The sequence below is a fragment of the Pseudomonas putida genome (assembly GCF_028682475.1).
Classification (GTDB): domain Bacteria; phylum Pseudomonadota; class Gammaproteobacteria; order Pseudomonadales; family Pseudomonadaceae; genus Aquipseudomonas; species Aquipseudomonas putida_AG.
Genome location: NZ_JANHLE010000036.1, coordinates 1 through 51,044, shown reverse-complemented (window position 1 = coordinate 51,044; position 51,044 = coordinate 1). Strand labels below are relative to the sequence as shown.

49 protein-coding genes and 3 riboswitches are annotated in these 51,044 nt (G+C 62.0%); of the genes, 24 read left to right on the top strand and 25 right to left on the bottom strand.

Annotated elements, in window-relative coordinates:
- Positions 1-134 precede the first annotated feature (134 nt).
- The 8 genes from pnuC (at position 135) to NPS47_RS22690 (ending at position 7,010) form a co-directional block, all read left to right on the top strand.
- A complete protein-coding gene (pnuC, locus tag NPS47_RS22725; protein WP_274297001.1) occupies positions 135-701 on the top strand; it encodes a nicotinamide riboside transporter PnuC in 567 nt (188 codons plus the stop codon).
- Positions 698-1,249, top strand: coding sequence for an AAA family ATPase (locus NPS47_RS22720; RefSeq protein WP_274297000.1), 552 nt, complete (start codon positions 698-700; stop codon positions 1,247-1,249). The genes pnuC and NPS47_RS22720 overlap by 4 nt, the downstream gene beginning before the upstream one ends.
- Positions 1,250-1,543: 294 nt before the next feature.
- The gene (locus NPS47_RS22715) at positions 1,544-1,981 is read left to right on the top strand and encodes a hypothetical protein (RefSeq protein ID WP_274296999.1); all 438 of its coding nucleotides are present in this window, start codon (positions 1,544-1,546) and stop codon (positions 1,979-1,981) included.
- Between the two features lies 1 nt (position 1,982).
- Positions 1,983-2,555, top strand: a complete 573-nt coding sequence (locus NPS47_RS22710; RefSeq protein ID WP_274296998.1) for an adhesin — start codon at positions 1,983-1,985, stop codon at positions 2,553-2,555.
- A gap of 52 nt (positions 2,556-2,607) precedes the next feature.
- A complete protein-coding gene (locus NPS47_RS22705; RefSeq protein WP_274296997.1) occupies positions 2,608-4,146 on the top strand; it encodes a heme utilization protein in 1,539 nt (512 codons plus the stop codon).
- A 63-nt stretch (positions 4,147-4,209) separates the two neighbouring features.
- A complete protein-coding gene (locus NPS47_RS22700) occupies positions 4,210-4,890 on the top strand; it encodes a C39 family peptidase (RefSeq protein ID WP_274296996.1) in 681 nt (226 codons plus the stop codon).
- Between the two features lie 45 nt (positions 4,891-4,935).
- Positions 4,936-5,682, top strand: a complete 747-nt coding sequence (locus NPS47_RS22695; RefSeq protein WP_274296995.1) for a hypothetical protein — start codon at positions 4,936-4,938, stop codon at positions 5,680-5,682.
- A gap of 47 nt (positions 5,683-5,729) precedes the next feature.
- Positions 5,730-7,010: a transporter gene (locus NPS47_RS22690; protein ID WP_274296994.1), complete on the top strand. Its 1,281-nt coding sequence runs from the start codon at positions 5,730-5,732 to the stop codon at positions 7,008-7,010.
- 92 nt (positions 7,011-7,102) lie between these two features.
- On the opposite strand, the gene NPS47_RS22685 is transcribed toward NPS47_RS22690, so the two are convergent.
- Complete coding sequence (locus tag NPS47_RS22685; RefSeq protein ID WP_274296993.1) at positions 7,103-8,428, bottom strand: sigma-54 dependent transcriptional regulator; 1,326 nt, start codon at positions 8,426-8,428, stop codon at positions 7,103-7,105.
- A gap of 313 nt (positions 8,429-8,741) precedes the next feature.
- Here NPS47_RS22685 and NPS47_RS22680 point away from each other — a divergent pair, with 313 nt between their 5' ends.
- Positions 8,742-9,008, top strand: a complete 267-nt coding sequence (locus tag NPS47_RS22680; protein ID WP_274296992.1) for a hypothetical protein — start codon at positions 8,742-8,744, stop codon at positions 9,006-9,008.
- Positions 9,009-9,142: 134 nt separating this feature from the next.
- On the opposite strand, the gene NPS47_RS22675 is transcribed toward NPS47_RS22680, so the two are convergent.
- The 4 genes from NPS47_RS22675 to cobW form a co-directional block, all read right to left on the bottom strand.
- The gene (locus tag NPS47_RS22675) at positions 9,143-9,709 is read right to left on the bottom strand and encodes a vWA domain-containing protein (protein WP_337993424.1); all 567 of its coding nucleotides are present in this window, start codon (positions 9,707-9,709) and stop codon (positions 9,143-9,145) included.
- Between the two features lie 98 nt (positions 9,710-9,807).
- Entirely contained in the window at positions 9,808-10,812 is a 1,005-nt protein-coding gene (locus tag NPS47_RS22670) for an ATP-binding protein (protein ID WP_274296991.1), read from the bottom strand.
- A 1-nt stretch (position 10,813) separates the two neighbouring features.
- Positions 10,814-14,575 (bottom strand): cobaltochelatase subunit CobN, encoded by a 3,762-nt coding sequence (gene cobN / locus NPS47_RS22665; RefSeq protein ID WP_274296990.1) that lies wholly within the window; start codon positions 14,573-14,575, stop codon positions 10,814-10,816.
- Between the two features lie 3 nt (positions 14,576-14,578).
- Complete coding sequence (gene cobW / locus NPS47_RS22660) at positions 14,579-15,646, bottom strand: cobalamin biosynthesis protein CobW (protein ID WP_274296989.1); 1,068 nt, start codon at positions 15,644-15,646, stop codon at positions 14,579-14,581.
- A 95-nt stretch (positions 15,647-15,741) separates the two neighbouring features.
- Positions 15,742-15,953: riboswitch (cobalamin riboswitch) on the bottom strand.
- A gap of 342 nt (positions 15,954-16,295) precedes the next feature.
- Between cobW and NPS47_RS22655 the strand changes: the two genes are divergently transcribed.
- From NPS47_RS22655 to NPS47_RS22605, 11 genes are all read left to right on the top strand, one after another.
- Positions 16,296-17,048 carry a 2OG-Fe dioxygenase family protein gene (locus tag NPS47_RS22655; protein ID WP_274296988.1) on the top strand — a complete coding sequence of 251 codons (753 nt, stop codon included), beginning with the start codon at positions 16,296-16,298 and terminating at the stop codon, positions 17,046-17,048.
- Positions 17,048-18,328, top strand: coding sequence for an aminotransferase class I/II-fold pyridoxal phosphate-dependent enzyme (locus NPS47_RS22650; RefSeq protein ID WP_274296987.1), 1,281 nt, complete (start codon positions 17,048-17,050; stop codon positions 18,326-18,328). Before NPS47_RS22655 ends, NPS47_RS22650 begins: the two co-directional genes overlap by 1 nt.
- 197 nt (positions 18,329-18,525) lie before the next feature.
- On the top strand, positions 18,526-20,742 hold the full coding sequence (locus NPS47_RS22645; RefSeq protein WP_274296986.1) for an ATP-grasp domain-containing protein: 2,217 nt from the start codon (positions 18,526-18,528) through the stop codon (positions 20,740-20,742).
- On the top strand, positions 20,739-21,656 hold the full coding sequence (locus tag NPS47_RS22640; protein ID WP_274296985.1) for a sugar phosphate isomerase/epimerase family protein: 918 nt from the start codon (positions 20,739-20,741) through the stop codon (positions 21,654-21,656). Before NPS47_RS22645 ends, NPS47_RS22640 begins: the two co-directional genes overlap by 4 nt.
- Positions 21,646-22,344 (top strand): AzlC family ABC transporter permease, encoded by a 699-nt coding sequence (locus NPS47_RS22635; RefSeq protein WP_274296984.1) that lies wholly within the window; start codon positions 21,646-21,648, stop codon positions 22,342-22,344. The genes NPS47_RS22640 and NPS47_RS22635 overlap by 11 nt, the downstream gene beginning before the upstream one ends.
- Positions 22,331-22,657: a hypothetical protein gene (locus NPS47_RS22630; RefSeq protein ID WP_274296983.1), complete on the top strand. Its 327-nt coding sequence runs from the start codon at positions 22,331-22,333 to the stop codon at positions 22,655-22,657. Before NPS47_RS22635 ends, NPS47_RS22630 begins: the two co-directional genes overlap by 14 nt.
- Positions 22,658-22,691: 34 nt before the next feature.
- A riboswitch (cobalamin riboswitch) is annotated at positions 22,692-22,912 on the top strand.
- 122 nt (positions 22,913-23,034) lie between these two features.
- On the top strand, positions 23,035-23,220 hold the full coding sequence (locus tag NPS47_RS22625) for a CbtB domain-containing protein (protein WP_038611292.1): 186 nt from the start codon (positions 23,035-23,037) through the stop codon (positions 23,218-23,220).
- 10 nt (positions 23,221-23,230) lie between these two features.
- Entirely contained in the window at positions 23,231-23,923 is a 693-nt protein-coding gene (locus tag NPS47_RS22620) for a CbtA family protein (protein ID WP_274296982.1), read from the top strand.
- Positions 23,924-23,928: 5 nt separating this feature from the next.
- On the top strand, positions 23,929-24,330 hold the full coding sequence (locus tag NPS47_RS22615; protein ID WP_274296981.1) for a cobalamin biosynthesis protein: 402 nt from the start codon (positions 23,929-23,931) through the stop codon (positions 24,328-24,330).
- 27 nt (positions 24,331-24,357) lie between these two features.
- Complete coding sequence (gene cobM, locus NPS47_RS22610) at positions 24,358-25,104, top strand: precorrin-4 C(11)-methyltransferase (protein ID WP_274296980.1); 747 nt, start codon at positions 24,358-24,360, stop codon at positions 25,102-25,104.
- Between the two features lie 14 nt (positions 25,105-25,118).
- Positions 25,119-25,364, top strand: coding sequence for a DUF1272 domain-containing protein (locus NPS47_RS22605; RefSeq protein ID WP_274296979.1), 246 nt, complete (start codon positions 25,119-25,121; stop codon positions 25,362-25,364).
- A gap of 138 nt (positions 25,365-25,502) precedes the next feature.
- On the opposite strand, the gene NPS47_RS22600 is transcribed toward NPS47_RS22605, so the two are convergent.
- The 20 genes from NPS47_RS22600 to NPS47_RS22505 all read right to left on the bottom strand — a co-directional run bounded on the left by NPS47_RS22600 (position 25,503) and on the right by NPS47_RS22505 (position 47,426).
- On the bottom strand, positions 25,503-26,345 hold the full coding sequence (locus tag NPS47_RS22600) for a CsgG/HfaB family protein (RefSeq protein WP_274296978.1): 843 nt from the start codon (positions 26,343-26,345) through the stop codon (positions 25,503-25,505).
- 28 nt (positions 26,346-26,373) lie between these two features.
- Complete coding sequence (locus NPS47_RS22595; protein WP_274296977.1) at positions 26,374-26,793, bottom strand: curli assembly protein CsgF; 420 nt, start codon at positions 26,791-26,793, stop codon at positions 26,374-26,376.
- Positions 26,790-27,185 carry a curli production assembly/transport protein CsgE gene (csgE, locus tag NPS47_RS22590; RefSeq protein ID WP_274296976.1) on the bottom strand — a complete coding sequence of 132 codons (396 nt, stop codon included), beginning with the start codon at positions 27,183-27,185 and terminating at the stop codon, positions 26,790-26,792. Before csgE ends, NPS47_RS22595 begins: the two co-directional genes overlap by 4 nt.
- Complete coding sequence (locus NPS47_RS22585; protein ID WP_274296975.1) at positions 27,182-27,712, bottom strand: type II secretion system protein; 531 nt, start codon at positions 27,710-27,712, stop codon at positions 27,182-27,184. Before NPS47_RS22585 ends, csgE begins: the two co-directional genes overlap by 4 nt.
- Positions 27,687-28,061: a type II secretion system protein gene (locus NPS47_RS22580; RefSeq protein WP_274296974.1), complete on the bottom strand. Its 375-nt coding sequence runs from the start codon at positions 28,059-28,061 to the stop codon at positions 27,687-27,689. The genes NPS47_RS22585 and NPS47_RS22580 overlap by 26 nt, the downstream gene beginning before the upstream one ends.
- Positions 28,062-28,066: 5 nt before the next feature.
- On the bottom strand, positions 28,067-28,540 hold the full coding sequence (locus NPS47_RS22575; protein WP_274296973.1) for a type II secretion system protein: 474 nt from the start codon (positions 28,538-28,540) through the stop codon (positions 28,067-28,069).
- A gap of 3 nt (positions 28,541-28,543) precedes the next feature.
- Positions 28,544-30,367, bottom strand: a complete 1,824-nt coding sequence (locus NPS47_RS22570; protein WP_274296972.1) for a secretin N-terminal domain-containing protein — start codon at positions 30,365-30,367, stop codon at positions 28,544-28,546.
- Entirely contained in the window at positions 30,364-30,864 is a 501-nt protein-coding gene (locus NPS47_RS22565; RefSeq protein WP_274296971.1) for a hypothetical protein, read from the bottom strand. The genes NPS47_RS22570 and NPS47_RS22565 overlap by 4 nt, the downstream gene beginning before the upstream one ends.
- A complete protein-coding gene (pilO, locus tag NPS47_RS22560) occupies positions 30,864-31,412 on the bottom strand; it encodes a type 4a pilus biogenesis protein PilO (RefSeq protein WP_274296970.1) in 549 nt (182 codons plus the stop codon). Before pilO ends, NPS47_RS22565 begins: the two co-directional genes overlap by 1 nt.
- Positions 31,399-31,941, bottom strand: coding sequence for a PilN domain-containing protein (locus NPS47_RS22555; protein ID WP_274296969.1), 543 nt, complete (start codon positions 31,939-31,941; stop codon positions 31,399-31,401). Before NPS47_RS22555 ends, pilO begins: the two co-directional genes overlap by 14 nt.
- A 1-nt stretch (position 31,942) precedes the next feature.
- Positions 31,943-32,731 (bottom strand): hypothetical protein, encoded by a 789-nt coding sequence (locus NPS47_RS22550; protein WP_274296968.1) that lies wholly within the window; start codon positions 32,729-32,731, stop codon positions 31,943-31,945.
- A complete protein-coding gene (locus NPS47_RS22545; protein WP_274296967.1) occupies positions 32,712-34,415 on the bottom strand; it encodes a GspE/PulE family protein in 1,704 nt (567 codons plus the stop codon). Before NPS47_RS22545 ends, NPS47_RS22550 begins: the two co-directional genes overlap by 20 nt.
- A gap of 53 nt (positions 34,416-34,468) precedes the next feature.
- Positions 34,469-35,002 carry a response regulator gene (locus NPS47_RS22540; protein ID WP_274296966.1) on the bottom strand — a complete coding sequence of 178 codons (534 nt, stop codon included), beginning with the start codon at positions 35,000-35,002 and terminating at the stop codon, positions 34,469-34,471.
- Positions 35,003-35,231: 229 nt separating this feature from the next.
- Entirely contained in the window at positions 35,232-35,876 is a 645-nt protein-coding gene (locus tag NPS47_RS22535) for a SurA N-terminal domain-containing protein (RefSeq protein ID WP_274296965.1), read from the bottom strand.
- Positions 35,873-37,408 (bottom strand): ABC transporter substrate-binding protein, encoded by a 1,536-nt coding sequence (locus tag NPS47_RS22530; protein WP_274296964.1) that lies wholly within the window; start codon positions 37,406-37,408, stop codon positions 35,873-35,875. Before NPS47_RS22530 ends, NPS47_RS22535 begins: the two co-directional genes overlap by 4 nt.
- Positions 37,409-37,413: 5 nt before the next feature.
- Positions 37,414-38,070 (bottom strand): SCO family protein, encoded by a 657-nt coding sequence (locus NPS47_RS22525; RefSeq protein WP_274296963.1) that lies wholly within the window; start codon positions 38,068-38,070, stop codon positions 37,414-37,416.
- The gene (locus NPS47_RS22520) at positions 38,067-38,726 is read right to left on the bottom strand and encodes an SCO family protein (RefSeq protein ID WP_274297003.1); all 660 of its coding nucleotides are present in this window, start codon (positions 38,724-38,726) and stop codon (positions 38,067-38,069) included. The genes NPS47_RS22525 and NPS47_RS22520 overlap by 4 nt, the downstream gene beginning before the upstream one ends.
- 2 nt (positions 38,727-38,728) lie before the next feature.
- Entirely contained in the window at positions 38,729-40,717 is a 1,989-nt protein-coding gene (locus NPS47_RS22515; protein WP_274296962.1) for a cytochrome D1 domain-containing protein, read from the bottom strand.
- 18 nt (positions 40,718-40,735) lie between these two features.
- Complete coding sequence (gene mnxG, locus NPS47_RS22510) at positions 40,736-46,591, bottom strand: manganese-oxidizing multicopper oxidase MnxG (protein WP_274296961.1); 5,856 nt, start codon at positions 46,589-46,591, stop codon at positions 40,736-40,738.
- A 229-nt stretch (positions 46,592-46,820) separates the two neighbouring features.
- Complete coding sequence (locus NPS47_RS22505) at positions 46,821-47,426, bottom strand: lytic transglycosylase domain-containing protein (RefSeq protein WP_274296960.1); 606 nt, start codon at positions 47,424-47,426, stop codon at positions 46,821-46,823.
- Between the two features lie 177 nt (positions 47,427-47,603).
- On the opposite strand from NPS47_RS22505, the gene gspG reads away from it, so the two are divergent.
- The 4 genes from gspG to tenA all read left to right on the top strand — a co-directional run bounded on the left by gspG (position 47,604) and on the right by tenA (position 50,772).
- Complete coding sequence (gene gspG, locus NPS47_RS22500) at positions 47,604-48,026, top strand: type II secretion system major pseudopilin GspG (RefSeq protein ID WP_274296959.1); 423 nt, start codon at positions 47,604-47,606, stop codon at positions 48,024-48,026.
- A 15-nt stretch (positions 48,027-48,041) separates the two neighbouring features.
- Positions 48,042-49,229: a type II secretion system F family protein gene (locus tag NPS47_RS22495; RefSeq protein ID WP_274296958.1), complete on the top strand. Its 1,188-nt coding sequence runs from the start codon at positions 48,042-48,044 to the stop codon at positions 49,227-49,229.
- Between the two features lie 38 nt (positions 49,230-49,267).
- Positions 49,268-49,382, top strand: a riboswitch (TPP riboswitch).
- 79 nt (positions 49,383-49,461) lie between these two features.
- Positions 49,462-50,109 carry a TenA family protein gene (locus NPS47_RS22490; RefSeq protein WP_274297002.1) on the top strand — a complete coding sequence of 216 codons (648 nt, stop codon included), beginning with the start codon at positions 49,462-49,464 and terminating at the stop codon, positions 50,107-50,109.
- Positions 50,110-50,112: 3 nt separating this feature from the next.
- Positions 50,113-50,772: a thiaminase II gene (tenA, locus tag NPS47_RS22485; protein WP_274296957.1), complete on the top strand. Its 660-nt coding sequence runs from the start codon at positions 50,113-50,115 to the stop codon at positions 50,770-50,772.
- Positions 50,773-51,044 lie beyond the last annotated feature (272 nt).

The window sequence follows — 51,044 nt, the reverse complement described above, 5'->3', positions numbered from 1 at the left end:
GGTTTGAAATGTAAAGGATGTCCCCGGTTTGTACCCGGGGCAAGCCCGCTCCCACCGCTGAGCAAGGGGTGTGGTATCTGCCGTGCCACAAGGTACAATCCCCGCCCTCCTCCCGAACCTGCCAAGGAACGCCGATGTCCGGCCTCGAACTGTTCGCCGCCGTGCTCGGCGTTATCGCCGTGTGGCTCACGACCAAACAGAATCCCTGGTGCTGGCCCATCGGTCTGGTGATGGTGCTGCTCTACAGCTGGATCTTCTTTGAAGTGCGCCTGTACTCGGACATGCTTCTGCAACTGATCTATGCCGTGCTGCAGCTCTATGGCTGGTGGCAATGGACACGCCCGGACAGCCAGCGCGAAGCCCGTCAGGTCACCCACCTGGATTCCCAGGCCATTCTCTTCAGTCTCGGTCTGGGTTTGCTCGGCAGCCTGGCGCTGGGGGCGGCCATGGCCAGCTGGACCGACGCCGCGCAACCCTGGCTGGACGCAGCGCTGACCGCTTTCAGCCTGGTCGCGCAGCTGTGGATGGCACAAAAGCGCGTGCAGTGCTGGCCGCTCTGGATCGTGCTGGACGTGATCTTCGTTGGCCTGTTCCTGTACAAAGCGCTGTACCTGACCGCAGCGCTCTATGCCCTGTTCACCTTGATCGCCGTGCAGGGCTGGCGCGAGTGGCGCCGCGACCCGGCGTTGGCCAGCGCATGAAGGTCCTGGTTCTGAGTGGTCCCGAGTCCAGCGGCAAGAGCTGGTTGAGCCATGAAATCCAGGCCCACTTCGGTGGGGAACTGGTCAGTGAATATGTACGTCACTTTATCGACGAACATCGCCGCGATACCTGTTATGCCGATATTCCGGCAATCGCCCGCGGCCAGCTGGCCTGGGAAGACGCCGCCCGTGCCCGCCAGCCCGAGCTGCTGATTCTTGACACACACCTGTTGAGCAACCTGCTGTGGAGCCGGGTACTGTTCGGTGATTGCCCGGCCTGGATCGAACAGGCCCTGCTTGCGCGCCGCTATGACCTACACTTGCTGCTCGACCCCACGGGTGTCATCTGGGTCGGCGATGGTCAGCGCTGCCAACCGGCCCTGGAACAACGTCAGGCATTTTTTGCTGACAGCCTCGCTTGGCTGCAACGCAATCACCAGCCTGTACAGGTCATTGGCGGTGACTGGGCCCAGCGCAGTACGGCAGCCCTGAGTGCCGTGCAGCATTTACTCAATGGCAAATCCCCGGCGTGCGCCACCGAGTGTTAGCCCCCTGATACACCCCACTGGGTCAAATGCCCCGTATTTGCGCGACATTCCCCAAATTCGGTGGTGGTGTTAATCCCCTGATACAACCCTTGAAAAACCCTTGCGGCGCAGCCTGCGGCCTGCCAAGCGGCCGTAGGGTAAAAATGTGTCTCATGCTTGATACAACAAAATCCCGGCACGTACCGATAAAGCTCTCAACCTTTTGAATTCTCGGTAATAAGCAAAAGCGGCACACCTTCTGCTGTCCTACTCGCAACGCTGAACAGGCCAGCGACTCAAGAAGGAATTGCCGTCGTGGAGAAATTTGAAAAAGGCATTTATCGCTTCCTGCTGGTCGGATGCGTGTTGGGATCAAGTTTCAGCTTACCTGTCCAGGCCGAGAACGGAATCATCATCATTACCCGCGATGTGCAACCGCGGATGGCGACGCGCGCGCCGCTGGTTCCCGATCCCTCCCCGGTCACCGTCAATGCCAACCCGTCCGCGCACATCCTCAAACAAACCAACGAGCTGAGCGATGGTGACTTCGCCGGTATCAGCAGCGGCGCGGGCATTAGCTCACTGGTCACGCAACAGACCAACAACCTGGGCGGTCATATCAGCAACCAGACTCAATTGCCCAATCTCGCCGGTGGACGTTCCACAGGCGGCGGCAACGGCATCTCCAACATGGTCAATTCCAGTGTGCAGAAAGGCCTGGCTCCCTTGCAGATCCTGACCGGAGGCAAGTGAGATGAGGCACACGTTGCTGATTCTGGCCGCCATTTGCAGTGCACCGGCCTTCGCCCAGTCCCCTGTAGTCGATAACGCCACCATCGACAATTCCGGCAAGCAGTACCAGGGCAACCTCACCGTCAACCAGGCTGCTGGCGATCTACAGCAGCAGGCCAACGTGCGGGCCTTCGCCACGGGTCATAACGCCAGCGCGACCACCGAGGTTCGCCAACGCCTGCGTACCCAGGTCGACCCCGCCATCGATGCCCGGTCCAGCATCCAGGGCGATTCCTTCAGTAACGGCAGCGGCGCGCTGGGTGTCAACCAGAGCGCCGGCGCCAGCACCCAACAAGCCAACGCACTGCGTATCAGCCTCAGTACTCAGCCGCAAAGTATCGACGACAGCGTCCTCATGCAACAGAACGTGACGCTGCTCAACAGCTCCGATCCAACTGGCTCAGCACCCGGCCATCGCCAGGTCACTACCAGTGACCAGGCATTCACCGGTAGCCGCGGGGTGATTCAGTTGAATCAGAGCGCAGGGGTGGGAAACCGCATGGCCAACACCCTGAGCGTACGGGTCGTGGACTGACCCAAACAGGTAAGAACAACACTTAACCTAAAATAAAGTACGGAGAATCACCATGAAACCCTCGATGGCACTCAAGCCTCTGGTTTTCGCAATTGCTGCGGTCATGGCTGTTGCTGTACAAGCTGAAAACGGCGATCGGCGTGGTAATAGCCACCATCATGGCAACCACACCCCTCCTCCAAAAGCCTTCTATGTCGACGCCACTGCCAATGCGCACGACCGGCAAAGCAGCACCGGTAACAAAATCCGCAACGAAGGGACCATCAACGAAGCTGAAATGAGCGACTCCGCGTCAGGCACCAGCGGCAACGTCGGTGTCAACGTGGCGGCAGGCGCCGGCAACCAACAAGACAACGCGGCCGCCATCGCCAACGCTGGCTCCGATTCCAGCGCCATCGACAACAGCTTCGTGTTCGGCACATCCGAAGCCACTGCCCGAGTCACGCAATACAGCAACAACAACAAGGTCTACAACTTCAGCACCCAGAACTCTGCTGTGATGAGCGGATCGGGTAGCGAAGGTAGCGGCAACATGGGTATCAACATTGCTGGCGGCGACCTCAACCAGCAGAAAAACACCATGGCAATTGCCAACACCAATGCTCCGCTGGGTAACGCAACCGCCACCGCCTCTGCCAATCAAAGCGGCCCTGGCCTGGAAGTGGTAAATAGTGCCGACCGGACCTACACCATCGATACGTTGACCTTCACCACCACCAAAAGCGGATCGTTCTCCCGTGAAGGGACCTTTGACGCAAGCGTAGACAAGAGCTCTTCTTCGAGCTCGAGCGAAAGCGGCTCATGGAATGCTGATGCCAGCGGCTCCAATAGCTGGAGTGCCAGCGGTTCGAACAGCTCGTCGGCCAGCGGATCCAACAGCTCGTCGGCCAGCGGCTCCAACAGCTCGTCGTCCAGTGGTTCGCTCAGCGCAGCTGCCAGTGGCACCAACAGCTCGTCGGCCAGTGGCACCAACAGCCGCGATCACAGCTCTAGTTCGAACACTACGCTGGACGTATCGCTGGACGCTTCTGTAGAAGCCAATCGTTCCTCAACCCGCGACAACAACGGCAACGTAAACACCCGCAGCCAGAGTGCCGACGCTTCTCTCACCGCTTCGCTCAACGCATCGATCGACAAATCGCATGAATCCTCGTCGAACTCGTCGTACGACAGGACCCGCGATTCTTCGTTTGATCGCACCCTCGATGTCTCGTTCGACAAGTCTCACGAGTCGTCCTACGATAAAACTCGCGAGTCTTCCTACGACAAGTCGCGCGAATCGTCGTTCGACAAGGCGTTCGAGTCCTCGTTCGAAAAATCGGCCTCCGCCTCGTATGACAAAGCCAAGGAAGCTTCTTCCGAGTCTTCGGACAGCATTTCGAAGAGCTTCAGCGAAGCCAACTCGTTTGAGCTGAGCAACAGCATCTCGTTCCAAGTGCTGACCCCAACCGGCTGGGCTAACCCTGTGACCAACACTGCAACCCTGAGCGGTTCGGTGAACGGCGGCAGCGGCAACCTCGGCGTCAACGTGGCTGCCGGTGTCGGCAACCAACAAAGCAACTCGCTGGCCATCTCCAACCAATCGTTCTGATTGTTGTGGCCTGGAGGCCCCCTTCGGGGGGCCTTTTCTCAACCAACCGGAAGGCGTCCAACTATGCGCATCATCGCCTTGGCGTTTTTGCTTTGCCTGGCCAGCCAGAGTGAAGCGGCCCAGATGCCACTTGCCGTGTTACCGGGTGGTGCGGTGATATTCAAGCCGATCCAGAGTGTACGTGAGCGCAAGTTCGCCGACCTGGTGCAACAGAAAACCGACTTCAGTTGCGGCGCTGCGTCGCTGGCAACGATATTGCGTCAGGCCTACTGGCTGGACGTGAATGAAGAACAGATCATCGAAGGCATGCTGGCACACGCCGATCAGGACCTTGTACGGGTTCAGGGCTTCTCCATGCTCGACATGAAGCGTTACGTGGAAAGCCTGGGCATGCGTGCCCGCGGTTACCGGGTGGCCCCCGAGACCTTGCACAGTATCCGCATTCCGGTGGTGGTACTGATGGACGTGCGTGGCTACAAACATTTTGTAGTCTTGCAACGCGTCGATAAAGGCTGGGCTTACGTCGGTGATCCAGTGCTCGGTCATAAACGCTACAAAGTCGACGACTTTGTCAAAGGCTGGAACGGCATCATCTTCGCCGTTATCGGCAAGGGTTACGACAAAACCAATGCCTTGCTCGATCCCCCCATGCCGCTGACCGCCAAGAACCGCATCAACGGCTTCAGCCCAGTGCAAGACGCAGAGTTGATGGATTTCGGCTTCATCCAAAGCGACTTCTTCTAATGACTCTTCTAATGATAAAGGAGCACGAGGCTCCAGGAGCATCCAATGAAGACTCCAATCTGGCTAGTCGTGGTTTGTCTGGCCGCCAGCCTGCCGAGCCAGGCCCAGACTTTCAAACCCATCGAACTTAAGGATCAGGAACTGGCGAATCTGCGTGGCCGCTATGTCATGCCGGGGCGGATCATCAGTTTCGGCGTTGTCATGACCAGCACCTGGCAAAATGCCAATGGTGAAGTGATCGGGGCAACCTCCTCGATGCAGATTCAACAATCGACCATCAAGCCACAGTTCTATGTGTCGATGATCGACAAAAAAGGCAGCGGCACGGCGCGTTCGCAAACACCCGGCACCGGCACCGTCACCGGTGGCAGCGGTCTCAACAGCACCGAAGGCGTCACACAAGTGGTGCGGGCCGCTGGCGACAACAACACTGCCTACAATGCCGTGGATATAAACGTCACCAAGGCCAACCAGGCGCCGGCTGCACAACAGCGGGGCGAGGCACTGGCCGCAGGTTCGACGTTAGTTGGCGCCAATGGTGCAGGCTCCCTGAGCGTTTCCTCGACCGGTACTGGTGTACAACTGAACATCACCGCCAACAACAACCAGGGCAGCACCATGCAACGCCTGGCCCAGGGTGGCCTGATGCAGAACACCACGTTACTTGGCGGCGGCAACCAGGTCAGAAACCTCACCTCTCTCAATGTCGTGCTGCGTGACAACGTGCCGACAGCCGAGTCGCTGAACGGCAGCCTGGACCAGCTCAAAGGAATTCGCACTCTCGGATTCTGATCTACGCTCAGTCTCATCAAATGTAGTCAGAAGGGACGGCTAACCCCATGCACCGATCGTTAACGTTCAGAGCTATCGTCTGTTTGAGTAGCCTGACCCCGGCGACATTGCTCTACGCAGCACCGGACCCTCAGGTCGAAGCACTAAAACAAGAACTCATGGAGTTGAAACAGCGTTACGAAGCACAACAACAAGCGCTGATGGTACTTGAGCAGCGTGTACGCCAGGTCGAAGAAACACCCGCGACACCGGCTCCCAAACGCCTGACCAAATCCCCCGCCGAAACGGTCAGGGGTGGCCAGACGGTGGCCGCAGGCGCGCCAGGAACCACCGGCAGTTCCTACGGCCAATCGCTGAAAGAAGATTCGGAACCGGCGCAAAGCGTTTCCAACCTGTATGACGAAGCCAGCGGCTTCTTCGGTGGCGGCAAGTTCAGTGTCGAAACCGGGCTGACCTACACGCACTACGATACCCGTGCCTTGGTACTCAATGGTTTCCTGGCACTGGACTCGATTTTCCTCGGCAATATCAACCTCGACCGCATCAAGGCAGATAACTGGACACTGGACCTGACCGCCCGCTACAACCTGGACCAGCGCTGGCAGTTCGATATCAACGTCCCCGTGGTCTACCGTGAGTCCACCTACTCCTCTGGCGGTGCAGGGGGTGCCGGCCCGGTCACCTCCGACGCGACCGTCACCCGCGACCCGACCATCGGTGATATCAACGTCGGGGTTGCCTACAAATTCCTCGATGAATCGGAGAACCTGCCTGACGCGGTCGTCACCTTGCGGGTCAAGGCACCGACCGGTGATGACCCCTATGGCATCAAACTGGTCAATGACCCGAATAACGACAACCTGTCGGTACCTGAAGACCTGCCGACCGGCAATGGTGTCTGGGCGATCACACCGGGTATCTCGCTGGTCAAGACCTTTGACCCTGCCGTGCTCTTCGGCAGCCTGTCCTATACCTACAACATGGAAGATTCGTTCAGCGATATCAGCCCCACGATCAACAGCAAAGTGCCGGGTGACGTGAAACTCGGCAACTCCTGGCAGGTCGGTGCCGGTATTGCATTTGCCTTGAACGAGAAGATGAGCATGTCGTTTTCGTTCACCGACCAGTTTGCCAGCAAAAGCAAGATCAAGCCCGATGGTGGCGAATGGCAATCGATTACCAGCAGCGACTACAACTCGGCAAACTTCAACATCGGTATGACCCTTGCCGCCACCGACAACCTGACCATCGTCCCGAACCTGGCCATTGGCCTGACCGAAGACTCGCCAGACTTTTCCTTCAGCCTGAAGTTTCCCTACTACTTCTGATGCTGCTGTGGGAGCGGGCTTGCCCCGCGATAGCGGTATGCTTGCCACACCGCTATCGCGGGGCAAGCCCGCTCCCACAAGACAGTACAGGCTCAGCGAATCTGGTGCTTATGCAGCAACCGGTAGAAGGTAGGCCGGGAAATCCCGAGGACCTTGGCGGCAATGCTCAGGTTATCGCTGTGCCGATTGAGTACATCGCATAACGCCTGGTGCTCGGCCCGATGCTTGTAATCTTCGAGGGTACCCATGCTCGCGGTAAACGCATGCTGGCTGAGCAACCCCAGGTCCTGAGCCTCGATCTGCCGGCCTTCGGCCAGCACCAGGCCACGCCTGACCCGGTTGGCCAGTTCGCGTACATTGCCTGGCCAGTCGTGTTTGCCCATCGCCACCAGGGCGTCCTCGCTGAAACTGCGCGGCCGCCGTCCGGTTTCCAGGCTGTAGAAATGGGCAAAGTGGTTGGCCAGCATCGACAGGTCGCCATGCCGGTCACGCAATGGCGCAGTGACCACCTGCAGGACATTGAGCCGGTAATACAGGTCCTCACGAAAGCGCCCGCGGGCGATGGCGTTTTCCAGGTCAACGTGGGTTGCCGCCAGTACCCGCACATCGACGCCAATCGGCTGGCCACCACCGACCCGTTCGATGTGTTTTTCCTGAAGGAACCGCAACAGGTTGGCCTGCAACTCCAGAGGCAGATCACCAATCTCGTCGAGAAACAGCGTGCCGCCGTTGGCGGCCTCGATGCGGCCTATCTTGCGCTGGTGCGCCCCGGTAAACGCGCCCTTTTCATGGCCGAACAGTTCGGACTGTATCAGGTGCTCGGGAATGGCTCCGCAGTTGATCGGCACGAAGGGTTTGTCATGGCGCTGCGACTGGCGGTGCAGGGTTCGCGCCACCAGTTCTTTACCGGTGCCACTCTCGCCGCGAATCAGCACCGGCGACTCGGTGGGCGCCAGTTTGCTGAGCAATTTGCGCAACTCGCGAATCGGACGGCTGTCACCCAGCAATTCGTGCTCAAGTCCATCCGCTTGTGCATTGCCCTTGCCACGCAGGCGCGCCATGCCGAAGGCCCGGCCAATGGTGACCTGCACCCGCGAGACATCGAACGGCAAGGTATGGAAATCGAAGAACCATTCGCAGACAAAGTCACCGACATTCTGCATGCGCAGCTCTTCGGCGCTGAGCACCGCAATCCATTCGGTATTGCTGCGGCTGATGAGGTCTTTGACCGCATCCGGGCGCTGCAGGTGCGAGGCTTGCAGGCGCAGCAAGCCGACATCACAAGGATGTTCCAGGGCCGAAGACAAGGTACAACTGTGAACATCCCAGCCGACCTCGCGCAGGCCCGGCAACAAACGGTGACAATCATCGCAAGGATCGACGATCAGCAGGCGGCGGTTCGATGCAGGTTCAAGCATGACCTTTCCTTGGCGCCAATTGTTGGAATTTTATGTAGAAACAGCAAGTTGGCGGGCCCGTCTGTAACAGTAGCAACGATGCGTCAAACGCCCACTACCGTCTGTCCGCAAAGTGTCAATACTCTGGCTCGCCGGGGAATTTCCTTGAACTTTCAGCGTCTCACGCGGCACTTGCCAACGCGTTTTCTGCACGCAATCAAAAATAGTTGAAGATACTTGTGACTCCACCCTGTACTGCGTGCATCAGTACAAGTAACTCACCGCTGAGGCGGTTGTTTATTATCTTGTTTGGGCCCACAGAGAGACCGAACCCATGAACGCCCCGCTCCGTGTCAACGAAGCACTGCTGATTGCCGACCACGCCTTCGAACCCTTCCAGTGTGTTGCCTGGGATTCGCCTAACGGTACAGGTGAACTGAGCCTGGCAGTGATCGACCGGACCAGCACCCGCATTGGTGGCAAGCAGGTGCCGTGCAGCACCTACTCCGACCCCGACCAACTGGCCAGCCTGATTGAAGAGATGCGCGCGGAGCTGAAAAAACAAGGTTGCCAACTGCAACCCTGGTCAATGCCAAAGTAAGTATCAGCGCGACCTGCTTACTATCATGGCCGCGCATCTTCGTGATGCGCGGCAAGCAAGTTAGCTTTTGCAAAAGTTAGACTGCGGCATCAGGTCGCAGCGACACTTTCGTACAGTTTCTGTATGCGCCTTATTTATCCAATCACCTTGAAACTTTCAATCGACCGGTAGTCGGCCTGTAATTGCTGCGCCAATAAACGCGCGCGGCCCAGACGCACCGGCGAACGCTCGATATCCACTAACAGGCTCGGACACGGCATCGGTTGCAGCGGCTCCCAGGCGTTAAGCCGACCGTCGGTCAGCACCAGGCAACGCTGCTGCTCATGCGGATATTGACGCTGGCGTGCCTGCAGCCAGTGCCGCGCCTGCTCCAAAGCAGCCAGCAAGGGCGTACCGCCACCTGCACCGAGACTGTCGAGCCAAGGCTGCAAGGCAGCCGAGGCTTTAAGGCCATGGCGCTGCCAGCGCGGCGCATGGCCACTGGCGGTGAGCAGGGTCAGGCGCGCGCGTTGCCGGTAAGCCTGATCGAAAAAACCGGCCAGCAGGCCCTTGGCCTGGCTCAAGGCCTGATAACGCCGAGTCGAGGCCGAGGCATCGACAATCACCAACCACAATTCATGAGCGCTGGCCGTACGTTGCTGCCAGCACAGGTCTCGGCGCTGACGGGGACGGCCTTTGAGCAAGGTTGCCGGCCAGGCCACGGTTGCGCCTTGGGCGGCCTCGCGGACGCGCCCGCGCGGTCCTTGCTTGATCGCTCCTGGCCGGGGCCTGGCATCCGCCGTGCGCGGGCGACGGATGCTCAGGGCTTTTTTGCCCAGTTCGGCACCTCGCGGCGAGCACCGGTCGCTGTCGCTTGCGGCGGCATTTCGCCCCAGGCGCCCTGCCCTTGCTGGGTATTCGCGCCATGGCCGCCTTGAGGTTCCGGCGCCGGGCTGTGCACAGGCGGTTGTGGCACCTCGCGACGGCGGTGACGCAAGGCAAACTCGGCCACCGCCTCGATATCCTCTGCATCGATCTGCCCGGCACCGCGCCAGGCGGCATGCGCGCGGGCGGCGCGCAGCCACACCAGGTCGGCGCGCAAGCCATCGACCCCGGCAGCAAAGCAACGCTCGGTGATCTGCGCCAGGGCCTGGTCGTCCAGGGCAATCCGGGTCAACTGTTCACGGGCAGCCTGGCAACGGGCGCGCAATTGCGCTTGTGCCTCAGCCCACTGCAGGCAAAAAGCCTCAGGGTCGGCATCGAAGTCCAGCCGCCGACGGATAATCTGCCCACGGGCCTCGGGCGCCGGCTGGCCGTCGAGGGCGACGTTGAGCCCGAAGCGATCGAGCAGCTGCGGGCGCAGCTCGCCCTCTTCCGGGTTCATGGTGCCAATCAGCACGAACCGGGCACTGTGGCGGTGGGAAATGCCATCGCGCTCGACCCGGTTGGTACCGCTGGCAGCAACATCCAGCAGCACGTCAACCAGGTGATCGGCCAGCAGGTTGACCTCATCGACATACAGCACGCCGCCATCGGCCTTGGCCAGCACGCCTGGAGAAAACTGCGCCTTGCCCTGGGCCAGCGCGGCGTCCAGGTCAAGCGTGCCGATCAGGCGCTCTTCACTGGCGCCCAACGGCAGGGTCACGAACGGCCCCTCACCGAGCAGATCGGCCAGACCCCGGGCCAAGGTACTCTTGGCCATGCCGCGTGGGCCTTCGATCAACACGCCACCGATTTTCGGATCGATGGCGGTCAGGCACAAGGCGAGCTTCAACGCTTCGGCGCCGACCACGGCAGACAGCGGAAAATGTGCAGGTTCAGTCATCTCAAGTCTCTTCTTCACCGTCCAGCAGTTGCTCTTCGAGGGCCTCTCGGTAGTCCCCCGGTTGCTCCCACAGACCGCGCTGCTGGGCTTCGAGCAAACGCTCGGTGATGTCGCGCAGCGCCTGGGGGTTGTGCTGACGGATAAAGTCGCGGGTCGCCGCGTCAAGCACATAGGCCTCGGCCAGCGACTGGTAATGGTGATCGTCAATCAGGTGCGTGGTGGCATCGAAGGCGAACAGGTTGTCGATGGTGGCCGCCAGCTCAAAGGCACCTTTGTAGCCGTGACGCTTGACCCCGTCGATCCATTTCGGATTGAGCGCACGGGCGCGGATCACCCGGTTGAGCTCTTCTTTCAAGGTGCGGATGCGCGGACGGTCGGGCTGACTGTGGTCGCCGTGGTAACTCGCCGCAGGCTTGCCGCCCAAACTTTCCACCGCCGCCAGCATGCCACCCTGGAACTGGTAGTAGTCGTTGGAATCGAGCAGGTCATGCTCGTGGTTGTCCTGGTTCTGGATCACCGCCTGGACCTGACTCAAGCGCCGGGCAAAATCGGCCCGCGCGGGTGTCCCTTCATCCGCAGCGCCGTACGCATAGCCACCGTGGTTGAGGTAGACCTCGGCAAGGTCCTTGCGCTCATGCCACAAGTGCCCATCGATTGCGTTCTGCACGCCGGCACCATAGGCCCCGGGCTTGGCGCCGAAAATCCGCCAGCCCGCCTGACGCGCTGCCTGCTCCTGGCTCATGCCCTGACGCTCGAATTCGGCACGCTCGCTGCGCACCCTGGCGGCGAGCGGGTTGAGGTCATCAGGTTCGTCCAGCGCGGCCACCGCCTGCACCGCGGCATCGAACAGCTTGATGAGGTTGCCGAAGGCATCGCGGAAGAACCCCGACACCCGCAACGTCACATCCACCCGTGGCCGGTCCAGCAGGCTCAAGGGCAGGATTTCGAAGTCGTCGACCCGCTGGCTGCCGCTGGCCCATACCGGGCGCACGCCGAGCAGGGCCATGGCCTGGGCGATATCATCGCCACCGGTACGCATGGTCGCCGTGCCCCAGACCGACAGGCCGAGCTGGCGCAAGTGATCGCCGTGGTCCTGCAGGTGACGTTCAAGAATCAGGTTGGCCGAAGCAAAGCCGATACGCCAGGCTGTAGTGGTCGGCAGATTGCGCACATCAACGGTATAGAAGTTGCGCCCGGTCGGCAGCACATCCAGGCGCCCGCGGCTGGGGGCACCACTGGGGCCGGCCGGAACGAAGCGGCCTTGCAGGGCTGCCAGCAGCCCTTGCAGTTCGGCCGGGCCACAGGCATCCAGTTGCGGCGCGATGGTTTGTTGCAGCGCCTCGAGGACGGCGCGCACCTCTGACCACTGTGGCTCCTGCGGCACCTGAGCGGTGCCTGCCAGCGTGTGTGCGATGTAATGACCGGCGAGCAGCTCCAGGCGTTCACGGGTGTCCCCCGCCGTACGCCACAGCGCCTCGTCCTGCGCCTCCAACAACGCCGGGCGCGGGCCGTTCCAGGGTTCGCCGAGGGCACAATCGAGTGGATCGAAGCCCAGCGCCAGCGCTCTGGCCAAGGCTCGCAGCAAACTGGCATTGGCGCCGCGGCCATCACCACGCTCGACGCGCAACAACGCCAGCAAGGTATCGATGCGCAGGCGTCCGTCTGGCGACTCGCCAAACACATGCAGGCCATCGCGGATCTGCGACTCCTTGAGGTCACACAAGTAGGTGTCCAGGCGCGGCAGCCACACGGCGGCATCGTCCAGGGCACCTTCCAGCTGCAGCTCACGGTCGATATGGTTATCGCGCACCAGCTCAAGAATGTCCCGTTGCAGCTCACGGGCTCGACGGGGGTCGAGCAGTTGCGCTTCGTAATATTCGTCGGCCAGTGCTTCAAGGTGACGCAACGGCCCGTAGGTTTCAGCGCGGGTCAACGGCGGCATCAGGTGATCGATAATCACCGCCTGAGTGCGGCGCTTGGCCTGGGCGCCCTCACCGGGGTCATTGACGATGAACGGATAAATGTTGGGCAGCGGCCCGATCAACGCATCCGGCCAGCAACTGGCAGACAGGCCGACGCCCTTGCCCGGCAGCCACTCGAGGTTGCCGTGCTTGCCGACATGGATCAAGGCGTCGGCGGCAAAGCCGTGGCGCAGCCAGAAATAGAACGCCAGGTAACCGTGCGGCGGCACCAGATCGGGATCGTGGTACACCGCGCTCTGGTCCAGCTGATAGCCTCGGGCCGGCTGGATACCGACGAAGGTCAGGCCGAAGCGCAGGCCAGCGACCATCATCCGCTCGCTGCGGAACATCGGGTCCTGCTCCGGTTCGCCCCAGCGCTCGCGCACAGCGTCCTGATTGGCCTGGGGCAAGGCGGCAAAGGCAGCACGGTAATCTTCCAGCGCCATGCTTTGCAGGCAGGGGCGCTGGTCCAGGCTGTCCAGATCATTGCTGACGCCGCCGAGCAGCGTCTGGATCAGCGCCGTGCCGCTGTCGGGCAAGGCGCTCAGCGGATAACCCTGCACTTGCAGAGCACGGAGGATATTCAAGGCTGCCGCCGGCGTGTCGAGGCCGACGCCGTTGCCGATACGCCCATCGCGGGTCGGGTAGTTGGCCAGGATCAGGGCGACGCGTTTGTCCTGGTTGGGCAACTGTGCCAGCGCGCACCAGCGCCGCGCCAGTTCAGCGACAAAGTCCATGCGCTCGGCATGCGGGCGATAGCAGACCACGTCCGACTGGCTGCGCTCGCTGCGCCAGGCCAGGTCCTTGAAGCTGATCGGCCGGGTGATGATGCGCCCGTCCAGTTCCGGCAAGACGATGTGCATGGCCAGGTCGCGGGCACCCAGGCCTTGCTCGCTGGTTTCCCAGCCTGGCTGGTTGTCCTGGGCGCAGATCGCCTGCAGCACCGGGACATCCCGGCGAAACGGCCGCAAGTGCGGTTGCTCGGGGCTGGACTGGGCAAAGCCGGTGGTATTGATGATCAAGGCGGCGTCGACCTGATCGAGCCAGTCTTCGACCTGAGCCAGGCAAGCGGCCTCTTTAAGGCTGGCCACTGCAATCGGCAAAGGATTAAGCCCCGCCAGTTGCAAGCGCTCGCAAAAGGTATCGATAAAAGCCGTGTTGGCCGCTTGCAGGTGAGAGCGATAGAACAGGATCGGCACCACCGGGTGTTCGACCTGCCACTCGGCAAACCAGTCAGCCAGCTCGGCGCTGGCTTTGCGCGGGTGATACACCGCCGTGCGTGGCAGCTGTTGCGGCTCGCCCCAGGGGTAATCACGTTGCAACCACTGGCTGGCCAGGTAGTTGAACAGGTTCAGGGCGTTGGCCTTGCCGCCCTGGCGCAAAAAGTGCCAGAGCCGCTCGGCCTGCTCTGCCGACACGGTACTCAGGCTGGTCAGTTCCGGGTCGGGCCGATCATCACCCGGTACCAGGATCAACTGCACGCCACGGGCCGCCAGCTCCAGCAACTGCTCGACACCGTAGCGCCAATAGCCGACACCGCCGTGCAGTGACACCAGAATCACCTTGGCATGGCGCAACACCTCGTCGACATACAGGTCGACCGAGGCATGGTTCTGTACTTGCATCGGGTTGGCCAGACGCAGGCTGGGGAAATCCTCGGGCAGCTGCTGGGCGGTTTCGGCCAGCAGTGCCAGGTGCGAGTCACCGCTGCAGAGAATGACCAGCTCGGCCGGGGTCTGGCCGAGATCGGCAATACTGTCGTCCGGTACAAAACCACCGGGCTGGGTCCGCAGCAGGTGCATGGATCAGACGCTCAAGGCGGCGCGCAGGCTCGCTTCCAGTTGGTCCGCATCCAGTTCCTGGCCGATCAGCACCAGGCGCGTGGTGCGCGGCTCTTCGCTGCGCCAGGCGCGGTCGAAGTGTTTGTCGAAGCGCGTGCCCACACCCTGAATCAGCAAGCGCATCGGTTTGCCGGGGATCGCTGCGAAGCCTTTGACCCGCAGAATGCCGTGCTGCACCACCAGTTGGGTCAAGGCATCGAGCAGCAGGCTCTCGTCGGCTTGCGGCAGCTCGATGGAGATCGAGTCGAAGGCATCGTGGTCATGATCGTCGTGGTCATCGCCGTCATGGTGCGAATCGTGGTGAGTCCGACGGCCATCGATATGCGCTTCCGATTCGGCGCCCAGGCCCAGCAGCACGTCCAGCGGCAGACGGCCGCTGCTGGCTTCGATCACTTTGACCGCTGGCGGCAGCTCTTCCTGTACTTCGGCGCGGACCTTGGCCAGATCATCGGCGGCGATCAGGTCAGCCTTGTTCAACACCACCAGGTCGGCACTGGCCAGCTGGTCGGCAAACAGTTCGTGCAGCGGCGACTCGTGGTCCAGGTTCGGGTCGAGTTTGCGCTGGGCGTCGACCTGCTCCGGGTAAGCGGCAAAGGTGCCTGCGGCCACCGCCGGGCTGTCGACCACGGTGATCACTGCATCAACCGTGCAGGCGTTACGGATTTCCGGCCATTGGAAGGCTTGCACCAACGGTTTGGGCAGGGCCAGGCCACTGGTTTCGATGAGGATATGGTCGAGATCGCCACGGCGGGCTACCAGCTCACGCATCACCGGGAAGAACTCTTCCTGCACAGTGCAGCACAGGCAGCCGTTGGCCAGTTCATAGACGCGGCCATTGGCCTCTTCTTCGCTGCAGCCGATGCTGCACTGCTTGAGGATTTCGCCGTCGATGCCCAGCTCGCCGAACTCGTTGACGATCACCGCGATGCGCCGCCCCTGGGCGTTGTCGAGCATATGCCGCAGCAGCGTGGTTTTGCCCGAGCCGAGAAAGCCGGTAACGATGGTGACGGGGAGTTTGGCCAGTGTTTTCATGTCGATGCCCTTGGCAGGATGGCGGGCATGCGGGACGAGAGCCAAAGGCATCACTACCTGGGCGCGTTCGCCACCGGATCACCCCGCCCGGTTTATGTCGGAAACTGTTCGAGGCAGGTCTCCTGGCTGACGGTGTTCAGGCCTTGGCCTGAGGTTCGCTGCGCCTTCCCGCCCGCTCATTCGATAGAGCCGGCAGTGGCGTGGCAGTAAACATCACCGTTCACAGTTGCGGGGGCAGCCGCGGCTTGAACCGCGTTCCCTTCTTAGCTTCGGCACGTGCCGAAGAACCTCGAAAGCGCAAGGCTACGCATGCTTGGGAGGCGGGTCAATGTTTGTCGCATTATTGTTGTAGCAATATTGTTTATTCACGCACCCAAACACACATCCAGCACTTAAATATTTGACTGTAAGTTACTTCCTACAAGCCACCAGCCTCATAACAACTTCTGTTCAACGCCTGCGACATAAGTAGCCAACAGCGCAAGTTACATATTTTTACAAAAACCGAATTGATAAATTAAAACAATAAAGAAACCATGAGACAGCAACAGGGAATATTAACCACACAAGAGAGGAACTCTTGCATGATTGGTTATCATAAATGTCCGCTGCGAATTATTTTTTCTAACGCCAAACGCGTGCCTGCAACATGAGTTCCAACGGCGCGATACGGTATTCGGACGAAAGCGCACTGTATGAACTTTCCGAATCACTGAGTAACTGCCTCTACGCCAGCAGCACTTGTTATCCAGCGGCTCTGGTTGCCCAACTGGGTAACGAAACGTGCCGTGCATTCAATGCAACCTGGAACACCCTGCGGCCAGATATCTATCTGGGCGCAGCAAACGGTACCCGCCAGCGGCGTATCTGCAAGTTCGAGTATCGCCACAAGGACAGGCGCTGGAAAACGCTCGAAAGCTGCAACTTTTTTCAGCCCCCGGCCCATAACCCGCTGCTCGGTGGCATTGAACGCACCTATGCACGCAGCGAAACGTCCTTTATCGGCTCGCCCGTGCTGCAAACGCTACTGGCAGCCGACCTGGCGCTCCTGGAGCTGACCGTCGGCCAGCGCGACTGGCTAGTCACCTGCCACCAATTCCGGGTCTTGTGCGATGAGCATAATGAAGGCCAGGCCACGCCCGAAGGACGACACCGCGATGGTCATGACTTTGTCTTTCAACACCTGATTCAGCGCCAGTCAGTGATTGGCGGAGAAAGCCGGGTGTTTGACGAAAATGGCGAAACCGTATTCCGTGCAACCCTGACAGATTACATGGAAACAGTCGTGTTGAATGACCGGACGCTTCTGCACGAAGTTTCTCCGTTGCAACCGCATCCTGACGGTTCAACGCCTGGCACTCGTGACATGTTGATCATTGACTTCGACTTGGCGGGGGACTAATGGATCATCCAACTTCTGCACGCCCAGCCACCTTACTCGATGTACAAAAGGACATTGCCGAAGCGTTTGAACAGGCACTTGCACGGCGGACATCGACATTATCCCTGACTGCTAACGAGAACATACTGTCCGAAACTGCCCGTACACTTGGACAGAACCGTCATTACGACCGTTATCTGTTTAATGCCCAAACTGCAGAGGGCCACCGTTATGCTGCCGAGTTCAACGGCATGCAGGTCGAGCATTTTCCAGAAGTGGAAACGCTGAAGGCACTCGCGACCCGGGCCGTTCATTCCATGTTCAATGTCGAATTCGTTGAGTACCGGGTTCTTTCCGGCGTCCATTGCACGCTGAGCGTGCTGGCGGCATTGACTGAACCAGGCGAAACCGTTCTGTCCCTGTCACCTGAATGCGGCGGACATTTCGCGACCGGGCCATTGGTGCAAAAGATCGGCAGGCGCAGCCGTTTTTTCAGACTGCGCGTCGACGGGCAAATCGATCTGGACGCGTTCGACCAACAGCTCCAGGCCCTCGGGCAGCAACCGTCGGCCGTGCTCCTCGATCACGGTCTGACCACAGTTGCGATCCTCGTCAAGCCGTTGCGAGATCTGCTCAATCGCCACGGCTACCGCCAAACGCTGATCATTTACGACGCCTCCCACACCCTCGGCCTTATCGCCGGCCAGGCCTTTGCCAACCCGCTCGATGAGGGCGCCGACATCCTTCAGGGCAACACCCACAAGTCACTTCCGGGCCCGCACCGGGCATTGATTGTCTGCCGGTGCGCCGACCTTGCCAGGCAGATCGAACAGAACATCAGCGGCGCACTCGTGTCCTCGCCCAACCTGCCGGGATTGCTGCAACTGTTCGTTACCCTCGTGGAAATGGAGCGTTATGGCCAGGCTTACGCCCAACGCATGTGCAATAACGCCCGTCAGTTGCGCAACGCGCTGGCCGACCTCCCCGGTTGGACAGTGCTCCCTACGGACACCCATCTACTACTGCTCGAGAGCGCCTGCAGCCAGCGCGCCGCCCAACAACTCAACGAACTGGGCATCCGGGTCAACAACAAGCGTGTCAATGGCCGCGACTGCCTGCGCTTTGGCGTACAGGAGATCACGCGCCTGGGTATCAGCAGCGAGGATCTGGACGCCCTTGCCCAGATTCTGCGTAACGCCTTGAGCGGCGGGACGAACGGCACAGACCGAAGCCGCCTGACACACATTTGCCACCGTCTGAACCGGATTCACTACAGCTTCGACCAGGTGCCCCTCCGATGAACACACCCAGCTGCCTGATAGTCGGCAACATTCGCAATGGCGAATTCGAAGGCCTCGTTGCCGAAGGTATTGCACCGCTGCTGATTGCCGACAGCCGTGCAACCCGTAAAATCGCTGACCGAGCAAAGATTGCGCCCGTAGCCCATTACGATTTCTCCAAAGGTCTCAGCGCAGAGCTGATCAAACTGACCCAGCAATTGCTCGACAAGCACGGTTTCACCAGTGTGCTGAACTTTCGTGAGGGATATGTCGCTATCACGGCCGGACTGTGCGCAGCATTGCCGGCGCTGGCCCATTTGCATCGAAGCGTTGAAAACACGCTCGACAAGGCCGTGCAACGTCGATGTTTCCAACAGTCGAGCAACCCGGATTTGCACGTCGTTTCGCGCGAGGTGCAAATCGATGATTTGCTCGCGCGCGCCGACGAACTGCCCTACCCGTTCATTTTGAAACCGGCAAACCTCTATAGCAGCCTGTTCGTACGCTGCATCCATGACCCTCAAGAACTGCTGGATTACAACCATGACCAATGGCCGACGCTACAACGCTATGTGAGCACAAAGCACCGGGAAACCGATCAGTTACTGCTTGAGGAGTACCTGCAAGGCTCCAACCACTCCATCGATTGTGCCATCAGCCCTGACGGGACGATCAGCAGTTTCCCGATGGTCGATGTGATTGCCGGCGTAGATATCGGCCGCGACGATTTTCACCACTTCGCCCGCTACACGCCTTCGGTGCTGGAGCCCGACGCGGCGTTGAAGGATCGCTGTCATCGTCTGGCCCACGACGCCGTAAAAGCCCTGGGGCTCAAAGGCACATTTGCCCATGTCGAATTTATTCTCACTGCAAGCGGGCCGAGGATTCTGGAAGTCGGCGCACGGCCTGGCGGCAGCCGGATTCACGTGATTCGCCGGGCCTGGCAGATCCCGCTGGACGTCTGCTACCACCGCGCCCTTTCTGCAGAACCGCTGCCACAAGCCAGCACGCCCCCGCGTCCGTTCGGCATCGTCACACCCTTTGCCCGAGCAGACAGAGCCTACGACGGCGTGCATCACGCCGAACGCATCCGCCACCTGCCCGGCTTCCAGCGCTGGTATGCCTATGTCAGTCCGGGGGAGCGCATCGGGCCGGTCAGCAACGGCTTTCAGAATTACCTGTACATCGAGTTCCACCAGCCCGATTGCGCCAGTTTGCGCGCGTCCCTGCTGGCTGTCGCCGACATTGACGTGTACGCCGAAAGCCCCGGCCCCCAGGTCAAACACATTCTTCTGATCGGTGGACGGGATTCGGGGCTGGATTGGGACACAGCGCAGCGCTTTCGCTTCACCCTCGTTCAGCAAACCGATCAGGTCTCGGATTACCAGCGTCAACACGCGACCCTGGTACTGACCGCCGACATTGCCAATCCAGCCAGTTACCGCGAAACGATCCTGCAGCTTCATCGGCAACGGCCGTTCGATGCTGTGGTGTCGTTTTCGGAACTGGGCCTGATGCCTGCTTCGCAATTGGGAGAGCAGCTGGGCATTGCCCACAACAGCCTGCACAGTGTTGCGGTCAGCCGCGACAAACTACTGTTTCGTCAATTGTTGAAAGGCAGTCGTTATGAGTTGCCCTGCTCAGCCATCGACAGTGCCGACGATGCCCGCGCCTTTGTAGCCTGCCACGGCCCGGCTATTGTCAAACCCGTCAACGGCTCGGGCAGTCAAGGCATCTACGCGATCGGCAAGCCGGAGGATGTCGACGCGCTGCTGTTGCAGGGGCGCAACCTGATCGAAGCGTTCGCCAAGGGTGTTGAATACAGCGTCGAGTCCCTTAGCCTGAACGGCCAGCACCGGATTCTCGGCATTACCGGCAAGCACACGCGCGGCGCTCCGGGTTACGTCGAAAGCGGACATGACTTTCCCGCCGATCTGGACGACAGCAGCCGCTCGCAGATCGAGGATGCGGTTCTGTGGTTGCTCGATCGCATGGGCAACCGCTGGGGTCCGGCGCACACCGAGATCAAGATTGACGGTCAACGCCTGCATTTCATCGAAACCCAGACCCGTTTTGGCGGCGACCAGATCTGGGAGATGGTCTGGAGAACCACGGGCGTGCACCTGGCTGCTACCACCATTGCAGCGATGACCGGCGTTCCATTGCCCGCGCCCGAACGCCAATACACGCACATGGCGATCCGCTACATCGAAGCGGACCATGCAACTGACGTGCAACACCTGCGCGCGCACCTGCTGCGAAACCGTTTTGCGCTGCGCGCGATGCTCTACCCCGAAAGATTCGGGCAGCCCATCCGCCGCTCCGGCGACCGGCACGGCTATGTGTTGCTGGCCTGTGGCGCCGGCGACGACCATCAAGCCTTCAATGCTGCCATATCACCCTCACGGTTCCCCCACCAAGGACAGGCGCAATGATCACAAAAGACAACCTGTATTACATCGATGGACCGATCAGTGCGGATTTCCCGCAGATCTCCTTTTCCACAAACGTATACGACAACCCGGCAGACATTCTTGGCTCGATCACCGATCTGGCCAAGCACTTCAAGGCGGTCGAATTCGAGATAGGTGAAGATGCCGAAACCGTATTCTGGTCCTTGAACGCTGATGATCGAGATGCACTAGCCCGGCAGATCCGTCAGTTTATCGAGCACAATGAGATCACCCTGACGGTGCATGCCGGTTGGTGGGGGCGTCAGTACAACCTGTGCGCCAGCGATTCGCATGAACGTGCCCAAGCGATTGAGTGCCTGTGCGCGGCAGTGGACTTTTCACGTCGAGCCGGCGCAACCAGCGTCACGTTTCATCCCGGCTACAAGGACCAGCTGGACAACCACGTGCTGATGGCGAACCTGATCGAGGCCATCACGCAGGTCAAGGCGCGTTGTGACACAAGGGATATCGCGTTGTGTCTGGAAAACATGGGTGGCCAGCGTCCGAAGTTTCCAGTGTTCACCGTCGAAGAGCATGTGTACTTCCATCAACAGACCGGCTGCTACGTGACCATAGATGTAACCCATTTATGTTCCTTGCTGCCTTATGGACAGAGCCTGTTCGAGGCCATCGCGACGCTGGCGCCGGTCACCCGCCACCTGCACATTGCCGACCTTAACGACACCCATCACCAGCACTTGCCGATTGGTGAAGGCAATTTGCGCTTGAGCGATGTACTGAACCGCTTCGCGCTCAACGGTTATCGCGGCGTGGCGGTGGTGGAAGAGTTCATCCCGCGCTTCTCCACCGAGTACTACCTGGAAAAAGCCCTGGCCTACAGGGAGGGTGTACAAGACCTGCTCGCCAGTGCGCAGCACAACGCCCATGCCGGTTGAGCCCGCACGGCTCGAGCTCGCGCCACACAGCGAGATAGCGTCCGGCATCCGCGATGCGTTGCCGTTCGTGTTCTCGCTGTTACTGACGTTCGCCCTGATTGGCATGCTCGGGCGCCGCCATGGCCTGGACCTGCCGACGATGGTGGTGTTCAGCGGCACGGTAATGGCCTCGCCGCTGCAGCTCACCCTGCTGGAGACCCCCGCGCATCTGTTGAACGCGTTTGGCGTTCTGGTATCGGCGCTGAGCATCAACCTGCGCTTTCTGATCTTCACCCTGAGCCTGAAGTCCAGCCTCGAAGGACCCAGAACGGCATTCGTCCCCGCACTGGCAGTGATGGCCAATGCTGCCTTCACCTTGATGTCGATACGCAAGGAACAGCAGCCCATCAGCCGTCCCTATGCGAACACGGTGTGCTTCGCGCTGTACGCCGCCGCGTTGCTGGGCACCATGGCGGGCTATTGCTTCGCCGGTCTGGCCGACAACACGCTGCTGGATGATGTCAGTGTGGTGATCGCGATCTTCCTCAGCGCCTCGCTCGGCAAGATGGCCCGCGAGCGCCACAGCTTCTACGCACAATGGATCGCCGGGCTGGCTACTGCAGCGAGTCTGCTTTGGCTGGGGCAGATCAGTCTGATGCTGGTGCTCACCCTTACCATGCTGACGAGTTATGTCTATGACCGACCCTAGTACGTTCTGGCTGTATGTGCTGATCTGCGCACTGGTTTCCGCCGTCTGCCGGCTTTTGCCGCTGGTGGTGGAAGTCGAGCGGCTGTCCAGCGGCGTTCGCGCCTTTATCGACCGTCTCGGCAAGTACACTTCGGTGGCGATGCTGGTCAGCCTGCTGGCGGGGTCACTTTATCCGCTGATCCGTCTGCAAACCTCGTCGATGCTGTGGATCTGGCCGGTGGCGCTGGCCTGGCTACTGAGCCGCACGCGGCTCAAGTCCTACTACGCCTTTCTCATCGCACTGGGTGTGTATGGTGTGCTGGCAATGCGTTAGCCGTCGATTGACTCAAGTCCTGCAGCCATGCTCTCCTACACAGCTTGTTACGGGTGCCCTTCACAGGGTGAAACGGGAAACCGGTGAACCATGTGCTTTACTTTGAAGCCATGGCAGTCCGGTGCTGCCCCCGCAACGGTAAGCGAGTGAAGCGTCAGATCCACTGTGCCAGTGCGGCATGGGAAGGTGATGCCTGCAGGTTGGTCAAGGCCACCCCTCGCGAGCCCGGAGACCGGCCCGCAACTTATCAGTGCGCAAATGTGCTACTGAACCTGACAAACCCGCGGTGGGCGGGCGCTGTTGCAACCCCTGGGCGAGTTCCGTGCAGGGGTTTCCTGCGCTTGCCTGTTGCCGAACAACACCAAGAGGAAAGCGCCATGCCTATCAGTACCGCCAGCCACTCCGCCGTTACCCCTTCAAGCCTCAGTCAGCGTCTGCTGGTTGCGGTCGGTGCCTCGCTGCTGGGCCTGTGCCTGGTGTACTTCGCCGGTTTCTCGCATATCGAAGCGGTGCACAACGCCGCCCACGATACCCGCCACAGCGCCGCCTTCCCTTGCCACTGAGTGCCCTGCGATGATCAAGCGTATTGCCAGTACCGCAGGGTTTGCCGGCCTGCTGGCCGCCCTGCTGCTGACCCTGTTGCAGAGCTTCTGGGTCGCGCCGCTGATTCTCCAGGCGGAAACCTATGAAAGCGCCGCACCTGCGGTTGAAGCCCATGAACATGCCCCGGGCGTCGCCGCCGATCACCACCACGACAGCGAAGCCTGGGCCCCGGAAGATGGCTGGCAGCGCGTGCTGTCGACCACCGGCGGTAACCTGGTGGTCGCTGTCGGCTTTGCCCTGATCCTCGCCGCACTCTATACCCTGCGCGCACCAAACAGCGTGATCAGTGGCGCACTGTGGGGGCTGGGTGGTTTTGCCGTGTTCTGCCTGGCGCCTACGCTGGGCCTGCCACCCGAACTGCCAGGCACTGCGGCAGCCGATCTGGCTCAGCGCCAGGCTTGGTGGGTAGGTACCGCTGCCGCCACTGCGGTTGGGCTCGGAATGATCGTGTTCGCTCCCAACTGGCTGCTTAAAGCCCTGGGCGTGGTGCTGCTGGTGGCGCCCCATGTGATCGGCGCGCCGCAACCAGAGGTGCATGCGATGCTTGCCCCAGAAGCGCTGGAAGCCGAGTTCAAAATCGCCTCGCTGCTGACCAATGCCGCGTTCTGGCTGGCCCTGGGCCTGCTCAGTGCCTGGCTGTTCCGTCGCCCAAGCCAGGCCTGAAATCCATGCACGTGTTCGTCGGCCTCGGTTGCCGACGGGGTTGCCCGGCCGAAACCCTCGGCAACCTGCTGGAACAGACCCTCAAGGCCCACGACCTGCCGCTGGCAGCGGTCGCGGGCCTTGCCAGTATCGACCTCAAGCATGATGAGCCGGGCCTGCAACAACTGGCCCGGCAACTCAAGGTGCCCCTGCTGTTCTTCAGTGCCACACAACTGGCCGCCTTCGAGCACCGCCTGAGCCATCGCTCAGCCGTTGCCTACCAGCACAGCGGTTGCTATGGCGTCGCCGAAAGCGCGGCGCTGGCGTTAGCCGAGCACCTCGCAGGCCCGGCACAGTTGTGCGTTACCCGCACCTTGTTGGCCGACGCCAGCCTGGCATTGGCCACGACCACAGGCTTTGGCGGATAATCCGCGCTTTCTCTTCAAGGATTCTGCATGACCGTCTATTTCATCGGTGCCGGCCCCGGCGATCCCGAGCTGATTACCGTCAAGGGCCAGCGTCTGATCCATCGCTGCCCGGTGATCATCTATGCCGGTTCCCTGGTACCGGCCGCCGTGCTCGAAGGGCATCGCGCCGAGACGGTCATCAACAGTGCCGAGCTGCATCTGGCAGAGATCATCGAAGCGATCAAGCAGGCGCACGACCGCGGTCATGATGTGGCCCGGGTACACAGCGGCGACCCCAGCCTGTACGGCGCCATCGGTGAGCAGATTCGCTACCTGCGCGAGCTGGGGATTCCCTACGAAATCATCCCGGGCGTTACTGCCGTGGCCGCCAGCGCCGCCCTGCTCGGCTGCGAACTGACGCTGCCGGACATTGCCCAGACCGTGATCCTCACCCGCTACGGCGACAAATCACCGATGCCCGCCGGTGAGCAATTGGCCGACCTCGCTCGCCATCGCAGTACCCTGGCGATTCACCTGGGGGTCAAGCACCTGGAGAAGATCGTCGAGGAACTGCGCCCGCATTACGGTGGCGATTGCCCGATTGCGGTGGTCCATCGCGCCACATGGCCGGACCAGGACTGGGTGCTGGGTACCCTTGATGGTATTGTCCAGCAGGTACAGGCCAAGGGCTTTCGCCGTACCGCACTGATCCTGGTCGGCAGGGTACTGGCCAGTGACAGCTTTTCCGAGTCGGCGCTGTACCGCGCCAGCCATGCCCATCTCTATCGCCCTTGACAGAGGACCTGACCATGCTCGAATTGCGCCCTAACTGTGAATGCTGCGGCTGTGACCTGCCGGGTGACAGCCAGGATGCGTTGATCTGTTCGTTTGAATGCACGTTTTGCAAGGACTGCAATGAGCGTCAGCTCAAGGGCCAGTGCCCCAACTGTGGTGGTGAGCTGGTGAAGCGACCGCCACGGGCGGCGGCGAAGCTGGCCAAGTATCCGGCGTCAACCCAGCGGATCGTCAAGGAACAGGGCTGCCCGACACACTGACAGACGACAACTGCCTGGTTGGAGCAGATACCCCCGGTGGGAGCGGGCTTGCCCCGCGAAGCGATGTAGCTGGCTCAATCGCGGGGCAAGCCCGCTCCCACAGCAAGCCCGCTCCCACCGGTGTTGCCCTCCCCCCACTCATGGGGTTTGATACTGACTCAGGTATTTGTCCAGGGTCGCATTGTCGCCGCTGTTATCGCCCGCCACCTGCCACAAGCGCCGTTCGATCCCCTGGGCCAGCAGATGCCCCACCGCCGATTCGATGGCCGACAGCACACACAGCTGCGCCGGCTCGTTGGTGGTGTAACCCACTTCGGCTTCGAGCAGTTTCTTGAACTCGATGAACTTGAACACCCCGGCGCTGCGTCCGACCGAGTAGATGGTCTTGCTGGTCATGACGTTGGCCAGCACCTGACCACTGCGCACATCCACGGCCCGCAGGTTGACCGACACCTGATCGACCCGGTATTCACGGGAGATGTCGATACCCAGGTAGCGCGCCCCTTCGCCACCACTGCGCACGTTGGTGTCGTAGGCAATGATGCCGCCTTCAAGCATCAGGTTGGCCGCTTGCAGGGGTGGCAGTTCGCCCTGGATGTTCACCGGCGTGTCAGGCTTTTTCTGCGAAGCGCGGATGATCTTGCGTTCGGTCAGCAGGTTCTGCAGCCCCTCGCGCTCCAGCACCACGAACCAGCCGCTGGCCTGCAGGGCATCCATCAGCATGCTTGCCGCGCCCTGGGTGACGCTGGTCGAGAACGAGCTGGCCGGGGTTGGCTTGTATTGCCCGGTCTGGTCGCGGAAACCATACACCACCGCCATCAGCCGACCTTTGGGCCGTGGCATGTTGAGCAGGTCGTAGTAGGTCGAAGCCCGCGGGGTCAGCGTCGGGCTTTCGCCATCCTGCTCGGCCGGCATCGGTTTGCGCAAGTTGCAGCCTTGCAGCATGGCGAGGATCAGCAGTGTGGTCAGAATTCGTTTCATGTTTGTCACTCCCCATTGCCCCCACCCTTCAAGGGTTCAGGCCATTCACCAGAACTTCTGAAATTTCGCCTGTTGCACGATCGGTGATCTGGATGGTCAAGGCCCCAGAGTCGTCGAGCACATTGATGATGAAGGCGTCTGTCTGCAGGCTGCCGGTGGTGCCGTTATTGATGTTGTTGAGCAGTTGCGAGAGCAGGCGTGACTCGAGCTGGCTGGTGAAGCGCTCCAGAGAGGAAGTACCCGCAAGCGCTGAAGCACGGTCTTTGATCGCCGGGTCTTCGTGGTCGTTCTGGGCCTGGGCGTTGTTGAGCAACCAGGTGCCGTTGAGCGGGTTGCCGCCAAATGCGGGGTTGATGGGGGTGTACACAAGTTCCGTGGCACTGGCCTGGCTGCCCAGGGCAGTCAGCAGAACCAGGGAGGCCAGGCGGCGGGTATTGTTGTTATTCATAGCTCGTCCCTCTCGAGATCAGTGGTGTCCTGCAGCAGCATCTGCAACTTGCGCTGGATGATCTGCGCCTTGACCAGGTCAGCCGCCTCATACGCGGCGTCCTTCAGCTCGGTGGTGTTGGGTGGCAGAAAGCGGCGGTAAACCACGCGTTGTTCATACTCGACCGTAACCAGGCTGCCCCAGCGTGCGTCCGGCCGCTCGCGTACCACCAGGTTGAAATCCAGGCGGCTGGTGGCACGCAGCCGCTCGGCAAAGCTGTAATAGAAGTCGTGGCCGATGTGCGAGATGGTGTTATCGACGATAAAGCCCATCATCTCGTCCTCGGCGCCGCCGCGGGCGGTGCCGGCCAGCAGCACCAGGGCCAGCGCGCAGGCCGTCAGTTGGCGGTTCATTGCGCTGCTCCCTGAGCCATGCCCTTGCGGCCACTGGCGGCAGATTCGGAGAAGGCTTTCTCGGCCACGAACTGCCAGTCGGAGTAGTGCTCCATGCCTTCGAAGTCCGACCACTGGGCGGCAAAGCCGGTCTGTTTCAGCGGGGCCTGCTCAGACTGGCTGTACACCCCGGTGATACGCCCGTCGATGGAGCGCAGCAAGCCCCAGTCGTCGCTGCCAGTGATCGGATCGGGGTACAACCGGCGCAGGTGGCGCTTGAGGTTGGGATAGCGCGGGTCTTCGAGCAATTCGTCGAGGGTCTGCGGGTACTGCGCCAGGCCTGGCGAGTCGCGGTAGTAGCTGCGCAGGGCCTGGGCATACTGGGTGCCGACCCACAGCAGGTCACGTTCGCGTTCGCGCAGGGCCTGGGTCGACCACAGGCTGACGGTCGAGCCCAGGGCGATGCCGGTCACCGCAATCAGCAACAGCACCCCCAGGTAAGTGAAGCCCGCCTCGGCGGCGCTACCACTCGGCATATAAGCTGCCATCACGCGCCCTCCCGGTTGCACCGCTCTTGATATCGGCCACCGAACCGCCCACACCTTCCGGTGGCGCCACCACCTGCCAGCCGTCGCGCCGCTCGGTGATCGGGTCCAGTGGCGCATTGCGCAGGTAACGTTGTTCGACCAGTTGCTCCAGCGACTCGGGATAGTGGCCGGTGTCGCCGTAGTAGTGATCCAGGGCTTCGCGCATCACCGCCAGGCTCTGGCGCAAGGTGGCCTCGCGCGAGGTTTCCAGGCTCTGGAAGTAGCGCGGCATGGCGATGGTCATCAGCGTGGCGATGATCGCCATCACCACCAGCAACTCGATCAGGGTAAAGCCTTGGTTGCGTCGCATGCTGGTCACCATTGTCCGTAGGCGATGCCGTTAAGGCCCTTGCCCGCTGCCTTGGAGTAAACGTCGAAGACGTCCTCCCCTTCACGCGGGCTTTGCGCCGAACTGTCGTAAGCACGCAGCCCCCAGCCGCCTTCGTCATCCTTCTTGTGGCTGAGCAACGGGTCGTGGGGGATGCGCCGCAGGAAATAGAACTTGGCACCTTTGGCGCTGCGCACATCGCGCACGCCGTCCACCAGCACCTGCAGGCTGGGTGGATAGCCGCTGGCATTCAGCGATTTTTCGATGTAACCGGCGTCGAAGGCGCGTTTGTAGGCGTCGATGGCATCGCGTATCTGATACAGCGCGGTCTTCAGCTCCTGCTCCTTGCCCCGGCGTACCAGGGTTTCGGTCAGCGGTGCGGCAATCGAAGCCAGCAACCCGAGCAGCGCCAGGGTCAGCATCACTTCGATCAGGCTGAAACCTGCCATCGAGCGTTTCATGGTTTAAGGCCTCACCGCAGTCGGTACAGCGGCCAGCGGTTGCTCGTCGTCGACCTCGATCGGGCGATTGAGGTTGCGGATCTGCATGCTGGTTTCGGTGCCGGACGGGAACTCCATGTCCGACGGGCTCTGGTACGGCAGGTTGCGCACGATGCGCGGGGTGATCGACAGCACCAGCTCCGACTGGCTCTTGTCATTGCGGTTGCTGCCGAACAGCCGGCCCAGGCCGGGAATGTCGCCAAGCAGCGGAATCTTGTTGCCGCTGGCACCGTCGTCATTGCGCACCAGCCCCGCCAGCACCTGGGTCTCGCCGTCATGCAGACGCAGGCTGGTCTGGGCGTTGCGGGTGTCGACCTGAACCGGAATGGTGCCCTGGCGAGTCGGTTCCAGCGGCTTGGCGTTGCTGACTTCCAGCGACACCTTGATCGCCACTTCGTTGTTCAGGTGCACCACCGGGGTGACTTCGAGTTTGAGACCGACATCCAGGTAGGTGATGCTCTCGGTGATCACCGGTCCTTGCGTCGAAGGCACCGACGTAGCGCTGACAATTGGCACCCGCTGACCGATGTGGATGCGCGCCTGCTCGCGGTTGCTGACGCGGATCACCGGGCTGGCCAGGGTGTTGATGTCATTGTCCTGGGCGTTGATCTTGGCCTGCGGCGACGGCGAGATGGTGATCCGCGAGGAGTCGATACCGCGCAACTGATCGAGGGTTTCCACTGACTTGCCGTCTTCGTTGAGCACCCCGAAGGTATTGGGCCACTGCAGGCCGAGCTCGAGGATCCGCGAGCGGGCCACCTCCATCACTTCCACTTCCAGCACCACTTCCGGGTTGGACTGATCCTGCGACTGCAGCAGTTTCTCGGCCATGCGCACGGCGTCGGGAGTGTCGCGCATGGTCAGGGTGTTGAGACGTTCATCGACGAACACATCACGGGTCTTGAGCATGGTCTTGACCATGTTCAGCGCGGTGTTGGAGTCGATGCTGGTCAGGTAGAAGGTGCGCATCACCAGTTCCTGGTAATCCTTGGTCTTCTGCGGCGAGTCCGGGTAGATGAGCAAGGTGTTGTCGTTCACCACTTTCTGGTGCAACTGGTTCTGCTCCAGCAGCAGGGCGATGGCGTCTTCGATGCGCACATCGCGCACGAAGATGGTGGCCTTCATGTCCGGGCGCATGTCCTTGTCGAAGATGAAGTTGAGCCCGGCCACCTGCGACAGCACTTCGAAAATGGTTTTCAGGTTGGCGTCGCGAAACTCCAGGGTCACCGGGCGCTCCATCTTGGTCCGCAGTTGCGGATTGGGCTGCGCGGTGCGGCTTTGTACCAGTTCGATGTCCTTGCGCAGGGCCAGGCCATCCTGGTTCTGCGGATCAAGCAGGAGGACTTCGCGCATGTGCCGCTCGGCACCGAACAGATCGCCCTGGCGCAACGCCGCCTGCCCGAGGGCCACGCGCTCACCGATGTTGTCGATCTGCTCGATCTGGCGTACCCCTTCCTGGGCCCGGCGGTTGTTTGGCTCCAGGCTCAGCACCCGTCCGTAGCCCATGCGTGCCCCGGCAAAATCATGGCGGCTGCGGTCGCTGTCGGCCTGGGTCAGCAAGGCTTCAACCGACTGACGACGGCCCTGGATCACGGCAATGTTCAGCTCGGTGTCGCGCGGGTTCTCCTTGAGTGCCTCTTCCATCATGGCAACGCCGGCTTCGTATTGCCCTTCAGCGATCAACGCCTGGCCATCCTTGCGCACGCCACTGGTGCCGCAGCCGGCCAGGGCAACGCAAAGTGCAAGCATCAGGTATGGCGCCTTGTTGCAGTGCCTGGACGAAATCATGGTGCGCTCCCTACAGACAAAGTCTGGGACAAGTGCAACGGCAGGTAGACCATGCTCAGCTCCGTGGCGGAGATGTGCTCGATCCGGTAAATGTCATCAATCACGTCGCCGCGGCGCACGACGTAGAGTTTCTCGCCGCTTTGCAGAAACACTTGCTGATCGTCGCGGTCATCCAGACGGCCAACAAACTGGAAGGGCAACGCCGGTGCCGCTGGCGGCAAGGCCACTGGCGCGACGGCAACCGGTTGTTCGGTGACCGTGGCCATCTGCGCCACCGGCTTCCAGCTCTTGCTCGGGAACAGGTCCTGCAAGTTCAGATCGGCAGGCCTGGCCCCTTGGGCAGCGGCTTGGCTGGCCGCAACGGCGGCCTTGTCGGCGACGGCAACGGCGGTTTCGCTGTCAGCCGACTCGTCGTCGAAGAAGTATCCCGGCGCCCAGGCCAGTACCGCAGCAGATCCGAGAAAGCCCAGCCAGGCCAGACGGCGTTGAATATTCATCATGACCTCGACAGATAAAGGGTCATACGCAGGCGACCGGTCAGCTCGCTGTCGCCGATCTTCTTGCGCTGCAGGTCGACGTCTTCAAGCACCAGCGCCGGCAACTGGCCGAGCAAGGCGTGGACGAAGCGGCGGATCTGCGGATAGCTGCCACGTACCGGCAGGAGAATCTGGTAGCGCGCCAGCTGGGTCTTCGGATCGACGCCCAGAGCGTACTCACCGCGCGCCAGGCTGATGCGCTCGGCTTTGGCCAGGCTGTAGATGCGGTCGATGGCCACAGTGGCCTGAGGCTGGGCCGGCAGCTGTTTGTGAAAGTCTTCCAGTTCATGCTGCGGCACTTGCGGCAGTTTCAGGTCGCCGCGTTTGAGCTGCTGCACCTGTTCCTGAGCCTCGGCGCTGCGCAACTGCTGCTGTTGCAACTGTTGCCATTGCGGCAGTACCACTGCGGCGCCATACAGCAAGGCCAGCACTACCAGGGTGCCGCCTGCCAGGCCAACCACACCCAGCTGCCGGGCACGCTCATGAAGAATCAGGCTATGGATGGGCATTGCCGATCTCCCAGGTGGCGGACAGGTTGAACTGCACCGGATGCTCGGCCTGCTTGGCCATGATTTCGTGATTGAGCAACGACACATCGCGCAGCTCGTCACTTGCTTCCAGGCGTTTGTGGAAGGTCAGCATGGCTTCCAGGTCGCGGGCTTCGGCGCTGATACGGACTTGTCCCTTACGCGCATCTGGGGTCAGGGTCAGCAGTGCCACGTCGTCCTGCGGCAAGGCTTCAAGCATGTCGAACAGACGTTCCCAGGGCCGCTGCAGTTGCTGCGAGACACTGCGCATCTGCGCCAGTTTCTCGGCTTGCTCGCGGCTCTGTGCCGGGGTCAGTGAGGCGACGTGTTCGGGGCGCTTGCCCAGTTGCCGCTCGAACGCCTCCAGTTGGTGCTCAAGCGCCGCCTGCTGCTGGCCGAAACCTTGCGCCAGGACCACGGCGCCCGCCAGCAGGCCGACACCCGCAGCCAGCAGCACCCAGGCCGAGAGCGCGGTGCGCCGCGGCTGAAAGTCCAGCTCCAGGCGGCGCATTTCAGGCCACCGCCCGGGTCATGCGGCACAGCACATCGGCTGTGTCGCCGCCCAGCTCGCACAGGTGCACGCCATCGAGCGCCGGCGGTTGTTCCTGGCGGCCTGGCGCATGCAGGAACACCGGCAGCTCGCGGTCCTGGGCATTGAGCTCGCACTGGCGGGCAATCAATGCTTGCAGGGCCGCGTCACTGTCACTGCCGCCCTGGGCACTGACTTGCCGCCAGACGCCGTTTTGCGCCAGCAGGCAGACTGTGCGCTGGGGTTCGGCGAGTACGAAGAGAAAGTCACTCTGCCCCAGTTGTTCGGCAAAGCGGTTGTAGGCCGCCATCAGATACGGCCGGACCGAGCGCAGGCGCAAACCGAGGTCACGGCAGTGCTCATGCAGCCGCTGCAGCAACGCTTCCGGCACCGCCGTGGCGATGCGTGCCAGCCCTGCTGCCTCCGGCGAAACCACCAGGCGCCAGCCGTCCAGGCTCTGCCCGTAATGGGCTTCGAAGCACGCCCGGGCATACTGTTGCAGCTCATCAGGACGGCTGATGGCCGCGCTCCAGGGGACCAGGCAGAAGCGGCAATATTGCGCCGACAGCAACAACTGCAGTTCGGCGCCCTTGCAGGACTGTTCAGCCAGCAGGCGGTGCAGCGTGTCCAGGGCCAGGTGGGCGGCCTGGCTGCGCTCGGCGATAAAGCCCAGGCTGCCCAGCCAGTGTTGTTCCGATCCCAGGCGTTGGCACAGGCCGACTCCCTGGGCGCCGAGCACGGCGATAAAACGATCAGGCGACAAATGTGACACGATTGATCTCCTCCAGAGTGGTCCGGCCATCGCGCACCAGTTCCAGTGCCGAGCTGCGCAGCAAGCGCAAGCCGCGTTGACAGGCCAGGGTCCTGATCTGTGCCAGGGGCCGACGTTCAACAATCATTTGCCGCAGTTCATCGTCCAGGTGCAGCAGCTCGGCAATCGCCGTACGTCCGCGATAACCGCTGCCGCGGCACTGGCCGCAACCGCTGCCGTGCACGAACCGGTAGTGGCCCACCTGCCCCGCTTCAAGGCCGGAAAGGCTGAGCTCTTCATCGCTGGGCTGGTGAGGGCTGGCGCAGTGCGGGCAGACCAGGCGAATCAGGCGCTGGGCCAGCACCGCGTTGAGGGCGGAAACGAAGCTGTAGGGATCGACCTGCATCTGGCTGAAGCGGCCGATCACATCAAAGACGTTGTTGGCGTGAATGGTGGTGAACACCAGGTGCCCGGTCAGCGCCGATTGCACGGCGATCTGTGCGGTGTCCGGGTCGCGGATCTCGCCGACCATGATCTTGTCAGGGTCATGGCGCAGGATCGAGCGCAGGCCACGGGCGAAGGTCAGGCCCTTTTTCTCGTTGACCGGAATCTGCAGCACCCCTGGCAGCTGGTACTCGACCGGGTCTTCGATGGTGATGATCTTGTCCACGCCGTGGTTGATCTCGCTGATCATGGCGTAGAGGGTGGTGGTCTTGCCGCTGCCGGTGGGGCCGGTGACCAGGATCATGCCGTAGGGCTCGTTGGCCAGACGGCGCAGGCTGCGCAGGGTCTGGTCTTCAAAGCCCAGCGCTTGCAGCTGGACACCGCTGACGCGATCGGCCAGGTCCTGTTTGTCGAGCACCCGCAGCACCGCGTCTTCACCGAAAATGCTTGGCATGATCGACACGCGAAAGTCGATCTGACGGGCGCTGATTCCGATCTTGAAGCGACCGTCCTGAGGCACGCGCTTTTCGCCGATGTCCAGTTCGGCCATGACCTTGATCCGCGAGATCACCTGTTCGGCGAACTCGCTGCCGCTGACCTTGCTGATGCTGTTGAGCACACCATCGATGCGGTATTTGATCACCAGGCCAGTGCCGGTCACCCCCAGGTGAATGTCGCTGGCGTGCATCTTCAGGGCGTCATAGAGGGTCGAGTTGACCAGTTTGACCACCCGGCTCTGGTCTTCGCTGATACTGGCCAGCGACAGGCTTTGCAGGGTGTCGAGTTCGTTGACGGCCTCGCTTTCGGTGTCCAGCGAGTCGACGGCGTGAAAGCTTTCTTCGTGGCGGGCCAGGAAACCGGCAAGGTCGGCGGCCTCGACCAGGTACAGCGGCGCACCTTGCAGGCACTCATCGATCCAGGCCAGACGCGCGGTGTCGAAGGGGTCGGCGAACACGCCCAGGGCCTGGCCGTCATGTTCGAGAAAGAGGAATTCGCGCTTCAGGCATTGAGCCAGGCTGACCCGGTCGAACAGCGGTGTGGCGGTAAACAGCGCCTGGCTGTCCAGTACCGGATAATGCAGGGTGGCGCCCAGACGGCTGACAAACTCGGCAGGGTTCAGGCCACTCAAACGTTGCAGGGTATCGAGCAGGCGTTCTGCGCTCTGTTCAGCGGTGGCGCGTGCCTGGGCCAGCAATTCACGCCCGAGGACTGCGGGGGCGCATGCCTGGGTGGAGACAACAGCGAGCGACACGGTTTCCATGACTTGCACTCCAGCGCGGGGCGCGGCAAGCCATGTTCAGGTTTGCTCGCGCGTTATTCCCCGGTGAGCAGCTGGTCGTCGTCTGGTTCCGCTTGCCTGTCGCCTTTACGTCGGCGATCTGCCAGCACCCAACTACCGTCGAACAACTGCAGGGGGAAACTCTCACTCCTGCTCTGGCGCCGTTCGACGAACCCTGTGTCCGCGTTGCCCTCGCTCCCGTCCTCTCGCTTGATGCCCATCAGGTCGTTGACTGCGCGGGCCAGTTCCGCCAGCGGAAAAGGCTTGAACAGGATATGACTGACGCCCAGCTGGGTAGCACGCTCACGGACCTCGGCGGTCGGATGGGCAGTGATCAGCACGAAATGACAGTTCCTGTTCTTGCGCACAGCCTCCAGTACCTGAAACCCCTCCATGTCGGGCAAGCGATAATCGAGCACTATCACGTCGGGCTGGGTGCGCTCGGCTTCACCGATGGCACTGGCTCCGTCGTAGGCAACATGGACGTTCAGGCCTTGCGCATCCAGGTAAGCCTGGATATTGCCCGCAAGGGTCTGTTCGTCATCGACTACCAATACTGTGTTAACCAAGATCGACTCCTTCAAGCACCACAGGCCCGGTTTCCCGGTCTGGCGAAGTGCGACCTTGTACAGGCTTACGCATGCTTCGTGCCAGACCAGAGACACCGCTTATCAATGTGCTATGTCGTTGATTCTTTAAGAGTAGACGCAAATGGGCCAAGGCCCGTCCCCCAATCCTGGGGGCCGGCTGGCGTTTTGCCTCCACTGGTATCCCCAACATTGGGGGTCGGATGAGCCGTCAGTCAAGTCGCTGCACCTGCCCGGCGTCACGCAGACGCTGTAGCAAGGCATGACGCGCTTGCGACTGTTGTTGATCGATCAGTACACGTTTTGCCAGTTCCAGCCCCTGCTCATCTTCGACAGAAGTGCTAGCACTTTGGTTCTGTGGCTGTTGAAAAGAATTCGCATTTGCCAGGTAAAAAGCGCGGACCTCGGGCGCAGCAGGCTCCGGCACCTGAGAGGCCTGCATGAAGACCTGCTGTGCGGCCAGCTCATGGCGGGTGTAGTCGGCAAAACTAGTGCTGTCGAAACCGGCATCGGCCAGACGCTGCTCAAAACTTTTGCCGGTGCCCAGTGCCTGACGCAGTTGTTCGATCTGCGTGTCCACCTCACTGTCGCTGATCTCGATGCCCTGGCGCTGGGCTTCCTGCCAGAGCAGTTCCTTGTCGATCAGGTCATTGAGTGCCTGCTCACGCAAGCGCTTGTACACGCTCGGGTTGCGAATGCTGGTCAGGGCCCGGCCCTGGGCTTGCAGGTAGTCGGCAAAGTAATGTTCCAGGCGCATCTGGCTGATCGCCACGCCGTTGACCTGGGCGGCGGGTAATCCCTCCTGGGCCTGCACCTGCAGCGCTACCAGGCATAACAACAGCGTGAGCAGTTTCATGGCGCGTTCACCTCCGCGACAGGACGATAGGCCGCCACCGGATAAAACACCGGGCCGGGCATTTCCAGGGTCACCACATGCGCCCCGGCCAGCCCCTGACGGCGGCCCGGGCCAAAGCTCAGTGGCGGCGTCAGGCCAGTCTGGACATCGTGCAGGCCCTCCAGCGCCTGGATCAGTTTTTCGCGGCTGGCATCACGCCCGACGCGCTTGAGCGCGTCACCGAGCAGTTGCACGGCACACCAGGTGCTGACCTGCAACACGCCCTGACGACCGTCCAGCCCCTGGCGCTGGCGCATGTCGCTCAGCGCCTGGCGCCCCGTTGGCGTCCAGTCATCGGGGACGAAGGGATACGCCAGGAACACCCGCCGCGACCAGGCATCAGGCACTTGCGGTAACTGGCTGGAGACCTGATTGGCGGCGGCAAACAGGTAGGGCGTGCGACCGACCTGTTGCAGCTGTGTGGTCAGGCGGGCGAAATCTTCGCCCTGGCCAAGAAAGAACAGCGCCTGCCCTTCCGGCGCCTGTTCGCTCAGCGGCTGGGCCTTGACGTCGCTCCAGCCACGATGTTGCAGTTGCTGTTCAAGGTGAGCGGCCAGGCTCGCCTGGGCCGGGTCAGTGTAGATAATCCGCGTACCGGCCTGCCGCAGCGCCAGATTGACCTGGGCATAGTCGGCCAGGCTCAGCAACTGCTCATCCAGCCCGGGTAACGGGTCAAAGATCTGCGTGCTGCGGGTCAGCAACGGCGCCGTGCCAATCATCGGGACCCGCGCCTGCTCCAGGCGAACGGCCAGGGTCGCATCCAGGGCCGGCGCCAGCGGCGAAATCAACGCGAACACCTGCGCCTGCTCAAGCAACTGGCTGAGCGCCTGTTCGGCGCTGGCCGGATCGGGCCCGGGATCGACATTGATCAACTGCAACTGACGGCCATGAATGCCGCCTTGGCGGTTAAGTTGTTCGATGCGGTCCTCCAGCACCGCCGCTACCACCCGTGCCGACCCCGCCAGCGGGCCCTCAGTGGGCAACAAGGTACCCAGGCGCAGCGTCTGCTCCTCCACGCCTGGATCGCGGTCATCGGCCAGACGCTTGAGGTACGCCGTGAGGTTACGCTGGTCAGCCGTGCTCAAGACGAAGCGCGGCATCGCCGGATCCAGGCGATTGCCCGCCGGGTCGCGGCCTTGCTGAATCGCTCGCGCCAGGCTGGACTCGGTGTAGGCCGGGTAGGTCCGGCCATTGCTGCTGCGTAATCCCTGCCCGAGCGCCAGACGTTGCCAGCTCAGCAGTGGTGGCCGTACACCGCCCTCGGCGCGCCCTAGCCCGTCGGCACCGTGACAACTGCCACAGGGCACAACGCTGGCCGGCACCAGCATGTCGGCGGCACCGACCCGCGCCGACACCTGCGCATCGCTGCTCGACAGGCCTTCGCGGTACAAACGTTTGCCTGCCAGTTCCGCCGGTGTCAGGTCCAGGGCCAGGGCAACGCTGCTGGCGATCAGCATCAGCAGCAGGGTCCCGGTACGCAGCGCCATGGTCATGATGTTCAACGTCCGGCCAGCGGTTGCGAGAGCAGTTGCAGGCGCTGGGCAATGGCCACGGGCGGTGCGTCGGGGCGGATCTTGCTCCAGCGTTTGTTGGCCACATCGCCAGCGATCAGCTGGGTCGAATGTTGCTCGGGGCTGGGGATCAGGTGTCCAAGGCGCATCAGCACCAGGTCCATCTGCGCCTTGTCACCGGTCAGGAACAACCAGTTGGGGCCGTCAACACCCTGCTTTTCGGCGAATGCCTTGAGCACCTCCGGGGTGTCGTTGGTGGGGTCACTGCTCAAGGAGATGAACGTCACCTTGCTGGCCGCCTCCTCGCCCAGCGCTTCGCGCACCTCGCGCAACTTGCGGGTGATCAACGGGCAGGCATCGTTGCAGTGGGTGAAGATGACATTGAGCAGCACCACCCGGTCCTTCAGCACATCAGAGTAAAAGCGCAGGCTACGGCCGTTCTGGTCCTGTACCAGGCTGTCGGTGAAGTAGGTCTGGGCGTCATGGGTGCCAGCGGTCGGCGTGACGGCACTGGGGCTGGGGCTCGCCGCGGGCGCATGCCCTTCATGGGCAAACGCCACCGAACTCAGGATCCACAGGCAGGCGACCAGGGCCAGCCAGTCGGCCGTGCGCATGACCGCTCGGCCCGAAGTTGCGGCGCTCATGGCAGCACCTCCTGGGCGATAGCGGTGTGCTTGGCATGCACACGACGGGCACTGAGACGATCGATTTCACTGACCAGCAGCGCCGGATCGGTAAAGCCGTAGAACCGCGTCCACTTGCCGCTACGACCGTCGCCGACAAGGATCAGCGGCGGATGCTCGCTGAGGTTGGCGCTGAAACTGCCCAGGCCCTTGAGGGTTTCATTCACCGCATAGGGCGTACCGGTCAGCCAGCTCCAGCCCGGCCCGACCTGGAAGGCCTTGGCGTAGTCCTGCAGGCGCTTGGAGTCGTCGCGTTGCGGGTCAACGCTGATCGATACCAGCTGCACCTCATCGCCGACCCGCCCGCCCAGTTGCTTCTGCACCTTGGCCATGATCGAGGACACCACCGGGCAGACCGTGGTGCAGCTGGTGTAGATAAAGCCCATGACCACCAGGCGGTCAGCCACTAGGTCCTTCTCCAGGCGCACCGGCATGCCGTTCTGGTCCAGCAGCTGGACATCGGCAAAGCGCACCGAGGTCTTTTCCTGATGGGCAGCAGGTGCGGTATGGCCGCTGTGGTCATCATGGCCGCCGTGATCGACACCGCCATGGGCCTGGGCGAAACCACAACCAACGGCCAGCAGGCAGAGGCTGAAAATTCTGCAGCGATCGAGCATTTTCATCGCACACTCCTTGATCCCGAATCGGACGCTTGTTGAGCAGAGGCAGGCAATACCCGCAGGCTGGTGTAGTTTTTCTCGGCAAAAGCACTGCCCAGAGACGGCGCTTGTACATGCAGATACCAGGCACCGGCCTCGGCCAGCTCCAGCGGCGCCTCATAGACCCCATCGCCGACTTCATGCACGCGGCTGTCACGGGCCCGTGATGACGGCGCAAGGAAGTAGCGCACACTCAGGTCCTTGATGCCGTTGCGCGGGCTGCCGTTGCCTTCGACGATGCGAAAGCGCGCGGTAAACGGGCTGCCCTGCACCACCACCTTCGGTTCCAGCATGAACTCCACCTGCGGTAACTGCCGGTGCGGTGCAGTGGCCGAAGCGGCCACCTCGGTGCTGAAGCAGTGAATGATCTGCGGCTGGTTGAGCAGGAAGGCGACATCGAAGGTGCCGGCAGCCGGCAGTTTGATGGTCGAGCTGTAGACCCCCGGCGCCACTTCGCGCAGGCTGCGGTCGACCACCAGCGCCGCGCGGGCGTTGTGGCCGCGGTTGGCGTAACCGGACATCGGTGCGTTCATGCCTTCGGCATAGAAGTAGGTGGTGTTGTCCACCGGGTTGACCACGAACACCGAGTTCTCATCCCGGGCCACGGTCAGGCCCTGGGCCAGCGGCAGGTCACCGGCCTGGCGCGGCGCGGCTGCCCCGGCTTCGAAGCCCTGGACGATCGGCTGGCGGCCCTCGCCGAGGCTGCTCAGGTTGACCATGGTGACCTTCGGCGAAGCCAGGCCACGGATGTAGGCATAGGCCTTGGTGAAGGTCAGCTGGTAGGGTTCGGCGGCCACCGGCAGGCTGTGGATCAGCCGGTCGGTACTGGCGTCGATCACCAGCGCCTGGCTTTCCAGGGTGTTGAGGACAATGCCGAAGCGCCCGTCGCTGCTGAAGCGCATCGGCCCCAGGCCTTGTTTGCCCTCGATCCGGTGACGCAGCTCATGGCTGCGGGCATCGATCACACTGATGCTGCCGTCGCGGCCATCGGCCACATAGACCGCCTGCGACAGCGCCGAATAGGCCACCGACAAGGGATGCGAGCCGACCTTGAGGGTTTTCACCAGGCGCATCTCGCTGGCATCGATCACACTCAGGGTGCCGCTGTCGCGGTTGCTGACAAAGGCATAACGCGAGTCGGCACTGAAGGCGATTTCGTGATGACCGCTACCGGTGGCAAAGAACTTCATGGCTTTGCGGCTGCCGACATCAATCACCGTGACGCCACTGTATGCTGGATCGCTGGCATTGTTGCCGACCCACAGCAGGCGCTGGTCGGGTTGCAGGGCAACCCGCAGCGGCTGTTTGCCAGCCGCGATATTGCCCACGCGCTGGAAGGTCTCGGTGTCGATCAACGCCACTTCACCGCGCTCCGGCATCGACACGAACACCTGTTTGTCGTCGTTGCTGGCCGCCCAGTCCATGGGCACGCCCGGCAGTTCGATGCGCGCCAGGGTGCTGGTGACCCCGCCGACCGAGACCGACGGATCGATCACGGTCAGGCTGGCGTCCTTGTTCAGCACCAGTAAAAAGTAGCTGTTGAGGTCCAGCAACGGCCGCGCGCCGATACTGCTTTTGAGAAACAGCGCCACCCGCGCCTTGCAGCTTTTGCTGCGGTCCTTGGCGGCGTCGCCGGTCAGCGCCGGGTCCAGCCAGGCACCAGGGGATACGCCCGACAGCGGCTGGCCGCTGTTCTGGTCGGTGACTTTGAAACGCACACTGGCAAATGCCCCCTCCGTCAGTACCTCATCGCTGCCCAATGGCCGGGCTTCAAACTCGACGGTGACCCCGTCGCGGCTGAGCCGGTGCAGCGCCTGCGGATCGCTCTCGGCCGGGCTGCTCAAGTCGCTGCGCGGGTCGCACCACAAGCTCTCGTAGCTGACCCCCAGACCGATCAGGGTCAAGCCGGCCATCAGGCCCAGGTACAACGGTCGATTTTTCTTATTCATGACCTCTCCCCCTTTCCCTTACTGCGCCGGCGCTGTAGTCGGTGGTGCCTCTTCGCTGACCCGTAGCAGCCCCCACAGTCCCGAGGCGTTGCCGTAGGCAGCATAGTCGCGGAACAGGTAGTCACCGGGTACGGCGTTGCTGCCCCCGGCACTGGGCACCATGAAGCTGAAGTGCGCAGCGGGCAGTACGCTTTCCTGGGCGCCGATGAACATCGCCTGCGGGTTGAAGCCGAAGCGCACCGAGCCAATACCTGGCAAGTTCAAAGGGTAGCCGCTGGCATCGGACTTCTCAGCCTGGTAGTTGTGCAGCGGCCACAGGTGGCCATCGAGCTGATAAGTAACGCCGCGGCTGCCGCCGGTGGGCATCAGCACATGGTTGCGGAACGGCTGACCAGGCTTGGCCCACAGCACCGGGGTTTGCGGGTCGCCGCCGACCAGGGCATTGCTGTAAGCCATGTGGGCGTTGGGTACATCCGCCCAGCCGTTGCCATCGGCATGCCCGAACGGCGCATCCGGGGCCAGGCCGAAGCGGAACCACAGCGGCTCGGTCTTGTAGTTGATGGCCATGTTGGAGTTGTCTTGCGGGTCTCCCGCCACGCCATTGCCTTCAGTGGCCATGCCTTCCACCGGCCGACCATCCGCCCAGCGCATGTTCAGCGAGCGCTGCCAAAGCGTGGCGAAGTCGCGGTAGGCCGGCTGCCCGGGTACTTGCACGGTAGCCGAGGCGCGGCTGGCGCTGTCTTCGGTCCAGGTCGCGGTCTGCGGCAGGATGCTCATGCCACCGATCAGCCCCTTCTGCCCCTGCTTGATGACGTCGGCCGGGGTGATGTTGAGGCCGCCGAATTCGATGGCCGTGGTGTTGATGTTGTCCACCGAACGCCCCATCTGCATCACCGGTTTGCCTTCACGCTCCAGGTGCCCGGCGTAGTACTGGAACACTTTGCTCGGGTAGGCACCGCTGCTGCCGGTACGTGGCGGTACGGTCTGCACCGGGTTCTGACCGACGTTGACGCCGTCCGACTTGGTGATGTCATAGGCCAGCAGTTGCGTGTGCAGGCCGACATGGCTGGACGGACGCATCAGGTTGTTGTTGAAGGCGGTCGAGCCTTCGCTGCCCTGACGGTCACGCTTGACCACGTTATGCATCACCGCAGTGCTGGGCAGGTCCGGCATCACCATTGGCAGGCGGTTTTCCAGGGTGACTTTCAGGCACTCGCCGGCAGCGGCACGCAGCACCAGCGGCTCGATCGGTACACCCGCTTTGAGCTTGCCGGTGATCGGGTCGAGGTCGGCTTTGCGCACATAGAGGATCGCGGTCGGGTCATGCAGCGGACCACTGTGGCCACCGATGGTGAAGGTTTCGCCATCTTCGGGGTCGGTCACCGTCACCTGCGGGATGCTGGTGCGCCGGCTGTTGTAGACCAGGGTGCCGCCATTGGCCTTCAGCGGGCCGCCGACGTGCTGGCCGACGCCACTGGGGTCATTGATGCTCACCGCAAGCGGATTGCCGAGGATGTCGTTGGCCAGGGCCGCGACGATTTCATAGCTGCGTTGCACGGTTGGCCGGGTACCTATGCCGTTGGCATTGGTGGTGTAGCGCGGGCAGATGCCGTCAAACGCCACGGTGTTGCGCGCGGCCATTGGCTGCGGGTTGTTCGGCAAGGCGAACAGATCGCTGCGGCTGGTGGTGTAGTTGCGCATCACCCCCCAGATACCGTTCCAGTAGCCTTCGTGGGCGGCATCGAGCGAGTACAGGTAATCACCGTTGGGCGACGCTGAACTGGAGATCATCGACACCGGTGCCATGAAGCCCAGCTGTTCGGAGATACCCACCATCTGCGAGGACTTCCACCCCGAGTTGGAGCTGTTGCCGAAGCCCGAGCCGCTCTGTAGCCACTTGACGCCATGCAGGGTCACGTTGTGTTCCTCTTCATGACCACCGGCATGCATGCGCAAGCGCACGTTGTCACCGGAGTAGGTGCGCAGCATCGGCGTGAACGGATCACCCGGTTCGGCGCCGGCCTTGTTGATGTGCGGCGGGAACAGCGTAGTGCCACCGGTGGGACCGACTGCCGAAGTGATCTCTGCCGGCGACAGGTTCATCGCCGGGATGGCACGGTCGGTACGGCTCTGCATGGCGAACGCCAGGTCACCACCGAGGCCGTCGGCCTGCATGCCGCGCTTGCCGTCCGGTGCAACCTTGTAGGGGTCGTAGACGCGCAGGCCCAACGGCTCGTTACGGTAGTTGACGACGAACATGCCCGGGTCATCCACCGAGATCGCTTGCGGGCAAGGCCGCGACGGGCAGCCCGGGAACAGGCCACCGCGGGACTCGACCACCGCCTCCAGCAAGTTGGATGCCTTCTGCCGCACCGGCGGGTTGATCGCGTAGCGGAAGGTATCGGCGGTTGCCGGGAACGCCTGGCTATTGGGAATACCGTCAGGACCGGCACCGACATACACCCCGGCCTCGTAGGCATGCTGGAAGTCGCTGTACTCCAGGAAGAACTCACGGTAGCTGTCGTTGCGACCGTCGCCGTCATGGTCGCCGGTCTTCACCACGGCTTGCCACGAAGTCGGCCCGCCGTCTTCGCGCAGCGCCGGGTTGTACAGCTGCTCGCCGGTTTCGGCGTGGAACCAGGTCGAACCGGCAGGCTCGGCCAGAACCGTGGCATACAGGCCCAGTTGCTGGTGCGTCGATGGGCCGAGGTGGTCGTGGGTGAAAATGGTCCCCAGGCCACGGTCGACGTTGTGCACATTGACCACCGGGTCGGCGAACCAGCGCTGCATGGCGGTACGCGCGCCCATCCAGTCGGCGCGCCCGTAGCGGCCGAAGAACGGATGCGCCTTGGCCACCGGGCACTCGGCGCTGCCTTCACGCGGGTCACTGCTGGTGCATTTGTTGTACTCGCGAATGGCGTGGATGCGTTCAACCACGGTGCCGGGCGAGAGGATGCCGTCTTCGTAGTTCCAGCCGTTGGCCGAACCATCGGCTGCAGTCAGGTCCCATTTCGGCAGGTGGATGTGCTGACCGATGACGTCGGTCGGAGTGCGCACCTGATAGTCGTCCATCTCGTAGAACGACGGAATCAGGTTGGTGTGCTGGTACATCACGCAGTCGAAGGTATTGATGCGCATCACCAGCGGTTCTGGCGGACGCTGTTTGTTGATCACCGGCCAGGCGTCTTCCCAGAGCGAGATGATGCGCGCCTGCGGGAAGTGGTAGCCAACCTTGTTGTACACCGCGTCGAACTGGATATTGGCGCCTTTGTAGATGCGCGGACGGTCGGCGGTAAAGGTCGAGGAGCCGGTGAAGCTCATGCCATCCAGGCGCTCGCCGCTGTTGAACTCGCCGACACCGGCGCCCTGGGTCAGGCGCTTGGCGCGGTCGTCCATGCACGGCTCGAAGAACGGTGCGCCGGCAGTAGGCGCCGCGCCATTGGTGCGGAAGTTGCGCGCTACGGTCTGGTTACCCGGCAATACCGCATAGCTGGGGTGTTCGAGCTTGGAATGGAAGCGCATCGCGGCCTGTTCGACATCCGTGCCCTCTTCCGGCAGGAACACTGCTTTGGCCTTGGTGATCTGTTTGGTGAAGTCCAGCGCGGTGGTGGTCACGTCAACCTCGCCACCGGCCGAAATGCCGTCCAGCGCATGGCGTGGCAAGCCACCGTCCCAACCGCCGACCTGGGCCGGATCAAGGTTGGCCCACAGGGCGTTGCCGGTGCTTTTCAGTTGCTGGGCCTTGGCCGGGTCGAGCATGTCCAGCGGTGGCGTCGGCGGACGTTGCCCCACGGTGCTTTCAATGCCACCAATCCAGAACGGATAGCCAGGGTTTTTCAGGCTGCCATCGGAGTTGCGGTTGGCGTCGGTGCGATCGACCAGGGCCAGCGAACCGACGGCCCGAGGCGCGGCATCGTGATGAGCGGAATCGTCATCGCCTTCTTCGTCGTCATCGTTCGCGGCGACCAGGGGTTCGCCCAGTTTCGGAATCACCGACACCATGCCAGGCATCGGCGCCATGGCCTTGCCGGGTAGCGGGACGATCGCCGGAATCGGCGTCCCGGCGATGATTTCACCGTCTGGCAAGGCGCGCGCACCAGCAGCCGGTTTACCGCTGCGCAGGGCGTAAGGCTCAGTGTGATAACCATCCTCACCCTGGCTGGATACCTCCAGCCGGGTGCCCTCTTCGAACACGTCATGCACCCGCCACATGCTCCACATGCCCTGGGCAAAGTGCGGGTAGAAGTGGCAGTGATAGATCGCGTCGCCCGCTACCCGGTTGCGGTTACCCGAACCGCCGTTGGCGATCTCATAGGTGTAACCGGCACCCGGGCCAATGCCCTGGGCATCGACATAGTCGGAGTTGTCGTCGTTGGGGTTGAACAGCCACTGGTGCCCATGCAGGTGAAAGATGTGCTGTTCATGGCCATTGTGGGTATTGCGGAATTTGACGAAGTCACCGATGTAGCTGTGGTTGACGTTGGCAGGCTCCGCCGGGAACAGGGCCATGCTGGCCTTGACGCCGACCTGATCGGCGCTCGGCGTCTGCCCTGGGCGAATGTTCTCAAGGCCGACGTTGGCTGGCACATCCACCAGCATGGCGACGTCACCGACCGTGTGTGCGCTGAGGAAAAATTCTTCGTAGGCGCATGACAGGCAGTCATGCATCGGCCCCACGCCCAGACGGTTGGCCACCACTTCAGCGCCCATACCCCCTGAGCCGTAGTTGATCATGAACGAGTCGCGGGTCGGTTCCAGCACATGCCCCATTACCGGGTCTGCCCAATAACCGGGGAAGGCCTGGGTGGCGGCCGCCTCATCGGTAAACTGCGCGGCAAAATCGCGGAACGGTTCCAGGCGATTGGGCACTGCCGGGTTGCGCTTGCCGATGCTTTCCAGTGGGTAGGTCGCGGGCGGGAAGCTGCCATCGGCATTCGGGCCCATGACCACGGCATCGGTTTCGCTGTTGATGATCTCGTTGCCATCGACCATGGCAATGATCGGCGAACCGGCCTTGCCTTCGCGGATCCAGGGTTCGCGCTGCGGGTAGCGTGCCTGGTAGTCAACGATGGGCTGACCGGTCGGTGCGCGGCCAGTGGTGGCCAGGCGCATTTCTTCTTCGGTCAGGGTATTGCGGTAGGTACGGGCATTTTTCGGCAGCACCACCACCTGGCCAAACAGACCATTGGAGACGTTGCCGGCACTGCCCTCGCCGCCGAAGGTGGCGCCTTTGCTGGTGGCGGCGAAAGCGCCTTCGCGCTCGGCATACAGGGTGTACGTGCGGGTGCCGCCGGGGGCGACCAGAAAGTTACCGTTACGTCCGGTGTTGGCGGCAATGTCGCCGATGCTGTTGACCGCCTGCATGCCGTTGACCTGAAAGCCGACATGGCGGTCGGTGACCTGCTCATCGGCCACGAAGCCCTCCTCGCCAGCAGCCTCATTACCTTCGGCTTCTTCGGCTTCGTTCTCCTCGCCTTCGTTTTCTTCCTCGTGATCGATGCCGTGCTTGTTCGGGTTGGCCTGGTAGGCCAACAGGTTCTGCAGGTTCACGGTGAGACAGTCACCGGCCGCCACGCGCAGCACAATCGGCCGCGGCCGCTTGTCCGGGCGCAGGGTGACCTTGCCCGGTACTGCTGCGCCACCGTTGTCCAGAGACACCTGATTCACATCGACCACATCGCGGCGCAGGGCGAACATCATGCCGTTGGCATTTTGCGCACCGAGGCGGTTGAACATCAGTGGCTGATCGAGGGCCACCACATTGGCCACCAGATTGCGCTCGCAGCGCACGGCGGCTTCGCTGACGGTTTGCCAGCCCAAGGTGGCGGCGGTGATCAGCAGTGAAGTCAGGACGGAGCCTTTGATCGGAGTCATCGTGGCGTGCCTCTGAGGGTGCAAGTGGACTCTGGAGAGGCTTGAGCAAACCTCGTGCCATTGTTTTTTATTGTTGTTTTTCAGTTACTTAAACTATTGAATGAATCTCAATTGGGGGTTTTTCCCCGCTATTCCCCCTATTCGGGGGTAGGGTCACCAGTGGGAGCGGGCTTGCCCCGCGATTGCGCGCTGTCAGGCACATCGCATCGCGGGGCAAGCCCGCTCCCACTCACAGCGGCGCATCCATGGCCAGACCCTGCAAGCGCCGGTACTGGCGCAACACTTTCGGCACATAACGCTGGGTCTCGGCATAGGGCGGCACCACCCGGCCGCGGCGCATCACCGCATCAGGGCCGGCGTTGTACGCAGCCACGGCGAGGGTGATGTCGTTGTCGAACAGGTTCAGCATGCGTTTGAGGTAGCGCGCCCCACCCTGCAGGTTTGAAGCTGGGTCCAGCGAATTCTTGACCCCCAACTCACGTGCGGTGTCGGGCATCAACTGCATCAGCCCGACTGCGCCACTGGGCGAGCGCGCATTAGGGTTGTAGCGGGACTCGGCCTGGATCACCGCATGCAGCAGTGCCGCCGGCAAGTCGTTGGCTTCGGCCGCAGCAGCCACCAGCTCGGCATAGGGCATGCCGGTGATCAGTTGCGCCTGTCCGCTGCTGGCCAGGCTCACTCCGGGTTCGCTGATCACCCGTTGATAGGTGCGGCCCGGTCGGTGAACGTTGGACAGCACATAGCTGCCGTCGGTCTTGATGGAGATGTACACATCGGCCTGGACCTGGTGGGTCCACGCCAGCCAAACAAAGAGTCCTGCAGTGAGCCAGTGCATCGTCACGCCCTCCCCGTTGCGTTCCCCGAAAAGTGGGGCATATGCCCCGATTGCCGAGGCTTTCAGTCACTGACGCAAGCACTGTGCCGCCTTGCCGGGCCCGTGGCGCAAAGGCTTGACGCAGACGCGCACGGCAATTGCATAAGCCCTGACAGGCGCACTACGGAGGGCCTTGTCATGAACAAAAAAAAGTACGCGCAACAAGGGTTCACCCTGCTCGAACTGCTGGTGGTGTTGGTGGTACTGGGTCTGCTTGCCGGCATCGTCGCCCCCAAGTATTTCAGTCAGTTGGGGCGCTCGGAGGCCAAGGTGGCCAGGGCGCAGATTGAAGGTTTGAGCAAGGCGCTGGACCTGTATCGCCTGGAAGTGGGGCATTACCCCAATTCCGAGCAAGGCCTGCAGGCGCTGGTCACCGCGCCCAGTGATGAGAGCCGCTGGTCGGGCCCTTACCTGCAGAAAAAAGTCCCTCAGGACCCGTGGGGACGCAATTACATCTACCGCCAACCCGGCGAAAACGGCGAGTACGACCTGCTCTCCATGGGCAAGGACGGCCAGCCTGGCGGCGACGGCGAGAACGCCGAGATCACCAGCTGGCAGTAAGCGGAGGATCGACCCATGCGCTACGAGCTCAAGGCATTGGGCAAATCCGGCGTGGTGCTGCTCACGCTGGACGCCCAGGACGCCGGCCAGGCCCGTCTGCAGGCCGAGCAACAAGGCTTGCGGGTGGTCAGCGTGCGTAACTGCGAGCGCTTTGCGAAGTTGCGTTGGCGCCGCGCAGAAACCTTCGACCTGGTGCTGTTCAGCCAGGAGCTGACCACCCTGCTCAACGCCGGCCTGCCGCTGATTGACGCGCTGGAAAGCCTGGCGGAAAAAGAGTCGGCGCCCCAGGCGCGCAAGACCCTCGGCGAGTTGGTACGCCTGCTCTATGAAGGCAAATCCTTCTCTCAGGCCTTGGGCCAGTTGCCCAGCGTGTTCCCGGCGCTGTACATCGCCCTGGTGCAGTCGAGCGAGAAAACCGGCGCGCTGGGGGATGCCCTGGGGCGTTACGTCGCCTACCGCAAGCGCATGGACGAAGTGCGGCAGAAGATTGTCAGCGCCTCGATCTATCCGTTGCTACTGTTGCTGGTCGGCGGTGGCGTGGTGCTGTTTCTGCTCGGCTATGTGGTGCCGCGCTTCAGCCTGGTGTTCGAAGGCCTGGGCACCGAACTGCCGTGGCTGTCGCGCTGGCTGATGCAGGCCGGGATGTTCCTGCATGCCCACCAGGCACCGTTGGGCCTGGGCTTTCTCGGCCTGATGGCAGGTTTGTTCGTACTGCGCCGCGATCCCCGCGTGCGGCGCTGGCTGAACCGCCAGCTGGAGCGCCTGCCGGCGCTGCACCGACGCCTGGTGATGTATGAGCTGGCGCGTTTTTACCGCTCCCTGGGGATCCTGCTGCAAGGCGGCATCCCGATTCTCACCGCCATGGAGATGGCCCGCGGCCTGCTCGGCGTCGCGGCCAAACAACGCCTGGAACATGCCTGTGAACGGGTCCGTGAAGGCCTGTCATTGTCGGCTGCGCTGGAAGCCGGGCAACTGGTGACACCGGTGTCCCTGCGCTTGCTGCGGGCGGGCGAGCAATCGGGCAATCTCGGGCAGATGATGGAGCGCAGCGCCGACTTCTATGACGAAGAAATCAGCCGCTGGATCGAGTGGTTCGTACGCCTGTTCGAACCCTTGTTGATGACCTTTATCGGCCTGTTGATCGGCTTGATCGTGATCCTGATGTACATGCCGATCTTTGAACTGGCCTCCAGCATTCACTAGCGCTCGGCGTGACAATCCGCCCCGCTTGCTGTATAGATTCGGCCACCAAGGGGAGCCCGGCAACGGGCTGAGAAACCGCTAGCAGCTGCAGCGCGGTGACCCTTCGAACCTGATCCGGATCATGCCGGCGAAGGGATGGGGATTGCCTACCTGCCTTTTTGCCGGTCTCACTGCGAGGCCGCCCATGTCTGAGTTACCCGGTCTCGCTGTCGCCATCGTTGAGGACAGCCCGATGACCGAACGCTTCACCGATACCCTTCGCCGCCAGAGCGAGCCAAGCTGGACGCAATCGATCGAACACCGTTTCGTCAACGAACTGCTCGATGGCAGCCTCGACGACGCAGTCCTGATCAATTACCTGATCCAGGATCACCGCTTCATTGATGCCTTCCTGACCTTACTCGGTGCGGCCATTGCCAGTGCCGACACCTTCGAGGCGCGCATCCGCCTGGGGCGTTTCACCGGGGTGATTTCGGGTGAAGAAAACACCTATTTCCTGCGCGCCTTCGAAGCGCTCGGGGTAACTCAGGCGCAGCGCCTTGAAGCACCCGACTCGGTGCCGACCGCAGGTTTCAAGGCGATCATGCGTGAGGCAGCGGCCACCCGTTCCTATGCGGCGGCGCTGGCGGTGCTCAACGTTGCCGAAGGGCTGTACCTGGATTGGGCCCTGCGGGCGCAGAAAAATCTGCCGCCGCGCTTTGAGCATGCGGAGTGGATCACCCTGCACGACAACCAGGACTTCCAGGATTTCGTTGCCTTTCTGCGCGCGGAGCTGGACCGGGTAGGGCCGGCGCAAGCGCAAATCAGTACTGACTTCTTCCTGCGCGCGGTTGCGCTGGAGCACGCCTTTTTCGACGCCGCTTACGATATCAAGGGATAAGCCATGGACATCTTTGACCGCCTGAAACAGGCCGCCGCTACCGACTGGAACAGCTACGTCGACCACGACTTCGTCCGCCAGATGGGCGCCGGCACCCTCGCCCAGCCAGCGTTTCGCAAGTACCTGGTACAGGATTATCTGTTCCTGATCCAGTTCGCCCGTTCGTGGGCGTTGGCCGCCTACAAGAGCCGCACGCTGGCCGATATCCGTGCCGCACAGGCAGGGTTGGCGGCGATTCTCGATGAGACCGAGCTGCATGTGCGCTTGTGCCAGCGTTGGGGGTTGGCGCCCGAAGACCTCGCGGCGACGCCTGAGCATCAGGCTACGGTTGCCTATACGCGCTTTGTGCTGGACTGCGGGGCGGCCGGGGATCTGCTCGATCTGCATGTGGCGTTGGCGCCCTGTGTGATCGGTTATGCCGAGATTGGGCGTAACCTGACGCCACAAGGTGTCGATGCGCTGGAAGATCATCCGTATCGGGACTGGATTGCCGAGTATGCCGGGGCTGGGTATCAGGGGGTGGCCACGGCTGCGAGGGCGCACCTGGATGAGCTGGCTGCTCGGACGATGACCGAGCGGCGCTTCGAGGAGCTGGTCAAGGTGTTTGCCCAGGCTTCGCGGCTGGAAGCGGACTTTTGGCAGATGGGGTTGGATGCGGTTTGAGCTGTGGGTACGGTGGGAGCAACTGTCTTGACCTGATGCTTTGAAAACAGCCTCTACGGTAGGAGCGGGCTTGAGTGACTCGCCAACGCAAGACCAGAAAATACAGATGCAGTTTAGGAAGCGTCTGACATCTATTTTTTGTCGCTCTTGGTAGCGTTTCCGGGTGTTTACGCCCGCTCAAGCGCAATTTCGCTTGGGTGTTGCGTGGTTTCTCTCCCCTCCGTTTAAGGACAAACGCATGTTCGCACCGGCCAATAGCGTGCAGCTCGAAC

Coding starts and splice junctions, on each gene's coding strand:
- pnuC (WP_274297001.1), top strand. CDS start 135: ATGTCCGGCCTCGAACTGTTCGCCGCCGTGCTCGGCGTTATCGCCGTG.
- NPS47_RS22720 (WP_274297000.1), top strand. CDS start 698: ATGAAGGTCCTGGTTCTGAGTGGTCCCGAGTCCAGCGGCAAGAGCTGG.
- NPS47_RS22710 (WP_274296998.1), top strand. CDS start 1,983: ATGAGGCACACGTTGCTGATTCTGGCCGCCATTTGCAGTGCACCGGCC.
- NPS47_RS22705 (WP_274296997.1), top strand. CDS start 2,608: ATGAAACCCTCGATGGCACTCAAGCCTCTGGTTTTCGCAATTGCTGCG.
- NPS47_RS22700 (WP_274296996.1), top strand. CDS start 4,210: ATGCGCATCATCGCCTTGGCGTTTTTGCTTTGCCTGGCCAGCCAGAGT.
- NPS47_RS22695 (WP_274296995.1), top strand. CDS start 4,936: ATGAAGACTCCAATCTGGCTAGTCGTGGTTTGTCTGGCCGCCAGCCTG.
- NPS47_RS22690 (WP_274296994.1), top strand. CDS start 5,730: ATGCACCGATCGTTAACGTTCAGAGCTATCGTCTGTTTGAGTAGCCTG.
- NPS47_RS22685 (WP_274296993.1), bottom strand. CDS start 8,428: ATGCTTGAACCTGCATCGAACCGCCGCCTGCTGATCGTCGATCCTTGC.
- NPS47_RS22680 (WP_274296992.1), top strand. CDS start 8,742: ATGAACGCCCCGCTCCGTGTCAACGAAGCACTGCTGATTGCCGACCAC.
- NPS47_RS22670 (WP_274296991.1), bottom strand. CDS start 10,812: ATGACTGAACCTGCACATTTTCCGCTGTCTGCCGTGGTCGGCGCCGAA.
- cobN (WP_274296990.1), bottom strand. CDS start 14,575: ATGCACCTGCTGCGGACCCAGCCCGGTGGTTTTGTACCGGACGACAGT.
- cobW (WP_274296989.1), bottom strand. CDS start 15,646: ATGAAAACACTGGCCAAACTCCCCGTCACCATCGTTACCGGCTTTCTC.
- NPS47_RS22655 (WP_274296988.1), top strand. CDS start 16,296: ATGAGTTCCAACGGCGCGATACGGTATTCGGACGAAAGCGCACTGTAT.
- NPS47_RS22650 (WP_274296987.1), top strand. CDS start 17,048: ATGGATCATCCAACTTCTGCACGCCCAGCCACCTTACTCGATGTACAA.
- NPS47_RS22640 (WP_274296985.1), top strand. CDS start 20,739: ATGATCACAAAAGACAACCTGTATTACATCGATGGACCGATCAGTGCG.
- NPS47_RS22635 (WP_274296984.1), top strand. CDS start 21,646: ATGCCGGTTGAGCCCGCACGGCTCGAGCTCGCGCCACACAGCGAGATA.
- NPS47_RS22630 (WP_274296983.1), top strand. CDS start 22,331: ATGACCGACCCTAGTACGTTCTGGCTGTATGTGCTGATCTGCGCACTG.
- NPS47_RS22625 (WP_038611292.1), top strand. CDS start 23,035: ATGCCTATCAGTACCGCCAGCCACTCCGCCGTTACCCCTTCAAGCCTC.
- NPS47_RS22620 (WP_274296982.1), top strand. CDS start 23,231: ATGATCAAGCGTATTGCCAGTACCGCAGGGTTTGCCGGCCTGCTGGCC.
- NPS47_RS22615 (WP_274296981.1), top strand. CDS start 23,929: ATGCACGTGTTCGTCGGCCTCGGTTGCCGACGGGGTTGCCCGGCCGAA.
- cobM (WP_274296980.1), top strand. CDS start 24,358: ATGACCGTCTATTTCATCGGTGCCGGCCCCGGCGATCCCGAGCTGATT.
- NPS47_RS22605 (WP_274296979.1), top strand. CDS start 25,119: ATGCTCGAATTGCGCCCTAACTGTGAATGCTGCGGCTGTGACCTGCCG.
- NPS47_RS22600 (WP_274296978.1), bottom strand. CDS start 26,345: ATGAAACGAATTCTGACCACACTGCTGATCCTCGCCATGCTGCAAGGC.
- NPS47_RS22595 (WP_274296977.1), bottom strand. CDS start 26,793: ATGAATAACAACAATACCCGCCGCCTGGCCTCCCTGGTTCTGCTGACT.
- csgE (WP_274296976.1), bottom strand. CDS start 27,185: ATGAACCGCCAACTGACGGCCTGCGCGCTGGCCCTGGTGCTGCTGGCC.
- NPS47_RS22585 (WP_274296975.1), bottom strand. CDS start 27,712: ATGGCAGCTTATATGCCGAGTGGTAGCGCCGCCGAGGCGGGCTTCACT.
- NPS47_RS22580 (WP_274296974.1), bottom strand. CDS start 28,061: ATGCGACGCAACCAAGGCTTTACCCTGATCGAGTTGCTGGTGGTGATG.
- NPS47_RS22575 (WP_274296973.1), bottom strand. CDS start 28,540: ATGAAACGCTCGATGGCAGGTTTCAGCCTGATCGAAGTGATGCTGACC.
- NPS47_RS22570 (WP_274296972.1), bottom strand. CDS start 30,367: ATGATTTCGTCCAGGCACTGCAACAAGGCGCCATACCTGATGCTTGCA.
- NPS47_RS22565 (WP_274296971.1), bottom strand. CDS start 30,864: ATGAATATTCAACGCCGTCTGGCCTGGCTGGGCTTTCTCGGATCTGCT.
- pilO (WP_274296970.1), bottom strand. CDS start 31,412: ATGCCCATCCATAGCCTGATTCTTCATGAGCGTGCCCGGCAGCTGGGT.
- NPS47_RS22555 (WP_274296969.1), bottom strand. CDS start 31,941: ATGCGCCGCCTGGAGCTGGACTTTCAGCCGCGGCGCACCGCGCTCTCG.
- NPS47_RS22545 (WP_274296967.1), bottom strand. CDS start 34,415: ATGGAAACCGTGTCGCTCGCTGTTGTCTCCACCCAGGCATGCGCCCCC.
- NPS47_RS22535 (WP_274296965.1), bottom strand. CDS start 35,876: ATGAAACTGCTCACGCTGTTGTTATGCCTGGTAGCGCTGCAGGTGCAG.
- NPS47_RS22530 (WP_274296964.1), bottom strand. CDS start 37,408: ATGACCATGGCGCTGCGTACCGGGACCCTGCTGCTGATGCTGATCGCC.
- NPS47_RS22525 (WP_274296963.1), bottom strand. CDS start 38,070: ATGAGCGCCGCAACTTCGGGCCGAGCGGTCATGCGCACGGCCGACTGG.
- NPS47_RS22520 (WP_274297003.1), bottom strand. CDS start 38,726: ATGCTCGATCGCTGCAGAATTTTCAGCCTCTGCCTGCTGGCCGTTGGT.
- NPS47_RS22515 (WP_274296962.1), bottom strand. CDS start 40,717: ATGAATAAGAAAAATCGACCGTTGTACCTGGGCCTGATGGCCGGCTTG.
- mnxG (WP_274296961.1), bottom strand. CDS start 46,591: ATGACTCCGATCAAAGGCTCCGTCCTGACTTCACTGCTGATCACCGCC.
- NPS47_RS22505 (WP_274296960.1), bottom strand. CDS start 47,426: ATGCACTGGCTCACTGCAGGACTCTTTGTTTGGCTGGCGTGGACCCAC.
- gspG (WP_274296959.1), top strand. CDS start 47,604: ATGAACAAAAAAAAGTACGCGCAACAAGGGTTCACCCTGCTCGAACTG.
- NPS47_RS22495 (WP_274296958.1), top strand. CDS start 48,042: ATGCGCTACGAGCTCAAGGCATTGGGCAAATCCGGCGTGGTGCTGCTC.
- NPS47_RS22490 (WP_274297002.1), top strand. CDS start 49,462: ATGACCGAACGCTTCACCGATACCCTTCGCCGCCAGAGCGAGCCAAGC.
- tenA (WP_274296957.1), top strand. CDS start 50,113: ATGGACATCTTTGACCGCCTGAAACAGGCCGCCGCTACCGACTGGAAC.